This window comes from Limosilactobacillus kribbianus (genome assembly GCF_026413145.1).
GTDB classification, from domain to species: Bacteria; Bacillota; Bacilli; order Lactobacillales; family Lactobacillaceae; genus Limosilactobacillus; species Limosilactobacillus kribbianus.
The window spans coordinates 57,672-115,342 of the sequence record NZ_JAOVYZ010000002.1 but is presented as its reverse complement, the minus strand read 5'-3'; the positions used below and the strand labels follow the sequence as shown (position 1 = coordinate 115,342).

Sequence of the window (57,671 nt, the reverse complement as noted above, 5' to 3'; positions counted from 1 at the left end):
TGGAACGCCGATTATCTTTAACACGGACTTCTTTGGCAACCACCGTGCCGGCGTCAAGGTGACAGCCGGACCATTCGCTAATTCTGCTGAGCTGACAGACAAGCTTTTCTAAGGCGGGACTGGCTATCCACCGCGTCGCACAAAATAAAAATTTGTTTTTTTCTGCACAAATTCCCGAGAAAGGGTTTACAAATCAGAAAAATGGTGTATATTAAGAATCGTAAGTTAGTTGTTTATACAAACTAAATCTTTTCAGGAGGCTACTAACTATGGCTGATTTATGGCAAGGCATTAATGACATTAAGTACGAAGGACCTCACAAGGGTCTCAAGTCGGGCTTGTTCTATCAATACTACAACCCGGATGAAGTAATCTTGGGCAAGAAGATGAAGGATTGGCTACGGTTCGCCGTTGCTTACTGGCACACATTTGATCAACGGCTGGTTGACCCATTCGGTGACGGAACTGCAATGCGTCCATACGACAAGTACACTGATCCAATGGACCAAGCTTTGGCCAAGGTTGACTACGCATTTGAATTCTACAAGAAGTTAGGCGTTAACTTCCTGTGCTTCCACGATCGTGACCTGGCTCCACAAGGCGACACGCTTCGTGAAACCAACAAGAACCTGGACAAGGTTGTTGACAAGATTGTTGAATATCAAAAGGACAGCGGCATGAAGGTTCTTTGGAACACTTCAAACCTCTTCACTGACCCACGGTTCCTTGAAGGTGCGGGCACGGCTCCTTCTGCTAAGATTTACGCTTACGCATGTGCTCAATTAAAGCACAGCCTGGAAATTGGTAAGCGGGTTGGCTCTGAGAACTATGTCTTCTGGGGTGGTCGTGAAGGTTACGAATCACTTTGGAACACCGAAATGAAGCGTGAACAATCACACATCGCTAAGTTCTTCCACATGGCTAAGGACTACGCTAACGAGATTGGCTTCGATGCACAGATGCTGCTCGAACCAAAGCCGAAGGAACCAACTACTCACCAATACGACTTTGACGCCGCAACGACGATCAACTTCATGCGTGAATACGGTCTGGACAAGGACTTCAAGCTGAACCTTGAAGGTAACCACGCTAACCTGGCTGGTCACACTTACCAGCACGAAATTCGGGTTGCCCGTGAAGCTGGCCTGCTTGGTTCTCTGGATGCCAACCAGGGTGACAAGCTGATCGGTTGGGATATTGATGAATTCCCATCCAACCTGTACGAAACTACTGCTGCTATGTGGGAAGTTGTTGAGAACGGCAGCATCGGTCCTCGTGGTGGTCTGAACTTTGATGCTAAGCCACGTCGGACTTCCTTCAAGCCAGAAGACCTCTTCTACAGCCACATTGTTGGTATGGACAGCTTTGCCGCAGGTCTGCGGGTTGCTGCCGCAATGAAGGAAGACGGCTTCTTAGACGACATCCTGAAGAAGCGTTACGCTAGCTGGGACGAAGGCCTTGGCAAGCGGATTGAAGAAGGCAAGGAAGACTTCAAGAGCATTGAACCAACTGTTCTGGACGCTACTGAAGAAGAACTCCGTGCATCTACTCAATCTGACCACCTTGAAGAAATCAAGGACACCATTAACCACTACATGATTGAAACGCTGGCTAAGTAAGGCTAAAAACATCACTTTCTGACAATTCGACTACGACAACTCTAACTAATACGATTAACCTATCAATCCAATAAAACAGTGATGGTATCGAGCGTTTAATCAGCAAAAGGGCTGAGGCAATCAACTTTGCCCCAGCCTTTTTGTCAATATAAGAAGGGAATGAAAATTATGGCAGAATACGTAATTGGGGTCGACCTGGGAACGAGTGCGGTGAAGGTTTCAGCGATGGACCGTGATGGCCAGATTGCCGCCCAAGAAAGCTATGGCTACCCGCTGCACCAACCACATCCGGGTTATAGCGAACAGGATCCAAAGGACTGGCTGTATGGAACCACCATCGCCATTGACCGGCTGATTCTGCGGGACGGAATTGACGCTGACGAGATCAAGGGAATCTCCTTCTCCGGGCAAATGCACGGCCTGGTTTTGCTGGATGAAAAGGGCCAGGTTCTCCGGCCGGCAATGCTGTGGAATGATACCCGGACCACTAAGCAGTGCGAGGAAATCATGGACAAGCTCGGCGACAAGTTCATTGATATTACCGGCAACCGGGCATTGGAAGGTTTCACCCTGCCAAAATTATTGTGGGTCAAGGAAAATGAACCAGAGATCTGGGCTAAGGCCAAGAGTTTCCTGCTGCCAAAGGACTATGTGCGTTTCGTAATGACTGGTAAGCAGGCCCTGGATTACTCCGATGCTACCGGGACGGTCCTCTTTGACATTAAGAAGGGGGAGTGGAGCAAGGAAATCTGTGACGCCTTTGATATCCCAATGTCAATGTGCCCACCACTGATCCGCTCAATCGATCTCGCCGGAACGGTTACGGACTACTACTCAATGTTCTCTGGACTGAAGACCAGCACGAAAGTCTTTGGCGGGGGCGGTGACAATGCCTGTGGTGCCGTTGGTGCCGGGATCATCAAGCCTAACATGGTGATGTCCAGCATTGGGACTTCCGGCGTGGTGCTGAAGTATGAACCGGATGCCAACGTCAATTACCACGGTGCTCTCCAGTACGAATGCCACGCCATTCCGGATTCCTACTATTCAATGGGGGTTACCCTGGCGGCCGGTCACTCGCTGAACTGGTTCAAGCACACTTTTGCTCCCGATGAGGACTTCACCGAGATGGTTACCAAGGCTGGTCAACGACCGATTGGCGCTAACGGCTTGCTCTTTACGCCTTACGTGGTCGGCGAACGGACACCGTATGCTGATGCTGATATTCGGGGGAGTTTCCTCGGCGTCGACAGCATGCAAAACAAGTATGACTTTGTCCGGGCCGTGATTGAAGGGATCACCTTCAGCTTCCGGGACATCCTCAACATTTATGACCAACATGGCCAGGACTTCGATACGGTCGTGGCGATCGGTGGGGGTGCCAAGAGTGACTTCTGGCTCCAGCTTCAAGCTAATATCTTTAACACCAAGGTCGTTTCCCTGACCAACGAACAGGGACCAGGCCTCGGGGCATCAATGCTGGCAGCTGTTGGACTAGGCTGGTACGACTCCCTGGAGGACTGTGCCAAGAAGTTCGTTCACTTCGGTAAGACCTACGAACCAGAGCCGGCTGCTGTGGCTAAGTACAATGACCTCTACAAGATTTACCATCAGGTTTACGACCAAACCAAGGGCATTAGTCACCAACTGATGAAGCTGCGGAACGAATGGGACTAATCTGAGCGGCCAAATCAATTCGAAGATTCTATAACAAAAGGAAGATTACCGTTTGATTGCGGGAATCTTCCTTTTTCTATTTACTACTTTCCTGCACCAGGCCATTGAAGAAGTGCTTGATCGAGACTTGTCCGCCGCTGGTCCGTTGACCCTGGAGGTAGGCAATTTCGTTATGAACGTTCTTGTATTCGTAGAGGTTGTTAGCATACTCCAGGATGATGTCATTTTCCGGGTAATCGATGCACATGTGGGCAAGGTTGCTGAGCCCGGACCGGATGTCACGCCGCACACGCTGAAAGATGATCTTCTTGCCATGGGCATCGCAGCCAAAGGCCTCCGCAAAGTTGATCTCCTCAAAGTCCAGTTCCCGTTCGATCATCATGCTGATGATGCTGTTGATTTCCTGGCCGCCGTTGCCAGAGGTAATGCCGAGGAAACGCAAGATTGAGCGAGCATTCTCCTTTTTCTTTTCCTTATAACTGATGGCGACGGTATTGCTGTTGGTGGCTGCCCCGCTGACCAGATCGAGAATCTGGAGGAGGCGTTTTGACATGTCGATGTTTTGTCCAGACAATTTAATGACTGTTTTTACCTCAGCGATGTTGAGTGGTTTTTCCAGGAAAAAATCAATCCCGTTTTTATAAGCCTTAGTGCGGGTCTCAGGATCGATTGCCGTCGCCATCATGATGAAGTGGGGATAGTGCCGGCTATCCTGGATTCGGCGGACCAGGTCGATGCCGTTCATCTTTGGCATGGCGTAGTCGACGAACATGATATCGATGCTGAGCCGCATGGCATCGTCGAAAGCCTGCTGAGGATCGGTGGTTGTCCCGACAATTGAATTATTGAAGTCATTTTCGATGATGTTGCGCAAAAGTTCGGTCGCGTTATCATCGCCGTTATTGTTAACAATGTAGAAATTCATCTTGGTTCTCCTTAATTTCTCGAAGGATTATGAAGCTTTATGAAGCTCAAACTTATTTTACCTCTTCGTGTAATATCGCACAATAAGATTATTTGAAAATGATGGCTGATTCCTAAGAAGTGGGCATTTATTCCATCAAAAAACTTGGGTCCGCTTTCATTGATGTTATAATAGGCCTTGAGGAGCAAATAAAGCAAAATTTTTTCGTAGAATTTTGCGAAGTTATGCGAAGCTTCTTGAAGTATACCGGTATGATAGTAACTGTAATAACCAAGGAGGAATTTAATTATGGCTTTTAATTTACGTAATCGCAGTTTCTTAACTCTCGCTGACTTCAACAAGCGTGAAATGGAATACATGCTTAACCTGGCTGAAGATCTGAAGAAGGCTAAGTACACTGGTACTGAAGCTAAGAACCTTGAAGGCAAGAACATTGCCCTGATCTTCGAAAAGAGCTCCACTCGGACCCGTTGCTCATTCGAAGTTGGTGCTAAGGACGAAGGCGCTCACGTAACCTACCTCGGTCCTTCAGGCTCACACATTGGCCACAAGGAATCTGTTAAGGATACCGCTCGTGTTCTTGGTGGCATGTTCGATGGTATCGAATATCGTGGATTCTCCCAGCGGAACGTTGAAACCCTGGCTAAGTACTCAGGTGTTCCAGTATGGAACGGTCTGACTGACGAAGACCACCCAACTCAAGTTCTGGCTGACTTCCTGACTGCTCACGAAGTTCTGAAGAAGCCATATGAACAAATCAAGTTCGGTTTCGTTGGTGACGGTCAAGACAACGTATCTAACGCTCTGATGTTAGGTGCTGCCGTTATGGGGATGGAATACCACGTTGTCACTCCTAAGGAACTGAACCCAACTAAGGAAGTTCTGGACAAGGCTAACGCAATTGCCAAGGAAACTGGCGCTAAGATCGTTGTTTCCAACGACGTCAAGGAAGGCGTTAAGGGCATGGACGTTATCTACGCCGATGTTTGGGTATCAATGGGTGAATCCGACGACATGTGGGAAAAGCGGATCAACCTGCTGAAGCCTTACCAAGTAACGATGGACGTTATGAAGGCTACTGAAAACCCTAACGTTCTGTTCGAGCACTGTCTGCCAGCATTCCACAACCTGGACACTGAAGTAGGTAAGGAAATCTACAAGAAGTTCGGTCTTAAGGAAATGGAAGTTACTGACGAAGTCTTCGAAAGCAAGCACTCCGTTGTCTTCCGTGAAGCTGAAAACCGGATGCACACCATCAAGGCTGTGATGGTTGCTACCTTAGGTGAACAAGGCTAATTAGGGAGGCAGTTAGATGGCTAAAGTAGTTGTTGCCTTAGGTGGTAACGCCCTTGGTAAATCACCTGAAGAGCAATTAAAGTTAGTTAAGAATACCGCATCCTCATTGATTGGTCTGATCGATGCTGGTAACCAGGTTGTTATCAGTCACGGTAACGGTCCACAGGTTGGTGCCATCAACCTGGGCATGAACTTTGCTGCCGAGAATGGTAAGACGGCTGCCTTCCCATTCCCTGAATGTGGTGCCATGAGCCAAGGCTACATTGGCTACCACTTGCAACAGAGTCTGCAAAACGAACTGCACAAGCGTTGGATGAACAAGAATGTTGCTACCATCGTTACGCAGATTGCCGTTGACCCACAGGATCCAGCATTTGACAATCCTTCCAAGCCGGTTGGTGACTTCTACACGAAGGAACAAGCTGAACAAATCGAGAAGGAAAAGGGTTACACCTTTAAGGAAGACGCTGGTCGGGGTTACCGTCAGGTCGTTCCTTCACCACTGCCGAAGAAGATCATGGAACTCGACAGCATCAATACGCTGATCGAATCCGGCGACCTGGTTATCGCTGGTGGTGGCGGTGGGGTTCCAGTCATCATGACTGATGACGGGCTCCAAGGTGTCCCTGCCGTTATCGACAAGGATCGTTCCAGCTCCCTGTTGGCCGACCAAATCAGTGCCGACAAGCTGATCATCCTGACCGCCGTTGACTACGTATACGTCAACTACGGTAAGCCAGATGAAAAGGCTTTGAAGACGCTGACGATCGACGAAGCTCACCAGTACATGGACGAAAAGCAGTTCGCTGCTGGTAGTATGCTGCCGAAGATCGAAGCCTGCCTGTCATTCGTTGAAGGCCACCCAGAGCGTGAAGCAATTATCACTTCTCTGAACGGCTTAGATGATGCCTTAGCTGGCAAGGTTGGTACGGTTATTCGTGACAACTAAATCAGGTATGAAACGGTTGACGAGGACTCCTCGCCAGCCGTTTTTTTGCACGCTCATTTTTTGCCTTTCTTTATGTGTTAAAATGATCTACGTGTAAATCTATAGATTGGAAAGTGGAAAGTTATGACCAATAAGAAAGTTTTGGGGACGGTCATGATCATCGTGGCCTGTACCTTTTGGGGAATTTCGGGCTTATTTGCTAAAGCCCTGTTTAACGTCAGTCCCAAAATCACCTCGATGTGGGTGACTCAAACCCGGATGATTTCTGCCGGAATTATTTTGCTGATCATCAGTCAATTCAAGGGTGACCAGCCGTTCAAGATCTTTAAGAACCTGCACGATGCCTGGGTGATCTTTGCATATGGATTCTTTGGCCTGGTACCGGTACAGTACGGTTACTTCATGGCGGTTCAGTTTGGCAATGCCTCAATTGCGACCGTTCTCCAGTTCTTGGGGCCCTTCTTCATTATCGCTTACGTGGCTGTCTTTCGGCACATTCCGCCGCGCCGAATTGAAATCATCAGTGCGCTGATCGCCTTTGCCGGGGTCTTTATCCTGGCAACGCACGGGCAGCTTAACCATATGGCCATCACGCCCCTGGTCTTATTCTGGGGCCTGGTTGCTGCAGTGGGGGTTGCGACCAATACTTTGATCCCTCAGCAGATGTTGCGGACCAACCGGGTGCCATCGCTGGTTGTCACTGGCTGGGGCCTGCTCTTCGCCGGTCTGTCGCTTCTGGCGATTCACCCGGCTCAGCCACACGTCCCGAACCTACCGATCGTTTGGATCTGTTGGTTGGGAATTCTAGTGATTGGGACCCTGATCCCGTTCCAATTAGCCAATAATTCGCTCAAGTACATTGACGCGACGACCTTTAGCCTGATGGACGCCTTTGAACCGCTGGCGGCGACGATCGGTTCCGTTTTACTGTTTAACCTTCACATGACGGGAATGGACATCGTGGGATCGATCCTGGTAATCGTGGCGGTGTTGGCGATCAACATTCGCATTCCGCAACATCATGAGGGAGAAAATATTGCTTAAAAAAACTGCCAAGTCTGCAAAAGACTTGGCGGTTTTTGATTTTACTGATTGCTTTGCTGTTGACTTTGACTGGTAGAACTCTGGTTGGTTTCCGGGGTTGACGAATAGAGATTTTGAACTGCTTGGACATCGGTGGGCTGGATCGTATAGAAGGATCCGGCCGGCTGCATGACCGAGGTGCCGTTGTTGTGCTGGAGCCCAATGGCATGGCCGAGTTCGTGCTCGGCCGTGTTGACAATCCGCTGCTGCGAATAGCCGTAACTGGGGTTGAGCAGGTAGGCAGCGTTGAGCTGGACGTCAGCGTGAACCAGATAACCGGTCATCGCATTGGTACTCGAATTAGTCAGTCCGGCCGCACCATTGCTTTTGTCATTGATCGCGGAAATGACGATGTCAGCCTTGGATTTGTCGCTGGTCTCGTTAAAGGTAAATGCCCCCGTGCGATTCCACTGGCTGATGGCCGATTCGGCGGCGTTGCGCAGAACCGGGTTGGTCAGATCAACGTAGACGGTTGCATTGGCATGCTGCCAGCGGCCGTCGCTTGAACTCGTCTTTTGGGTGTCATTTTTTTGTGACGTTAGCGTGGCGACCTTTTTCCCCGTTAACTTGTTAATTCCGTTGTAAGTAAGAACTTGGACGTCGTGAATAGCGACGTTAGCCTCCTGTTGGAAGAAGGCGTTGTTTTGGTAGAACCAGATAATTCCGCCAAATAACAGTAAGTAAATTAATGGTAAGAACAGGCGTCTACGAATCCCCACCACCTCCTAATGCACAAATTTTAGTATAGATCGGGGGCAAAAGTCTATTGATTCGCCTAGCTTGGCCGAAATTTTATGATTTCTTGTAATGAAATTCACAGACGGCGTTAGTTTGAGTTAAAATATAGCTAGGAAAGATTGTTGAAAGGGTGATTTCGATGGCACACGTATTCGTAGTTCAAGTAGAATTAAGCTGGGGTGAAAAGCGGGAATACCTGCTTGCCAATGATGTCGAACCCGGACTGGAACATCGTCTGGCGACCAGGAAGGACTGGCAGGAGGTTATGCGTGGTGCCCTGATCAACGTGCCGGTTGGTCCATACCTGCCCAGCGAGCGAATCGTGCCCCCGATGGCAACCGCCAAGGTACTTGACGTGCGGGCCGTTGCGGCGGATGCAGCCCCGAAGCTGCAACGGACACGGAGCCAGTTTATCATGGCAGCCGTTTGGCAAAAGCAGGACAGTGCCACCAACTATAACTTCCTGCACCACGATTATTCGCCAGAGACACAAGCTCAGATTAAGGCCGATGTCGATTACTGGGTGAACCAAACGTCAACGGCAAATGCCACCAAGCGGACCAAGCAGCGAATTGCTGAGCAGGAAAAAGAATTTGCCAAAGAAATTGAGAAAAAGGGTTGACGAAAGGGGCAATTCCCTGTATAGTAATAATCGTTGATTGAAACAACGACATTGGGAATTGGCCAAGCGGTAAGGCAAAGGACTCTGAATCCTTGATCACTGGTTCGAACCCAGTATTCCCAATAAGATGAGTCATAATCCAAGTTGATTGGATTGTGACTTTTTTTATTTTCCCACCGCTGTAAAATCTGTTACAATTGCCATTATGAGAGGAAGAGAGAAATGGCTAGTAATTCTGATTCAATTTATTATGTCTTGTCGAAGATTAAGCGGCACCCGGAACTGATTAAGATGCAGCGGGCCCACTATACTAATACGATCATGCTTGGAATTGATGATCAACTGAAAGTTGCGGATGCGGGCTTTTATTTTCCGGCAATGAAACTGATGGTTAACCGCTTGTCGAATGATTTCGTCGCTAAAAACGAAGATCTCTTGGACGACTATTTTCGGCTGACCAATTGTACCCAACCCAACTACCATAATGTTTGGGTAACGACTGCCCATCTGCCGACTGAGCATTCTTACCTGTTGGAACTTTCGTACGAGTAAAAAAATCTAATTTCTGATTGACAAGGGATAGTCGAATAACGTATAATCACATTTGTACGTTAATACTATTGCCCGCTGGTCAAATTGGTTAAGACGTCGCCCTCTCAAGGCGGAGTTACGGGTTCGATCCCCGTGCGGGTGATTTTGATACCCTCACATCATCGTTAAGCGTTGATGTGAGGGCTTTTTTTGTTAAAAGGCATCGTACTTATGATAGCTGAGACAAAACAATGCCTTTGCCTGAAGAAAACGGTCGTTAGCTGATAATCTCTCTAAAGCGCTTAAAAAAATGAATTTTCATGTTAAAATGATTTTGTATCATTTTTTGAAAAAATAACGAATTTATGGTGTTTAAATTATGCGAATTAAGAATCTATTTATTATCTTGGCCGTTGTAGCAGCCATTCTGTTGATTTTCCAATACCTCCGACAGGTTAACCGGATGAAGCGGGGAGTTAACCACGTTAGCCGGGGTGGGGTCTTCTTTAATTGGCTGATGGTAATCCTCCTGGTAGGGGGACTGGTTGGTGCTGGGGTCAGTTCGTTTACCGGCCATCAGGAGGCTGCCTCCAAAACAACCAAGGTCAAGGAACCAGTTAAGACTTCCACTAGTGCAGACAAAGAGATTACACTGAGTTTTAAGAAGACGGCCCGTTTGAATGACGACGGAAATGCCAAGGTGAAGTTCATGGTTTCACCGGATACAAAGGTGGTCATTAAAGGGCACCGAACAGGAACGACCTATGCAACCATTAAAGCGCAGTCAGGAAAGGGAATAATTACTAAGACCATTAGTCTTGAGAACGCGGGCGAATATGACGTAATCGCAACCCGCGGGAAGAAGAAAGTTACCAAGCGACTTGTGGTTAAGGAACAAAAGGCTGAAAGTTCATCAGAGAGCAGTTCATCAGTTTCTTCCAGTTCTTCGAGTTCTAGTTCCTCTAGTTCTAGCAGCTCGCATTCTTCCAGCTCTTCGTCGCACAGTAACAGCGCTAATAGTAACGCTAACAATACCAACAACGGTAATGGTGGCGGCAGCAGTCAAAGTAATGGTGGTGGAACTAGCTACAGCGGCAACGGTGGTGGTAGTTCCTACCGGCGCAGCACTGGTGGCTCTCGTTCAACTTACCGTGGTGGCAATGGTGGTGGCGGAACCAGCTACCAACCAGCTATTTCGAACCAGCCAAACGGTGTTATTTCTGATCAGCCAAATTAATAATCAAGTGAACGTCCGTGAGCATTTTTTGCTCCGGGCGTTTTTTGATTGCATTTTGGGTGGGAAGTGGTAAAATGAGCAATCGTTATGTACCTAACGATTGTTAAAGGAGCGACCAAGCAGATGTCGATTACAGATGAGGAATTCTTTCACCGCCTCTACGGGCTGATCAAGGACGTTTACGCGACGATGCAACGATCACTGCACCCGACGATTTTTCGTGGTCAAGGACGGATCGTGGAAACAATTGCCCACCATCCCAACTGTTCACAGCGCGAGATTGCTAAAATCGCGCATGTGAAGCCGGGATCCTTAACCGAGGTTCTCGAGCGTTTAGAAAAAGGCGGCTACATAAGCCGGTTGCGGGATTCAAAGGATCGACGGGTAATCCGCGTTAATTTGACACAACAGGGCGAAGAATTTCGCCAAGACCTGATTGCTCGCCGACGTCAATTTGGTACGATGCTATTGCACGACGTGAGTGATGATGAACGCCAACAGTTTGTCGCGGTTTTGGATAAGATGGAAAAGCAGCTTCGGATTTTGGCAAGAGAAGGGAATGATCAGGAATGACCTAAATTGCCAAAAAGAATTTAAAATGGTGGGCGGTTAGTCTTGCCGTCCTCTTCCTATTACTACAGGTTGCCTGCGACCTGTATTTGCCGACGATCACTTCGGAATTAGTCGATCAGGGGATTATGCGTCAAGATATGGCCACGGTTTGGCATGACGGAATTTCAATGCTGATCGTCGCGGGAATTGGGTTGCTTGCAGCGGCCGGTAACGTTTATTTTGCGTCGACCCAGGCGATGCAGGTTGGTGAAAAATTACGGCGGCAGATTTTTCACCGCGTTCTGCGTTTTTCCAGCAAGGAGTTCAGCCATTTTGGGGATTCCTCATTGATTACCCGGTCCACTAACGACATCGTTCAAATTCAAAACGTGATGGTTCAGGTGCTCCGAATGATGCTCCAATCACCAATTATGCTGGTGGCGGCCTGTGTATTAGCCTATGTTCGTGAGCCGCGACTGACACTTGTCTTTCTAATCAGCCTCCCGATCCTAGCCATCATCGTCGCCTTGGTGATGCGGTTCGCCGTTCCGCTGTTTAAGAGTATTCAGAAAAAGACGGACCGGATTAACCTGATCTTTCGTGAAAGCCTGACCGGGGTCCGGGTGATTCGGGCCTTTCGCCAGGAAAAACGGGAGCGCAATCGTTTCCGTCAAGCTAATGAGGACTATACGATGACGGGAATCAAGGCTTTTACCCTTGTTTCCTTTCTTCTTCCGGTCGTAACGCTGATTCTCAGCTTGACCAACGTCAGCATCATCCTGTTTGGTAGTCATCTGATTGCCCAGATGACCATGCAGGTTGGGAACCTAATTGCCTTTATGACCTACGCAACCCAGATTATGATCTCCTTTATGATGTTATCAATGATCTTCGTCTTCGTTCCGCGGGCTTCGGCTTCCGCAAGCCGGATTAACGCTGTTTTAGAAACGCCAATCAGTGTGGCGGATCCTTCAGAAGATTCACGGGTAGAGATTGATCCACAGCATCCCGCCACTCTTCAGTTTGACCACGTTAATTTCCGTTATGACGGTGCTGAGCGGCTGGCGCTACAAGATCTCAATTTCACCACCCACGCTGGACAGACTTTGGCGATTATTGGTGGGACCGGTTCGGGAAAATCAACCCTGGTCAACCTGATTCCCCGGTTGTTTAATGTCGAAAGCGGCCAGATCAGAGTTGACGGCCAAGCAATTGATAAGCTTAGTCAGCACGACCTGCACGAGATGATCTCGATTGCTCCACAAAAGGCGGTTCTCTTTAGTGGGACGGTGCGCTCCAACTTACAGTTCGGCAATGACCAGGCCACGGATGAACAGATGTGGCAAGCGTTGAAGATTGCTCAGGCAGATGACTTTGTTCAAGAAGCGGGCGGCCTGGAGGCAATTGTTGAACAAAACGGGAGCAACTTCTCTGGCGGGCAGCGACAACGACTGACGATTGCACGAACGATTATTAAGCGGGCGTCGATCTACATCTTTGATGATTCTTTCTCGGCCTTGGATTTTCAAACTGATGCTAAGTTGCGCCAGGCTCTCCGCCAGGACCCGCAAATTCAACAGGCGGTAACAGTAATCGTTGCCCAACGAATTTCGACCGTTGCCGACGCTGATATGATCATTGTCTTAGATAACGGGAAGGTAGTTGGCCAGGGAACGCATGCAGAACTGCGGGCCCACAACAAGACCTACCAGCAGATTGTTGATTCACAGATTCGAAAGGGGGATGAAGAACGTGCAACGCAGACCAAAAAGAATTAATAATGGAGGAAAAGCCAAGCACTTCTGGCCAACCACCAAACGTCTTGTTGCCTATCTTCGCCCGTGGAAATACGGATTTATCTTTTCGATTCTCTTGGCGATTATTTCGGTCATTCTTTCGATTATCGCCCCTAAAGTTTTAGGTGAAGCAACAACGATCATCTATAACGGTGTAATGAAGGGCTATGCCGAGATTAAGGCCGGTCACCACCTGGCCAGCCTGCCGATCGACTTTCATCGGATCCTAACGATTGGGATCACGGTGATCCTGCTTTATGTTTTTTCCGGACTTTTCAGTTTCATTCAGCAGATTATCATGACCCGGATTTCGCAGCGGGTGGTTTACAACTTACGGCAAGATCTGGATGATAAAATGGGGCGGGTGCCGATCAGCTTTTATGACACTCACAGTAACGGGGATATCATGAGCCGAATGGTCAATGATATGGATAACATTGCCGGGACTCTCCAGCAGAGCTTTATTCAAATCATCACCAGTACGCTGACCTTCGTCGGGGTTCTGGTTCTAATGTTTACAATTAGCTGGAAGCTGACCCTGGTGGCCTTGGTAATCGTTCCACTGAGCCTGGCAGTGGTGGCCTTTGTTGCCCCAACCGCCCAGAAGCTCTTTTCACGTCAGCAGGCCGAGCTAGGCAAGATCAATGCTCAGGTCGAGGAAACCTACGCGGGCCACACGATTGTCCGCACTTTCAATAAGGAAAGCGACGAGGAACAAAAATTTAGCAAGAACAATCATCGTTACTACCAAGCAGCGTGGAAGGCCCAGTTCTTTTCAACGCTAATTTTCCCAATCATGAACTTTATCCGAAACTTGGGATACCTAATGGTCGCCGTGGTCGGTGCCATTCAGGTAATCCACGGGCAGATCACCCTGGGGAATGTGCAGGCCTTTTTGCAGTACACCAACCAGTTTGCCCAGCCAATTACCCAGATAGCTAACCTCTCGAGTACGATCCAGCAGACGATTGCTTCGGCAGAGCGTATCTTCACCGTTTTAGATGAACCGGAAATGAAGAACGACCTTGTCAGCGACCAGCCACTGACAACAAGACCCGTACCAAAGGTTGAGTTTGACCATGTCGACTTTAGCTACCGGCCAGAAGAACCACTGATCGAAGACTTTAACCTCAAAGCACCGGCCAATCACATGGTCGCTATTGTTGGGCCAACGGGAGCTGGGAAAACGACCATCATTAACCTCCTGGAGCGTTTCTATGAAATCCAGGGTGGGCACATCTACCTTGATGGGCATGATACCCGCTCGATGACGCGTCAGGAGTTGCGAAGCCACATTGGAATGGTTTTGCAAGACACCTGGCTCTTCAATGGCACGATCATGGAGAACATCCGCTTTGGGCGGGAAGACGCTAGCGATGAGGAAGTTTACCAGGCAGCCAAGATGGCCCACGCGGACAACTTTATCCGGGAATTGCCAGATAGCTACCAAACCGTGATTAACGAGGCGGCTTCAAATATTTCCCAGGGGCAACGGCAATTATTGACGATTGCGCGGGCTTTTCTAGCTAATCCAGAAATCCTGATTTTGGATGAAGCTACTAGCTCAGTTGACACCCGGACCGAGGCGCTAATTCAAAATGCCATGAATGACCTTCAGAAAGGGCGGACTAGTTTCGTTGTTGCCCATCGTCTTTCAACGATTCGCAACGCCGAGCAAATTATCGTAGTTAATCATGGCCACATCATTGAGACTGGCAACCATGACCAGTTGATGAAGGCTAATGGCTTCTATGCCGATCTCTACAACAGCCAGTTTATGGGAAACCAAATTTAACTAATTACTGTAATGACGTCGATGACAACCAATTAGTTGTCGTAGACGTCATTTTATTTCTCGGGAAATTGATCATGGGCATCCAGACGTTATAAAATGGGTGCAATCAGCATTGATAAGGAGCAGACATATATGAAGAAATACGAGCAAACAATCGGCCAATTGAATGCCATGGTTGATGACGGGATTGTTCCGGGGATGACCTATCTCATCTTTGACGGGGAGCAGGAATATTCAGCCGTTCGCGGGATGGCCGAACTGCAGCCTGAACGAGAAAAACTGCGATCGGGGATGCTTTACGACCTGGCCTCACTGACTAAAGTGGTGGGGACGGTACCGGTGGTGGCACTGCTATTGCAGCAGGGACGCCTGGGCTTAGACGATCCCGTGAAAAAGTATTTGCCGGAATTTACTGATCCCCGACCGACAATTCGCAATCTCCTGACCCATACATCCGGGATTGGCGGGTACATTTCTCACCGCAACGAACTTTCTGCTCCAGAACTTAAGCGAGCCTTTTTGACCCAGCAGCACGTCGATGACACTCTTAATCGCCAGATTCGCTATGCCGACGTGAATTATCTTTACCTGGGCTGGATTATTGAACGGCTGTGCAAGGCTCCGGTGCAGGAGGTGATTGCCCGCCAGGTCTTGCAACCGTTGGGACTGCCGACTGCTACTTTTCACCCGCAACCCCAGCAGACAGTGCCAACCGAGATTCAATCCGGCCGGGGGCTGATCAGAGGTCAGGTTCATGATCCAAAGGGATATATTCTTGGTGCCGACTGTGGGTGCGCGGGGCTCTTTGCCAGCCTGGCCGATCTGCGGATCTTTGCTCGACAGTTGATTGAAAATAATCTCAATGGCTTACTGACACCAGCAATGGTGGCTGCCATGTTTGTCGACCAAACGCCAATTCCAGGCCCTCATAGCCGGTCACTGGGCTGGAAACTTTTCCACGATCCCCGGGACCAACACCTACTGATCAGTCACACCGGTTTTACCGGCACCTGGCTGGTCCTGGACCGGCAAACCGACCAGGGCTTCATCTTTTTGTCCAACCGGGTCCATCCAACGGCACAAAACCAGGCCTACCTGGATCGGCGGGACCAGGTCTTTGCAACCTATCTTCGGGAAAAAAGTGCTTTTCAAAAAACTTTGTGAAATTATTATTCAACTTCCATGCATACCCGTTCGCAGATTATTCAATCATCCCTGACAAACTGCATAAAATGAGGGCGACTGTTTAAATTGATACACTTAGCTGCATAAGTACACAAATTGCTGTTAAATAGGGATTTGACAACGGTTACATTTATGATAAGATAGAATACGTAATCAAGTGAATCTCTTAAAGGAGTGATTGTATATGCAAAGTCCAATTCATGTAACATCTGAAATTGGAAAGCTGAAGACAGTTATGCTTCACCGGCCAGGTCACGAAATTGAAAACGTGTACCCGGACATCCTTCACCGGATGCTGGTTGATGACATCCCATATCTGCCAATTGCACAAGAAGAACATGACTTCTTCGCAGACACGTTGCGCAAGCAAGGAATCGAAGTATTATACTTCGCTAAGTTAGCTGCAGAAGCTCTGCAAGACAGCCAAGTTAAGGAAAAGTTCCTTGAAACAATGCTGGCCGAATCCGGCTACGCAGCTGGTGCTGTTCACGACGCATTGAAGGAATACCTGCTGGGCATGGACACTCAAGCAATGGTTGACAAGATCATTGCAGGTGTACGGAAGGATGAAATTGACGTTAAGTTCGTTTCACTTGCTGAAATGGCTGAAGACGCTGACTACCCATTCTTCATGGACCCAATGCCAAACGCATATTTCACGCGTGACCCACAGGCTTCAATTGGTGACGGTATTACCATCAACCACATGACCTTCAAGGCTCGTCAACGTGAATCTCTCTTCACTGAATACATTATCAAGTACAACCCACGCTTTGCCAACAAGGGTGTACATGTATGGCGTGATCGTTACCACGACACCCGGATTGAAGGTGGGGACGAATTAGTTCTCAGTGACCACGTATTTGCAATCGGAATTTCTCAACGGACTTCTGCAGATGCAATCATGGATATCGCACGGAACCTCTTCAAGGACTCCAACTACGATACTGTTATTGCTATTCACATTCCACACAACCACGCAATGATGCACCTTGACACCGTCTTCACGATGATCAACTACGACCAATTCACTGTTCATCCGCAAATCTTGGACGATGATGGTCAAGTTGACACCTACATCCTGCACCCAGGCAAGGATGGGGACGTTGAAATTCAGCACCGCACCGACCTGAAGAAGGTTCTGGAAGAAGCACTGGACAAGCCAGAAATCGACCTGATTCCTACTGGTAACGGTGATCCAATTGTTGCTCCACGTGAACAGTGGAATGATGGTTCCAACACCTTGACGATCGCTCCAGGTGAAGTTGTAACTTATGACCGGAACTATGTATCAAATGATTTGCTGCGCAAGCACGGAATTCTCGTTCATGAGGTTCGGTCAAGTGAATTATCACGTGGTCGTGGTGGTCCGCGTTGCATGTCCTGCCCACTTGTTCGTGAAGATCTTGATAAGTAATTTAACTTAAATTAAAAGCAGCAAATTTTATCCGGTGACTCATTGACAGATGGGACCAGAGGGTATAATTTTGCTGCTTTTTCTAGTATTATGAATGATGTAATCACTTTATTGCGAGGGACCCAGGATGGATCGAAAAGCGAGACGAAAATTTATTGAACAGCTAGTTAATGATCGAAAGATTGAAACGCAGGATGAGTTGCTGCGGCTCCTTACGGAGGCTGGGGTCGAGACCACTCAGGCGACAATCTCTCGGGACATTCACGCCTTAAACATCGTCAAGGCTAATGACGGACAGGGGCATACTTACTATGTCCAGCTCCATCTGGCGCCAGAACACGACTTTAATCGTTTGTACCAAGGCATTCATGACAATGTTCGGACAATCGAGACGGTCCAGTTCCTAAACGTTGTGAAGACCGCGCTGAACTCTAGCTATGCCACGATTTTAGCGGGGATGTTCGATGAACTCGATATTCCGGAGGTTGTGGGGACCTTAGCCGGCAATGACACACTGATTATCATTAGCAAGGATAACGCGGATGCCAAGCTGGTTTATAACTTGATTGCAAAGCACATTAACACACGAATTGTGTAGAAATGAGGGGATAACATGGATACTGAGAAAAAAGGTATCGGCAAGGGTGAATTGATTGCCCTGATTGTTAGTTCATGTATCGGTACTGGGATTTTTGGGATTACTAGTGATGTCTCAGCTGCCGCTGCACCAGGTCCAGCTCTTCTGGCCTGGGTATTTGCAGGTTTAGGTTTCTTGATGTTGGTTCTTTCATTGAACAACCTGGGTGCTAAGCGTCCAGACCTGGAAGCCGGGATTTTCTCATACGCCGGCGCAGGGTTCGGCCCAATGGGTGAATTCATTTCCGGTTGGTCCTACTGGCTGTCTGCATGGCTGGGGAACATTGCCTTCGCCACGATGCTGATGGCATCAATCGGGACCTTCTTCCCAATGTTCAAGGGTGGTCAGAACGTTCCATCGATCATTGTAGCTATTATTTTCTGCTGGTTACTGACTATCCTGGTTAACAACGGTGTTGAAACGGCCTCCTTCGTCAACATGATTGGGACGATCTGCAAGGTTGTACCACTGGTTATTTTCATCATCATCATGATCGTCAGCTTCAAGAGCGGCATGTTCACTGCCGACTTCTGGGGCCGGGTAGCCAACAATGCTTCCAAGGGCACCACGACCGGTTCTACTTGGGCACAGATGAAGGGTACTCTGATGACGCTGATCTGGGTATTTATCGGGGTTGAAGGTGCCTCTGTTATGGCCCACCGTGCTAAGTCCCGTTCCGACGCTCAATCAGCAACCCTGATTAGTTTCGGTCTTCTGGTACTGATCTACGTGATGATTTCTGTTCTGCCTTACGGTGTTCTGACCCGGGCTCAATTGGCCGCAATGGGTCAGCCTGCCATTGGTCACGTTCTGCAAATGACTGTTGGTACCTGGGGCTCCGTTCTGATCAACATCGGTCTGATCATCTCCACCATCGTTTCCTGGTTGTCCTGGACGATGCTGCCAGCTGAAACGACCATGCTGGTTGCCGAAGACCACGCAATGCCGAAGCTGTGGGGTGACACCAACTCCAAGAACGCTCCAACGGCTTCTCTGATGATCACCGGTGTTCTGCAGACGATCTTCCTGTTCTCACTGCTGTTCACCCAACAGGCATACGAATTTGCTTACTCACTTTGTTCTGCCGCTATCCTGTTCTCCTACCTCTTCGTTGGCCTTTACCAGATGAAGTACAGTCAGGAACACGGTGAATGGGGTCAATTCACGATTGGTCTGCTGTCCGCTGCCTTCATGCTTGCCTGCATGTTCCTTGCTGGTTGGCAAGAAGTGTTGCTGGTTTCCATCAGTTTCATCCCAGGCTTCTACATCTACTACCTGGCATGCAAGGAAAACAACCACAAGATGACCACCGCCGAAAAATGCGTCATGGTATTGATTCTGGCACTGTCCGTTGTTGCCATTTGGCTCGTTGCTAACGGCACGATTAAGGTTGGCTAATCGCTAGTTTCACATAAAATAAAAGATCGCAAATCGAAAATGATTTGCGATCTTTTTTATTTGGGTTGATTCAACTGGGACTTAATCCGGTCCATCTCAAAGACGATAATCGTTTCGATCAGGGTAATGACGCTGATCAGGAGGATCGTGTAATGATTTGGCAACAAAATCAGGGCAATCAGCAGCACCCAAGACAGCCAGTTCCAGGTTTGCTCTACCCGCATGATCCGGGTCAGGCGCCTATTCTGGACAAACTGTGGAAACCGCTGAACAAGGACCTGAAAGAGCATGTATAAACGGGTCTCGTAGAAGCTCTCCACCAGAAAAGCAATCGTGAGGCCGAAGAGAAAAATTGATTCCAAGGTTTCCTCCTTTTCAGAACGTCGGCTGAATCTTGAGCGCTTCCTGCTGGCTGAAGTCCTCGTCCGGGTACTTGTTCTTCAGTGCCCGCAGGAGGAGGGACTTGGCGATTTCACCGTTCCGGGTCAGGATCGGTCCGTGGAAGTAGGAACAGTAGGTTGACTTATAGATGGCGCCTTCGGTGTGGTCCTCACCATTGTTGCCATGGCCGGAGATGACCATTCCCAACGGCTTCTCGCTCTTGCCGATAAAGGTTCGGCCGTTATGGTTTTCAAAGCCGTGGTACTCCTGGCCATTTTCCGGGTTTTTAATTGTGATATCGCCGATAAAACGATTGTTGTCCTGACTCAGGGTGTAGTGGTCGAGGATGCCCAGGCCGGGAATCTTTTCACCGTTTGCACCGATGTAGTAGTGACCAAGTAACTGGTAGCCCCCGCAGATCGCTAGGAAGGGCTTGTTTTCGTTGATGAACTTGTCGATTCCGGCCTTCTTGTTTGGCAGGTCGCGGGAGACCACGAGTTGCTCGTAGTCCTGACCACCGCCGAAGAGGGCGAGGTCGAAGCGGTCGGAGTCAAAATCGTTGTCGATGCTGATGACTTCAACGGCGATGTCGGCATCCATTTGCTTGGCGTAGTAGCGCAGGGCAATGATATTGCCGACGTCACTGTAGGTGTTGAGCAGGTCGCCATAAAGATGGGCGAGTCGTAAGTGATACTTTGCCATTAGTCCATACCACCTTTCTTCAGATAATTCTTTTCCGCCAACAGTTTGCGCAACTGCAGCATGGCCGTGTAGGTTGCCAAAATGTAGACGTGCTCAGTTGGCATCTGCTTGATCTTGTCGATCACATGGGTCAGGTCAGGTTCGTGCCAAACGTTGTCAATCCCAGCCATCGTCAGGCGGGTCGTAATGTCCTTGTAGCGTTCGCCCCCGGTCATATATTGCGGAATCGGGTGCTGGCTGAGCTTTTCAAAGTCACCGTCCCAGATCCAACTGGTGTCGATCCCGTCGGCGTAGTTGGCATTGAGCAGGAAGGCGAAGGAAAATGGCTTGGGGTCGGTTTCGATCATGTCCAGGACCTGGTTTAAGCCAACCGGATTCTTGACTAGAATGATCGTCACCTGCTTGCCGTCAACATCGATAATTTCTTGACGCCCGAAGACCCGTTCGTCGGATTCGAAGGCGTGCTTGATCTGTTCCTGGTTGACACCGAGAAAGCGGCCCAATGAGTAGGCGGCCAGGGCGTTGTAGATGTTGTAGAGCCCACCGATTCCGATGGTGTACTGCTGGCCGTCGATTTCAAAGGTTGAATTAGTCGGGGTCAGCTTGTTAATTTTGGTGACGGCGTAGGTCAGGGCTGGTCGATGGAAACCGCAGTGCGGGCAGAAGTAGTCGCCAAGCCCGGCATAGGTCCGCATATGATATTTGAGGATGTGCTGGCACTTCGGACAGAGCAGGCCATCGGTGTTGGCCGGGGCGTTGAATGCCGGGTGGTGTTCGTGATTGAACCCGTAGTAAATGATCGGGTTCGGCAGGTCCTTACTATGGAAGAGTTGTTCGTCACCATTGGCGATAATTGTGGCCTGAGGCGCCATCTTGACCCCGCGCAGGATTTTATTGTAGGTGGTGTAAATTTCCCCGTAGCGATCCATCTGATCCCGAAAGATGTTGGTGAAAACGAAGGCCTTCGGGGTAATGTACTGGCAGACGATCGGCACGTTGGCCTCGTCGACTTCAAGGACGGCCAGCCCCTTCTTATGTGAACGGGGTGCCGTGATGAAGGTCGTGACGATCCCCTGTTCCATATTCGAACCGGTTGGATTGGTCAGCACCTGGTCGTAACGCTCCCGGAGGACCCGGACGCTGAGCGCGGTGGTCAGCGTCTTGCCGTTCGTCCCGGTGATGATAATCAGGTCATATTTTTTACTAAATGCCTGGAGGATGTTGGGATCCAATTTGAGGGTTAATTTGCCGGGGAGCGAGCTGCCACCATGCATGAAAGTATGGAGGAACCAGTAGCTGGAGCGTCCGGCAAATTCAGCAAATGAACTTCGAATTGACATCGAAACAGTTCCTTTCTTAATAGAGATTAAATACCGTTTAATTTTAATCTTTATGGATGAAAAATGAAAGCTTTCCGCCTAAATCGATTTCCCAATGTGCTCCGGGGAGGGCGAAGTATTTAAAAGCATTTGAATTTTCGATATAATGAAGAGTACTATGCAATAAAAAGGAGCACGCATCGTGGCACAGTTATTTTTCAAATACGGCGCAATGAATTCTGGCAAGTCAATTGATATCCTGAAGGTTGCCCACAACTATGAGGAGCAGGGCAAGCCGGTCGTCTTAATGACCAGCGGGATTGACAACCGGTCTGGCCAAGGGGTGATCGCCAGTCGGATTGGCCTGAAGCGGCGGGTGACCCCGGTGATGGACGACACCGACATTTATGAGTACGTCAAGCAGATTGACCATCCCGTCTACTGCGTTTTGATCGACGAAGCCCAGTTTTTGAAAAAGCACCACGTCCTTCAGCTGATCAAGATCGTCGACGAGCTGGACATCCCGGTGATGACCTTTGGGCTGAAGAACGACTTTCGAAATGAATTGTTTGAAGGTTCTAAGTATCTGCTGATCTATGCTGATAAGATCGAGGAGATGAAGACCATCTGCTGGTTCTGTCCGCATAAGGCGACAATGAACCTGCGCATCCACGACGGCAAGCCCGTGTACGAGGGGGAACAGGTGCAGATTGGTGGCAACGAGTCTTACTACCCGGTTTGCCGCAAGCACTATTTCCATCCCCAATTAGACCAACAATAGGAGGAAACAGACCGATGGAAATGAAAGACATCTTCGATAAGCTCCAGGCGGTTGCCGACCGTTACGATGAGCTGAACGAACTGATCAGCGATCCAGAAGTGATTGCTGATTCACAACGCTTCATGAAACTCTCCAAGGAAGAGGGGAGCCTGCGTGAAACGGTTGAAAAATACAATGAATACAAGCAGGTCACTGAGACAATTCAGGGTGATGAAGAACTGCTACGGGAATCCGACGATCCGGACCTGACTGCCTTGACCAAGGACGAGCTGAGCGAGGCCAAGGATAAGCAGGCTAAGCTGGAAAAGGAACTGGAAATGCTCCTGATTCCAAAGGATCCAAACGATGACAAGAACATCATCATGGAAATCCGCGGTGCCGCCGGGGGGGACGAGGCCAGCCTGTTTGCGGCCGACCTTTACAACATGTACCTCCACTACGCTGAACGCCAGGGCTGGAAGGTCGAAGTCGTTGATAAGAACGAGACCGAGGTCGGTGGCTTCAAGGAAATCGCCTTGATGATCACTGGGGACAAGGTTTACTCGAAGCTGAAGTTTGAAAACGGCGCCCACCGGGTTCAGCGGGTGCCAGTGACCGAATCTGCTGGCCGGGTGCACACCTCAACGGCGACGGTTGGGGTCATGCCCGAAGCCGAGGATGTGGATGTAGAACTGGATCCCAAGGACATTCGAGTTGACGTTTACCGTTCCAGTGGTGCCGGTGGTCAGCACGTCAACAAGACCTCTTCGGCCGTGCGGATGACCCACCTGCCAACCGGAATCGTGGTTGCCATGCAGGACGAGCGGTCCCAGCAGCAGAACCGGGCCAAGGCCATGCGAATTCTGAAGTCGCGGGTTTACGATTACTACCAGCAAAAGGAACAGAGCGCATACGACCAGAAGCGGAAGGACGCCATTGGGACCGGTGACCGATCAGAACGGATCCGGACCTACAACTACCCGCAAAACCGGGTTACGGATCACCGGATCGGCTTGACCTTAAACAAGTTGGACAAGATCATGGCTGGTGACCTCGACGAGATTATCGAGGCGCTGATCGTTGCTGACCAGACCAAGAAGCTGGAACAGCTGCGCAATGAATAGCAGCTGGACCTACTTTGCGGCTCAGTGCTGGGCCAAAGAACAACTGGCGGGGGCTGAGCTTGATCCAAGCGCCGGTCAGTTTCTATTGCAAATGCGTCACGACTGGGATGCCACCCACTTACTGCTGCACAATCGTGATCAGATGCCGGCAACTGAGCAGCACTGGTTTGAAGGGGCGGTTGCGCGGCTCTTGAAACATGAACCGGCCCAATACATTGCCGGGAAGGCGCCGTTTTACGGCCGAAACTTCAAGGTTACCCCGGCGGTGCTGGTTCCCGAAGCGGAGACTGCCGAGCTGGTCGATTGGGTGCTTGCCAAAATGCCCGCCCAGCCGTTGCGAGTGCTGGATCTGGGCACTGGCAGCGGAGATATCGGGATTACTTTGGCACTGGAGCGGCCACAATGGCGGGTGACGCTGAGCGATGTTTCACCGGCCGCACTGGAGGTGGCGGAGGAAAACTGCCGCCACTTTGGTCTGGATTTGCCGTTGGTGGAGAGTGACCTTTTTGCGGCGCTTGCTGACCAGCGTTTCGACTTGATCGTGACCAATCCGCCCTACATCGACCATCAGGATACTGGCGTGATGGATCAAGCGGTCCTGGATTATGAGCCTGCCCTAGCCCTGTTTGCCGATGAACACGGCCTCGGGTTTTACCACCGCCTCTTTGAACAGGCGGGTGCGCACCTGACTGCGAACGGCCAGCTGTATGGCGAGACCGGCTATGACCAAGAGGAGACGATTCAGGCTCTGTTGCACCAGTGCGATCGGCAGGCTAAGATTGAGACGCGCCATGATGTGGCTGGAAAGATGAGGATGATACACGTATGGGATTTTTCAGGCGCAGGAGGAAATTAGCAAGAATGGATACCAAAATTTTTCAGTTGAGTGAAATTGACGAGGCGGCGGCCGCTATCAAGCGGGGCGAGCTCGTAGCCTTTCCAACCGAGACGGTGTACGGTCTCGGGGCGGACGCGACCAACGAGGACGCGGTCAAGAACGTTTACCTGGCAAAGGGCCGGCCGAGCGACAACCCCTTGATCGTCCACGTTAACTCGGTGGCCATGGTTGAAAAGTACGCGGCCGAAATTCCGGACAATGCGCGGAAACTGATGAAGGCCTTCTGGCCGGGTTCACTGACGATCATCTTAAAGATCAAGAAACATGTTCTTTCGAAGACGGTGACGGGGGGACTGAACACGGTTGCCTTCCGTTTCCCAGACTGCCAACCAACCCTGGACCTGATCGCCAAGGCCGGGGTTCCAATGGTTGGACCATCCGCCAACACCTCCGGTAAGCCGAGCCCAACCACGGCCCAGCATGTTTACCACGACCTGCACGGTAAGATCGCCGGAATCCTCGACAACGGGCCAACGCGGGTCGGGGTTGAATCGACCGTCCTGGACATGTCAACGGCCACCCCAGTTATCTTACGGCCGGGAGCAGTCACCAAGAAGGACATCGAAGCAGTGATTGGCTCAATTGATTTGAATCACCACAAGGTCGGCAAAAACGAGACCCCGAAGGCACCAGGGATGAAGTACAAGCACTACGCCCCGAACGCCCAGGTTTACATTGTTGACCAGGGAACCGACTGGGCTCAGGTGATCAAGTGGATCGCCGCCCAACCGTTTGACGTCGGCATCATGGCTGAAGGCGCAATCCTACAGAAGGCGACCCTGCCGATGAACGCCATTCAGTTCTCTCTTGGCACCGGGGTCAAAGACGCCAGTGCCCGCCTTTTTGACGGCCTGCGCCAGTTCGACGACCAGCCCAACGTCAAGGCAATTGTGACCGAAGCCTTCGACGCCACGGGACTGGGGGGCGCCTACATGAACCGGCTCAATAAGTCGGCTGGTGGGGTCCACTTTAGTACCGACATGGTCAAATAAATAAACATTGACGAAGATTGTGAGGAGTTTGGCAAACAAGTTTTGTCACCCCTCACTTTTTTTGGTAAAATAGGGGAGAAATTCAAAGGAGTGTGTATAAGGCATGGGCAAGTTTGAAGTTATTGATCATCCATTGATCCAGCACAAGTTAACAATGATTCGGGACAAGAACGTCGGGACTAAGTTCTTCCGGGAAACGGTGAAGGAAATCTCAACCCTCATGGCATACGAGGTTTCTCGTGATATGCCATTAAAGGACGTCGAGATTGAAACGCCAATTGCTAAGACAACCCAAAAGGAACTGGCCGGCAAGAAAGTTGCCATCATTCCAATCCTGCGGGCCGGCCTGGGGATGGTCGACGGAATGACCGACCTGATTCCGGCAGCCAAGATTGGTTTCATCGGGATGTACCGGGACGAGAAGACCCTGAAGCCGCACGAATACTTCGTTAAGCTGCCAAACGACATCACGGAACGGCAACTCTTCATCGTTGACCCAATGCTGGCCACCGGTGGCTCTGCCATGATGGCGATCGAAGCACTGAAGAAGCGGGGCTGCCAGGAGAAGAATATGAAGTTCGCCTGCTTGGTTGCCGCACCAGAAGGGGTTCAGGCTGTTCGCGAAGCCTACCCTGACGTCGACATTTACACCGCGGGCCTCGATGACCACCTGAACAAGGATGGCTACATTGTTCCTGGCCTTGGGGATGCCGGTGACCGGCTCTTCGGTACTAAGTAATTTCGTGATTTTAGCGTCACTAGATTCAGGATGACTGAGTTTGGTGGCGCTTTTCTTATTGCGAAGCTTATAAAGCCCTTAAATTTTTCCCAGAGGCTTTCCTCTTGGATTAGGAATAGTAAAATGGCAGGTAGTGTTATTGAGAAGGAAGTCTTGCAATGTTTCAACAATCGTGGCTGAAAAAGCGCCGCTGGCTGTTGCTGATTTTGGTGCTGATCGGCATCGTTAGCATCGGCTTTACCATGCATAACCAGCGCTTTTATCACCAGCCAATCGCCAAGGTCGTCCGGGTCGGCAAAACAGGGAGAGCACGTCGGACCAGCGACCAGTTTAAGAATATTGACCACCAGTATGACCAGCGCTTGGTGGCGGTGATCATGAACGGGCACTACCGGGGACGACGACTCACCCTGACCAATACTTACAGTGATTCCCAGCCGATGGATCAGCGCTTCCGGGTGGGTGACCAGGTCTTCTTGACCCAGTTGCACCAGCACAGGGGGACCCTGTCGGCCAACATTGCTGGTTACAAACGGGACACGGTCCTGGTCACTTTGGCCTGGCTGGTCGTGACTTTACTCCTGCTGATGATGGGGCGGTCCGGCGCCTGGGCTCTGGTGAGCGTGATCGTCAACGCCCTGCTCTTTATGGCGGCGGTCACCCTGGATCTGAATGAAAACGGGGAGCACGTGCTGCCTATCTTTAGCGTCCTGACGGTCATCTTTGCTTTCGTCAGCCTGCTCTTGGTACTGGGCCCCAGCAAAAAAATGCTGGCCACCTTTAGTGCGACGGTCATCGGGACCTTTGCCGCCCTGGGAGTCAGTCTGCTGGTCTTTGCCTGGACCCACGAGCGGGGGATCTACTACGAGTCGATGCAGTATGTCACCCAAGTGCCCCGGCCGCTGTTTTTGGCCGAAACACTCTTGGGTTCGCTCGGGGCGGTGATGGACGAATCCAGCGACATCATCGCGACCCTCTTTGAGCTCAAGCAGCTGGAACCCACGGTGAGTGCGCGTCAGCTCTTCATGTCCGGACGCAATGTCGGCAAATCGATCATGGGACCGCTGATCAATGTCCTCTTTCTTATTTTCATGGCCGACACCTTCACGTCCAGCCTGCTCTACATTAAGAACGGTAATTCCTGGGGCTATACCTTCGCAATGAACATGAGCCTAGGAACGGTTCAGAGCCTGGTCAGTGGAATTGGAATCGTTTTGGCGATTCCACTGGTCAGCGCGTTTGGGGCACTACTGTTAGGGAGGCGAGCAAAGTGACGACGATTACGGCCCTCGGGCTGTTACTAATGATTTTAATGATTCTCGTCGGTGGCAAGCAGGGCTGGACGGCTTTTTGGAGTTTGTTGCTGAACTTTGGCTTCCTCTACTTTGCAATGGTGCTGATTGCCTTTCACGTCCCACCGATGTTTGTAATGATCACAACCGGGGTGATTATCCTGGCCGTGACGATCTTCATGGGGGAGGACGACCTGCGCACTACGGTGACGGCCTTCTACGCCTCCCTGATCGTCCTGGCGATTTTAATCTTATTCATCATCGGCATCGAGCACTGGGCGATGGTTCAGGGCTTTGGTACCGAGGACAGCGACGAGCTGGAGGGGATGTCGATCTTAATCGGCATCTCCTACCTCAAGGTGGCCGAGACGGTAATGGTCCTCAGCACGCTGGGGGCAATAGCCGAGGCCGCCATGGCAATCTCTTCTGGCTTAACCGAGGTTCTCGACAACCATCCTCAAATTACTAACGCTCGGTTGATGAGTAGCGGGATGGCAATTGGTCGACAGATCATCGGCACAACCTTCAACACGCTTTTCTTCGGCGTCTTCGGGGGCTTCTTAGCGCTCTTCCTCTGGTTTGCTGGCCTTCACTACTCGCTGGGCACGATCATGAACAACAAGATCTTCGTGGCTGAGATGCTGGAGATCCTGGTTTCCTTTATCGGTGTGCTGATTACGGTGCCCATGACCGCCTGGGTAATGACCAGAAGACGTAATCATCTAGTTGACAAGCAATCCCCAAATAACTATGATAAGAACGATTAAAAAACCTTTAAGCGGGATTCCGTGAGATCCCAAAGGTGCGTGAAATGATTAGCGGCAGATGGCCGCATTTGAGTGCAGCTTTGGGCGAGGTCCCAAGGCTGCTTTTTAATTGAGGAGGGAAAAAGAATGGCGCATCGTCGCGATGTCGTACTCGATGTTGATGAGAAGCCGCGGCCCGCACAGTGGGTAGGGCTTTCTCTGCAACACATGTTTTCAATGTTTGGTTCTACCGTTCTGGTGCCGATCCTGGTGGGCTTAAATCCCGGGATCGCTCTCTTTAGCTCCGGGGTGGGGACGTTAATCTATCTATTAATTACTAAGCACAAGATCCCGGCTTATATGGGATCGAGTTTTTCCTTTGTCGTGCCGATGATGGCACTGATGAAGACCACTGGTTATCCGGGAATTGCCCAGGGGACCGTGGCGGTCGGCTGCGTCTATTTGATCGTAGCATTAGTAGTCAGCCGGATCGGTTCGGCCTGGATCGACCGGGTCCTACCGCCAATCATCGTCGGCCCAATTGTTGTCGTTATCGGCCTGTCGCTTGCCAGCACGGCCGCCAAGGATGCCACCATTAATTCGGCGACCGGTCACTACGACCTGAAGTTTTTTGCCGTGGCGATGCTGACGATGCTGATCACGGTTGCCTTTAACATGTACTTCAAGGGATTCTTGGGCCTGATCCCAATTCTCTTGGGGATCGTCGGGGGTTATCTGATCGCCTGCCTCTTTGGGATTGTGGACTTTAGTCCCGTTCTGCGGGCCCACTGGTTTAGCCTGCCGAACTTTCAGATTCCCTTTGTCACCTATCGGCCGCAGCTATATTGGGGAGCAATCCTCAGTATGGCGCCGATTGCCTTCGTGACAATGACCGAACACCTCGGGCACATCATGGTGCTCAACGAACTAACTGATCGCAACTACTTCAAGGATCCGGGCCTCAACCACACCCTGGCAGGTGACGGGACGGCCTCAATCATCGCCGGTTTTGTCGGTGGGCCCCCGGTGACCTCTTATGGCGAAAACATTGGAGTGTTGGCGATCACCCGGGTTCATTCGGTCTATGTCCTGGCCGGGGCAGCCGCCTTCGCGATCTTCTTCAGCTTCATTGGCAAGCTCAGTGCCCTGATTGAAACGATTCCGTCCCCGGTGATCGGTGGGATTTCTTTTCTGCTTTTTGGGGTTATTGCCTCTAGCGGGCTGCGAGTCATGATCGAGCACCAGATTGACTTCAATATTAAGCGCAATCTGATGATCTCCTCGGTGATCCTGGTCGTCGGCATTGGGAATGCTTATTTGCAATTAGGCAAGTACCAATTCTCGGGTCTGGCCGTAGCTGCCGTGCTCGGAATCATCTTGAACCTGGTCCTGCCACAACGGGCTTTTAGTGAACAAGGTTAGTAAGTTTGTTAATCAGACAAATTGTCAAAACTGTATCGAAGCAAAAAGGACGCGAAAGTAGGGCGCCCAAGGCTTAACAAGTGGTTAGAATAACTTAAAATTTTTTGAAATTTTGCTTAAATAATGATATATTAGTGGACGTAACTTGGGCTTAATACGTTTTTTTATCCACAACGTTCATCCAATTTACAAGCCAAATTTTTGTTATAAGGAAAGAGGTGGAATATGAATGGGCGGTGATGCTTTAACTTTTAAGCTTTTCGGACTCACGTTCAATACAACGAACATTGTTTCTGGACTGATTATCTACGCAATCGTGTTCTTCACTCTTTACGGGATGTCACGAAAGATCAAGATGAAACCAACCGGCGCGCAAAACGTCTTTGAATGGTTAGTCGATTTCACGAACGGGATCGTCAGAAGTCAGATGCCAGCTGAAGAACAGGGCCATTACAGTTTCTTTGCCTTTGTCTTGTTCGTCTTCATCTTCTTCGCTAACCAATTCGGGTTGCTGTTCCAGTTCCATTGGAATGGGGCGGAAGTGCTTAGAAGTCCTACGGCGGATCCAGTCGTAACGTTGACCTTCTCACTGATGGTAATGACACTGGCTCACTTTGCTGGGGTAGCACACAACGGTCTTGGCGGTTACTTAAAGAACTACGCTAAGCCATTTACGTTGATGCTGCCAGTTAACATCATTGAAGACTTCGCCAACTTCTTGACGCTGGGCCTTCGTATCTTTGGTAACATTTTTGCCGGTGAACTGTTAATGAGTTTAATTGCAAACATGGCCTTCTCACATGGTATCTTAACCATTATCCCAGGACTGCTCCTGGAGCTTTGTTGGCAAGGATTCTCAGTATTTATCGGTTCAATTCAGGCGTATGTCTTTGTAACATTAACGACGGTTTATATTTCTCGGAAGATTTCCGAATAATAATCTCTAAGGAGGAATTTTAAAATGGCATTAGGAGCAATTGCTGCAGGTATCGCTGCTATGGGTGCTGCCATCGGTGGTGGTATCGGTGATGGTATCTTAATTGGACACACTGTTGACAGTATCGCACGTCAACCAGAATTACAGAGTAGATTACAGGCCACGATGTTCATTGGTGTTGGTTTGATTGAAGCCATGCCTATCATCGCCATCGTTATTGGCTTCCTTGTTATGAACAAGTAATCGTTAATCACTTTTCGATTTTTACAAACAAGGAGGTGTCAATAGATGTTTGTGAACAGTGTGTTAGCTGAATCGAACAGTTTATACATTGGGGACCTTGTTTTCTACATTGTAACCTTCATTATCCTGATGCTGCTGGTCAAGCACTTTGCATGGGGACCAGTCACCGACATGATGAAGAAGCGTGCCGACAAGATTGCTAGTGATATCGACAATGCTGCCAAGTCCCGGGAAAATGCCGAGAAGATGGCCGCCAAGCGTCAAGCCGAACTGCAAAATTCACGTCAAGAGGCTGCTGACATCGTAAGCAATGCCAAGAAGTCAGCCGAAACACAACGAGCACAGATTGTTGAGGCTGCGCAAAACGACGCGCAAAGTCTTAAACAACAAGCACAAAAGGATGCGGATCAAGCACGTCGCGATGCGCTGAATGGTGCTAAGGATGACGTTGCAAACTTATCTATTGAGATTGCTTCCAAACTCATCCAAAAAGAATTAAAGGCAGACGATCAAAAAGCATTGATCGACTCCTACATCGAAGGGTTGGTAGATCATGAGTCTTGATAAGAAAACGGTAGCCGGACGTTATGCCCGGGCACTGTTCGAATTGGTCGATGAGGACAACGAACTCGACACGACTTATCAAGAATTGATTGCTTTGCGCCAAGTCTTTGAGGATAACGAGAACTTGGAATCCGCCTTGGCGGGGGTCCAATTATCACTCGATGAAAAGAAGGCATTAGTTCAGGACTTAAAGCAGGGTGCTTCCAAGTACGTTGCCAACCTGATTCAAATGCTTTTTGATTACGGCCGCATGGATTGCATGGTCGCAATTATTGATGAGTTTGAGCGGCGGTATGACGCTAAGAATAAGCGGATGCATGCCGACGTTGTCACAGCGATCCAACTCGATAAACAACAACGGGATCAATTAAAGGCCAACCTGGCCAAGCGCTTCGGGGCTACTGACGTGGTCTTAAACGAAGCCGTTGATCCAGAAATTTTAGGTGGGGTTATCGTCCATGCCGATCACAAGACGCTGGATGGTAGTCTCAGCTCAAAGATTAAGCAAATTCGTCGTTTACTAGTTAGATAATATAGTTTGTTAAAGAGGTGAGACCTTTATGAGCATTAAAACTGAGGAAATCAGTTCACTCATCAAGAAGCAGCTTGCCAACTACAACGACCAGGTATCCGTTGAAGAAACTGGTACGGTTACGTATGTTGGTGATGGGGTTGCTCGTGCCGATGGCCTGGAAAACGCCATGGCTGGTGAGTTGCTCGAATTTAGTAACGGTGTTTACGGAATGGCCCAGAACCTCGAAAGTAACGATGTTGGTATCGTTATTTTAGGGGACTTTACCGGGATCCGTGAAGGTGACACCGTTAAGCGGACGGGTCGAATCATGGAAGTACCCGTTGGCGATGCATTACTCGGCCGGGTTGTTGATCCATTAGGTCGGCCAATTGACGGCTTAGGCGAAGTTAAGACCGACAAGACGCGTCCAATCGAACACAAGGCTCCAGGTGTTATGGAGCGGAAGAGTGTTAGTGTGCCACTGCAGACTGGTATTAAGGTGATTGATGCCTTAGTTCCAATTGGTCGTGGTCAGCGTGAATTGATCATTGGGGACCGGAAGACCGGTAAGACGGCCATCGCCCTGGATACCATCATTAACCAAAAGGATAAGGATGTTATCTGTATTTACGTTGCCATCGGTCAGAAGGAATCAACGGTTCGGGCCAACGTGGAAACCCTGCGCAAGTATGGGGCCATGGACTACACGATTGTCGTTTCCGCTAGTGCATCGAACCCAGCACCAATGCTGTACATCGCGCCATACGCCGGTGCAGCTATGGGTGAAGAGTTCATGTTCAACGGCCGCGATGTCCTGATCATTTATGATGATCTGTCCAAGCAGGCCGACGCTTACCGTGAACTTTCACTGATTCTGCGTCGTCCTCCTGGTCGTGAAGCTTACCCTGGTGATATCTTCTACACCCACTCACGGCTGCTGGAACGTGCTGCCCGTCTGTCCGATGACCTTGGCGGTGGTTCAATGACTGCCCTGCCAATCATTCAGACCCAGGCCGGGGACGTTTCCGCCTACATTCCAACCAACGTTATTTCCATCACCGATGGCCAGATCTTCCTGGACTCTGATGAATTCTACGCTGGTCAGCGGCCAGCCATTGACGCTGGGACCTCTGTTTCCCGGGTCGGTGGTGACGCCCAGATCAAGGCCATGAAGAAGGTTGCCGGTACCCTGCGTCTGGATATTGCATCCTACAACGAACTGGCATCCTTTGCCCAGTTCGGTTCCGACCTGGATGCTGCTACCCAGGCCAAGTTGGCGCGTGGTCAGCGGACGATGGAAGTCCTGAAGCAGGGCTTGCACCAGCCACAACCAGCTGCTCAGCAGGTTGTAACGTTGTACGCACTGCAACAAGGATTCATTGATAAGATTCCGTTGGATGACGTTCAACGCTACGAGAGTGAACTGGCGGCTTACATGCACGCTAACCACCAAGACCTTTACGACGAAATCGCTAAGACCGGTAAGCTGCCGGAAGGTGATGACCTGCACGCTGCAGTAGAAGACTTCAGTAAGTCTTTCCAAACCAGCGACAGTAAGCAGGCGGCATCATCAGAAAATTAGTTAGATTAGTTAGTCGAAAGGACGGTGAGATTTAGTGCCAGCTTCACTTGCTGCAGTTAAACACAAAATTGATTCTACGAAGAGTACCCGGCAAATCACGGCGGCAATGCAGATGGTTTCAACTGCTAAGCTGAACCAAATTCAACACCATACTCAGACCTACGAAGTTTATGCTGAGAAGGTTAAGCAAATGTTGTCTGATCTGGTTAAATCTCATAGCGCAACATCTGCGGCTTCGCAAGATGATGTTTACGCTGCACTATTTAAAAAACGTCCGGTTAAAAAGACTGGTGTGCTTGTGATCACCTCCGACCGGGGCCTGGTGGGCAGTTACAACAGTAACATTCTCAAGGCCACGATGGCGATGATGAAGAAGCACCACCTGACTAAAGACAACACCGTTTTTCTAACAATCGGGAAGACGGGGACGGAATTCTTCCAAAAGCGGGGAATGAACATTGCCTACCAGTATTCTGGTGTCAGTGACGTTCCAACCTTCCGGGAGGTTCTGCCAATTGTCCGGACGGCTGTGCAGATGTACAACGATGCAGTCTTCGACGAGTTGTACATGGCTTACAGTCACTATGTAAACCGGATCTCTTCACACGTGATTATTCACGATGTGTTGCCAATTACCGAAAACTCACTGTTGGATGAAGACGAACTGGCGCAGCTGGAAGCAGCTAACCAACCCGGTCAAACCAATAGTGATGTCACAACCGCGCACGTTTCGGCTGAATACGAATTTGAACCGTCAGATACGGCCATTGTTTCTGCACTGGTTGAGCAGTACGCTGAGAGTTTGCTTTACGGAGCAATCCTGGATGCTAAGACGTCCGAACACTCCTCAAGTGCTAACGCCATGCGTTCTGCCACCGACAATGCTGACGACATTATCTCAACATTGGAATTGCAGTATAACCGAGCACGGCAGGCGGCCATCACCACCGAAATTACTGAAATTACCGGTGGGATGACTGCACAAGAATAATTTCAAACGTAGGAGGAAACAACATGAGTACTGGTAAAGTTGTCCAAGTCATTGGACCAGTTGTCGATGTTGAGTTCCCCTTAGACGACAAGCTTCCTGAAATTAACGACGCCTTGAAGATCAAGGAAAGTGATGACAAGACCCTGACGACCGAGGTTGCCCTGGAACTGGGTGACGGGGTTGTCCGGACGATTGCCATGGACGGTACCGATGGTCTTCAGCGTGGAATGGAAGTTGAAAACACTGGTGCCTCAATTAGTGTGCCAGTTGGTGACGATACTCTTGGACGAGTATTCAACGTCTTGGGTGAACCAGTTGATAACGGGCCAAAGTTTGGGCCGGATGCTAAGCGGATGCCTATTCACCGTGACGCACCAAAGTATGACGAATTAAACAACAACACGGAAATTCTGGAAACTGGGATCAAGGTTATTGACCTCTTGGCTCCATACGTCCGTGGTGGTAAGATTGGTCTCTTCGGTGGTGCCGGTGTTGGTAAGACCGTTTTGATTCAGGAATTGATTCACAACATTGCCCAAGGGCACAATGGTATTTCTGTCTTCACTGGGGTCGGTGAACGGACCCGTGAAGGTAACGATATGTACTATGAAATGAAGGCTTCCGGGGTTCTGGAAAAGACGGCCATGGTTTATGGTCAGATGAACGAACCTCCTGGTGCCCGGATGCGGGTTGCCCTGACTGGTCTGACGATTGCGGAATACTTCCGTGATGTTAAGGGCCAGGATGTGCTGCTCTTCATCGATAACATCTTCCGGTTTACCCAGGCCGGTTCAGAAGTTTCTGCCCTGCTGGGGCGGATTCCTTCTGCCGTTGGTTACCAGCCAACCCTGGCTACTGAAATGGGTCAGTTGCAGGAACGGATTACTTCGACCAAGAAGGGTTCCATTACCTCGATTCAGGCCGTTTATGTCCCTGCCGATGACTACACCGACCCTGCGCCAGCCACGACCTTCGCCCACCTGGATGCGACGACCAACCTGGAACGGCGTTTGACCCAGATCGGGATTTACCCAGCCGTGGACCCACTGGCCTCAACGTCAACGGCTCTGACGCCGGAAATCGTTGGGAAGGAACACTACGAAGTCGCAATGCAGGTTCAGCACGTTCTGCAGCGGTACCACGAACTGCAAGACATCATTTCGATCTTAGGGATGGATGAACTGTCTGACGAAGAAAAGACGATTGTTGCTCGTGCACGGCGGATTCAGAACTTCCTGTCACAGAGCTTCAGTGTTGCTTCACAGTTTACTGGGACTCCAGGGAAGTACGTTCCGCTGAAGGATACCATCAAGGGCTTCAAGGAAATTCTGGAAGGTAAGTACGATGACTTACCGGAAGAAGCATTCCGTCTGGTTGGACCAATTGAAGACGTTGTGGAAAAGGCAAAGACATTACAGGCGGATTCTGACGAAGACAGTAACGATTAGGAGGGGATAATTTATGGCTGACAGTAAGTTTAAGGTCACGATTATTACCCCTGACGGTACTGTTTACGATAAGGATGACGCGACGATGCTGGTCATGAACACGTCTGGTGGTCAGATGGGGCTCATGGCGCACCACGTTCCGCTGATTGCGGCACTGGAGATCAGCACCGTGCAGATCAAGCATGACGGTGGAACCGACGAGGTAGCTGCCGTCAACGGTGGAATCATTCAATTCGATGGTGAAAACGCACTGATCGCTGCTGATAGTGCGGAAATGCCAGAAGAAATTGATGTCCAGCGGGCCGAAGCTGCTAAGCGGCGTTCAGAATCGGCAATTGAAAAGGCCAAGCGCGAACATAATCAGGACGCCTTGGCACGGGCTGAAGTACATCTCAAGCGGGCAATTAACCGTTTGAACACTTCTAAGCTCAACCAACAATAGGAATTCAGTTCCTACAAAAAGGGGTTATGGCATAATTGCCGAACCCCTTTTTCTGTTCTTTAAACTTAAGTTAAAGCTTTGCTACTACTAGCGACTAAGAAAGCGTGTTATGATAAAATACAAACTGTTTTGTTAATAAGGGAGGTACCAGTGTGCAATTAACGGGAATTCATGCCCTGATTGAAATCATTGTTCAGCTGCTCTTTGTTTGGCTGGCCTTCAGCGCCATTCAGGGCCTTCATCCGGAGCGCTTTTTTAAGCGCCCGCCACGCACCCTGCCACTGGCAATTGTCCTGTGTGCAACGGCGCTGGGCTACTTATGCGCAAGTTTTTTCTTGAACATCTTCAATGCGATCGGGAATCTTCAGTACCTGGTTCGCTAGCAAGCGAGGGAGTATTTGATGGATAAGATGGTTATTAAGGGTGGTCGACGGTTGGCTGGGCGCGTCCACGTGGCGGGCTCCAAGAATGCGGCACTACCGATGCAAGCAGCCAGCATCTTGGCGTCAGTGGGCAACATTCACCTGACAAACGTCCCATCATTATTAGACATAAAAACAATGAACCAATTGCTGCAGTTTTTGAACCTGACGGTGACCTTTGACGAGGAAAAGCACGAATTGCTGCTAGATGCTCAGCAAAGGGTCGCTAGTGAGGCCCCCTTTGAATATGTCGATGAGATGCGGGCCTCTTTGTTGGTAATGGGGCCGCTTTTGGCCCGGACCGGTCACGCCAAGGTTGCCCTGCCTGGTGGCTGCGCGATCGGTTCGCGGCCCATTGACCTCCATATCAAGGGACTAATCCAGCTCGGGGCGACGGTTCAGCAGCAGGATGGCTACATTGAAGCCCGGGCCGAGCGTCTGGTTGGAAAAATGATTTATCTCGACTTTCCAAGCGTTGGGGCAACCGAAAGTCTGATGATGACGGCCACCCTGGCTCAGGGCATCACCACAATTGAAAACGCGGCCCGCGAGCCCGAAATTGTTGCGCTCGCCAACTTATTGAATAAAATGGGGGCTCGGGTCCACGGTGCGGGGACCGAGGTTATTCGCATCCAGGGGGTCAACTTCCTGCATGGCTGTGATTACGAACTCATGCCTGACCGGATCGAGGCGGGGACCTTCATGATTGCTGCGGCGGTCACTAACGGGGACGTGATTGTGGAAAACGCGATCGCGGCCCATAACGCCTCCCTAATCGCCAAGCTGGAAGAGATGGGGGTAACGGTGATTGAGCAGGACGATGGCATCCGGGTGGTCGGTACGGCGGTCCTGCTGCCGACAACGGTCAAGACGATGCCATATCCGGGCTTTCCAACGGATCTTCAACCGCAGATGTCGGTTCTTCAACTCCTGGCCAATGGAACAAGTACCTTAGACGAGCAGATCTTCGAGAAGCGCTTCATGCATCTCGAGGAGCTGCGGCGGATGAACGCTAAGTTCCAGATTAGCGGTCCGGTCGCCGTGCTTTCCGGTCCCACCAAATTTAGCGAGGCTGAGGTAACGGCCTCCGATCTGCGGGCCGGAGCGGCCTTAGTCTTAGCAGGGTTGGCGGCGGATGGAATTACCCAGGTACGCAATGTCAGCGAGATTGATCGTGGTTACGATCAATTTCAGGAAAAATTGCACGCGCTGGGGGCCAAAATTGATCGGATCGACATCGCCGATAAGATCAAGCTTTCGCCGAACCACCGCACTGGTGAGACAAACTAGGACCGATCCGCAGTTGGCGGTCATTGTATGGTATAATACGAACGATATTAAGAAAAACAATCTTTCATTTTTAGAGGAGAAGAAAACGAATGGCACAAGATATTGGTATTGATTTAGGAACAGCCAACGTGCTGATTTATGTCCAGGGTAAGGGCATTGTGTTAAATGAACCATCAGTAGTCGCAATTGATACGCAAACCAACAAGGTTCTGGCGGTGGGCTCCGAAGCTTACCGGATGGTTGGGCGGACCCCAAGCAACATCCGGGCAATTCGGCCGCTGAAGAACGGGGTGATTTCCGACTTCGACGTTACCGAGGAAATGCTGTCGTACTTTATCGGCAAGCTGAGCGTCAAGGGCTTTATGTCCAAGCCAAACATCATGATCTGCGCACCAACCAACATCACCGAAATTGAGCGCAAGGCGATTATTCAGGCCGCTGAACAGTCCGGCGGTGGCAAGGTCTATCTGGAATACGAGCCTAAAGTTGCGGCTATTGGTGCCGGCCTGGACATCTTTAAGCCCCGTGGTAGCATGGTGATCGACATGGGTGGTGGGACCAGCGACATTGCGATCCTCTCCCTGGGTGACATTGTTTCCAGTAGCTCAGTACGCTTAGCCGGTGACAAGTTGAACAGTGACATTGCTGCCTATATTAAGGACAAGCATGGTCTGGTCATTGGTGAACACACCGCCGAAAACATCAAGATGAAGCTGGGGACAGCACTGAAGGTTGACAAGCCAGAAGAAATGGATGTCCGGGGCCGTGACGTGGCCACGGGGATGCCAAAGCAAATCACCGTTAACGAAAACGAGATTGAAGAGGCAATCCACGGGACGCTAGAACAAATTCTGACGGCGACCGTCAATGTCTTGGAGACGATTCCGCCAGAGCTGGCTAGTGACATTATCGATCGGGGCATCGTCCTGACCGGTGGGACAGCCCTGCTGAAGGGAATTGATAAACTTTTCAGTGACCGGCTGAAGGTGCCAGTAATGGTTTCACAGAGCCCGCTGGACAATGTGGCCAAGGGTGCTGGTGAAATGCTGGAACGGATGCAAAAGACGGAAGGAAAGAAGAAGTAAAGTGATGGTCCGGGCCTTGTGCAAGCTCGTTCGCTGGTACCAGCGAACGATTTCTGTGCGGCGGCCATACCGGGTTTGCCGCTATGAGCCGACCTGTTCGCAATACATGCTTGATGCCCTGCACCGTTTCGGGCTTAAAGGTATTTTGCTGGGGTTGTGGCGCTTGTTGCGTTGTCAGCCCTTTGCCCGGGGCGGGTATGACCCCGTTCCCGACCACTTTACATTCCGACGCAAATATTAAAGTTAAAGGTGAAATCGTGGCTAGAAAAGATAAGAAAATTGAAGTAAGCGTTAAAGACATTGAACGGCACAACCAGCCGGTTCAACAGATTTTCATTGGTAAGCGGCTAATTGGCGAAGTGGTAACCGATAATGACCGTTTCAAGGCCCTGTTGACGACCGACGAGAGTGAATTTTACGTTCACTCTCAAGAGGAAGGCTTGGAAATGGTTCTCCAACAATATCACCTCCACCAACACTAGGTGGATGACGATGGAAATACCGTTCTCTTTAACGAAGAAGGAGTTAGGTAATGCAACGTTCGCAAAGTGATGAAGAAAGTCGAATTGACTGGGGAATTATTTTCTGTGTGCTTCTGCTGGCACTGATCGGTCTGGCATCGATTTACGTCGCGGCGGTTCACGATCAACAGGCAACCAGTGTGGCCCGGCAGGTTATCACCCAGCTGGTCTGGTACGCGATTGGGACTGTCATGATTGTGATTATCATGCAGTTCGATTCGGAACAGCTTTGGAAGATTGCGCCGATCATCTACTGGTTAAGTATCTTCCTAATGTTTGCCATTCTGGTCTTCTATAGCCGGGCGTACTACGCCAGCACCGGGGCCAAAAGTTGGTTTGCCATCGGACCGTTCACCTTTCAGCCATCGGAAATTATGAAGCCGGCCTACATCCTGATGATGGGCCGGGTGATTACTACGCACAATAACCGGTATCCGGTACATACGGTCCGGTCTGATTGGCACCTGATCGGCACGATGCTGCTCTGGCTGCTGCCGATTTTGATTTCCCTGCACTTCCAAAACGACTTTGGGACCGCGCTGGTCTTCTTTGCCATTTTCTGTGGGATGATCCTCGTTTCAGGAGTTACCTGGCGGATTTTGGCTCCCGCTGCGACGGCCTTGGCAGTTGTCGGCGGCTCGGCCCTGGCAATGGTGACGTCCTCAACCGGGCGGCGAATCCTGGAACACATCGGTTTCCAGGCCTACCAGTTCGACCGGGTTGATACCTGGCTACATCCCGAACAGGATACAACCAACCAGGGGTATCAGCTGTGGCAAAGTATCAAAGCGGTTGGTTCCGGCGGGATCACCGGAACTGGTTTTAACAATTCGAAGGTTTACGTGCCGGTGCGGGAGTCGGATATGATTTTCTCCGTAATTGGGGAAAATTTCGGCTTTATCGGTGGCGTTTTGTTAATTTTGATCTATTTACTCTTAATTTATTTAATGATTCGTGTTACATTTGATACGAAGAATGAGTTTTACGCCTATATTTCGACCGGGGTCATCATGATGATCCTCTTCCACATTTTTGAAAACATTGGGATGAACATCGGTCTGCTGCCGCTGACCGGGATCCCGCTTCCGTTCATCAGCGCTGGGGGATCGTCTTTAATTGGTAACCTGATCGGGATTGGGATGATAATGTCGATGCGTTATCATCATCATTCTTACATGTTTAGCAATAAACAAGAATTTAGATAGTGGGGTATTTATATTATGGCTGCAAAGAACAACTATTTCTGGACCAAGAAGCTCGACAACGGTAACACCCGGGTGGGACTGAATGATCAGGGTCGTGACGACCTCGGCAAGATCAGCTTCATCGATGTACCAGCAAAGGGCGCTAGCTTAAAGAGCGGCGACAAGTTCATTTCCGTGGAAGCGGAAAAGGCCGTAACCGACCTGGATAGCCCAGTCGACGGGACCATCGTAGCGGTTAACGACAAGATCGTTGATGATCCTGCTGGCTTAAGTTCCACTGACGAAAACGAAAACTGGATCGTGGAAGTCAAGTAAGCAATTCAGCTTGCGTGGAAAACACTATAATCAAAAACGGAGAAAAGTTTACTTTTCTCCGTTTTTTTGTAGCCAAGCAAGCGCTATCATGTTATACTTAGGTTTCTGAGAAAGACGGTATAAGTAAAATTTAAGATAAGGTGGTATGCTAAATGGCACAGAAGTTACAAGTTGCCCTGCTCTTTGGTGGCAATTCCTCCGAACACGACGTTTCCAAGCGTTCAGCACACAATATTTATGATGCACTCGACAAGGATAAGTATGATATTAGCCTGTTCATGTTTACCAAGGACGGGATTCTGCTGAACAATGAAGCTTCGCAACGGATTTTTGATGGTGAGCCTGAAGACAAGGTGGTTGCTGACGCCTATGCGAAGATGGACCTCAACCGGCCGCTGGCACCAATCATGGCCTTAAACGAGCTGGAGCACATCGACTTCTTCTACCCGGTCATTCACGGGAACCTTGGGGAAGATGGAACGATCCAAGGCCTGTTCAAGTTATTGAATAAGCCATACGTAGGCTCTAACATTGCGGCCAGCGCCATGTCATTTGACAAGGACCTGACCAAGAAGATCTTAAACGAAGCCGGGATCCGCAACACGCCATATGTTCTGCTGACGCCGGAAAATCGCGCGGACTACTCCTGGGACACAATCGAAGAACAACTCGGCGACCTGGTCTTCATCAAGCCGGCTAAGCAAGGTTCATCGGTTGGTATTCACAAGGTAACCAACGCCGACGAGTACGAGGCCGCCCTGGATGACGCCTTCAAGTACGACTTCAAGGTTCTGGCCGAGCAGGGGGTTGCCAACCCGCAGGAAGTGGAAATTTCCATCCTGGGGAACGAACACCCGATTGCTTCCAAGCTGGGGGCCATTCGTGTTCCAAAGGACGATCCGTTCTACGACTACGAAAACAAGTTCGTCGATGCCAGTGGCGTGGTCTTCGAACTGCCAGTCAAGCTGCCACAGTACCTGACTGATGAAATTACCGACATGGCACTGCAAGCTTACAAGGCTCTCGACATGAAGGGCTTGTGCCGGATCGACTTCCTGGTTGACGAGAATAACGTGCCATACTTGAGTGAACCCAACACTCTGCCTGGTTTCACCAACATCAGCCTTTACCCGCAGATGTGGGAAGTTTCCGGGATCAGTTACTCCGATTTGGTTGACCGCCTGATCCAGCTTGGCCTGGAAGAATTCAAGCGCAACAGCCAGATTACCTACGAATTCAAGGAACTGGGCACTGAGCACGTCGGTCAGAAGAAGTTTAATTAAAATTTTTTTAAGAAATATTGTCTAAAGTAGACAGTGATGCTAATATTATTAGTGTTCCTGTCTATTTTTGTTGTAATTGAACAATAAATCCGGCAATAGGCAGTAGGCCCAACCGAGAGCGAAAGCGCATGGCTAACAACCATTTTATAATTAGTGTTATAATAATGGTTGAAGTCATGGTACTTAGTTTTAAGTGGACTTAAGAGAGATAATTATAATTGAGGATGATAACCAATGAAACTCCGTGGAGACGTATTAAAGCAAATTCGCCGCAAAAGGGGCTTATCGCAGACGGCACTCGCCGAAGGAATCTGTACTCAAGCGACGATTAGTTTGATGGAAAAGCAAAACCGCTTGCCGAAGATGGATATCTTAACAGCAATTTGCGAACGGTTAAACATTCCGACTGACCGGATTGTGGAGAACGAGGTTAGTGGAGTCAATGACACCTTTAATCAGGTTGATGAACTCCTGACCGCGCATAATTACGCTCAAGCTGAAAAGATGTTGGACGCGGTCAAGGTTAAAAATTTGGAGAGCGACTTCGACAAGCAGCGTTATTACTACCTGTTGGGGATGGTTCAAGTTGAAAATGATCAGATTGACGATGCGATCTTCAACTTTGAGCTGGTGCTGACCCAGTTTGCGACCACCAGTGCCAATGTCTACCTGGCGATGACGACCGCCGGGATGGCGATGGCCTACCTGAAGCGGCACGATCGCGAGCGGGCCATTCGGCTGACGAATCGTTCAGTGAAGTTGATTGACAATAAGAAGCTGATCGGGAGCCTCCACCAGTGGGCCTCGATCAATGATCAGATTGCCAATCTTTACCTGAACCTGGATGACCCGGACAGTGCCATTGAGATGGCTAACCGGGGGATTGAGCTTTGCCGCAAGCACGACTCACTCTTCCTCTTAGACGAACTCTACTTGTGCCTAGGAAAGGCCTACATTGCCAAGGACAATACCGATAAGGCCCGCGAAGCCTTGGAGGTTGCCAAGAGCCTTAGCATTGCCCGGCACGGCACTTTAATGGAAGAGGACATTCAAAAAGAACTGGCAAAATTAAACTAGAGAAGCATTAAAACGCCTGATAACGATTGTGTTACCAGGCGTTTTTTGAGTGGTATCAAAAAAGTCTCATCACCGGCATTGCCGAATGATGGGGCCTTTTAATGAAGAATGATTTTACTTCTTGTTGTTGTTCTTCTTGGGATTTTCGATCGGCTTGTTGTCGAGATCGGTCCGGACAACCAGGACGTCACAAACGGCCATCCGGGTAACGTATTCGGTGACGGAACCAATCAGAATCCGTTCAACGGCGTTCAAACCAGTGGCCCCAATCATGATCAGGTCGGCGTTCATTTCCTTTGGAACGTCACGGGCGATGATTGTCTTTGGTGCACCGTATTCGATGGAGTAGCTGACGTTTTCAACGCCGTCCTTCTTAGCGTATTCGATGTATTTGTCGAGCGTCTTCTTAGCAGTGTCGGTAACCTGTTCAACCATCGACGTGTCAAAACTTGAGATGTTTTGGAAAGCCCGGGTATCAACGACGTGCAGCAGACGAAGCTCAGCGTCAGATCCGTTCCGCTTCGTGACGGCAACGGCCTTCTTGAAGGCTAATTCAGCTTCGGCGGATCCATCAACTGGAACCAAAATGTGTTTATATTCTTGTGCCATATTTACTGCCTCCTCATAATCCTTTTACCTTATTATACACTTTCTAAAGAATCGGCGTAAAGCATCCTCAGCGATTCTTTGCCCGGAATTCGCTGGTGATTGAGAAGGCCATCTGGGTTTCCAAAATGCAGCCGAGGACGACCATGATGACGATGAAGGCAATCGAGTTGGTCCAGGCGGCCACGAGGGTGATCAGGCCGAGGACGGTCATGATCACGCCCCAGATTTGGAGCTGACGGTGGACAAAGCTGCTGGCGTTGGGATCAAAGATCATGAAGGCCTTGTGAAGGTGGGTCAAGAAGTAGACCCCTTCAAAGAGGGCGATCAGGGCAAAGAGGGTGACGAAAATTGATAAGAGCATGGTATTCATTTCCTTTGGTATAAAAATAGCGCGGTGACAAAGTTAATTATCACCGCGCCTTATGTACGAAAACTCCGTTGGTGCCGTTAATTGTCATTCAGTGTTGACCTGTGTGTAAGACAGGTGGGACACGGCTGCCTAATCGTCAACTACCAAGTGAAAAGGCATGTTGTTGAAGAGACAAGACACTAGTCCCAAAGTAAAAAGACTGTAAGGCAAACCTGCGTTTAGACAACGCGTACACTACAGAATTTCCATTTATATGTTAGCATCTTTTAGATCAATAGGCAATCATTTCTTCGGATGATGCTGACCGTGTAGGGCGCGGCGCTGAGCATTGCGCAATTGCCAATACTGCCGATTAAGAGCCGTTTCGAAGGCGCCGTTTTGCTTGGGATGAAAGTACTGGGCATCCTTAATCCGATCAGGCAGGTACTGCTGGGCCACCCAGTCCTGGGGATAGTCATGCGGGTAGGCATAGTCGGTCCCGTGGCCGAGCTTGGCCGCCCCCTTGTAGTGGGCATCCTTGAGGTGATCAGGGACCTCCCCGTAGCCGCCCTGCTTGACGGCTGCGATGGCAGAGTCGATTGCCTCAATCCCCGAGTTCGACTTGGGGGAGAGGCAGAGTTCGATCACCGCGTCCGCCAGGGGAATCCGGGCCTCGGGGAAGCCCAACTGCTGGGCGGCCTGGACCGCGGTGACGGCGCGCTGGACCGCTGGCATGTTAGCCAGGCCGATGTCTTCGTAGGCGATCACCATCAGTCGGCGGGCAATGCTGGGCAGGTCGCCGGCTTCCACCAGGCGAGCCAGGTAGTGGAGGGCGGCGTCGGTATCAGAACCGCGGATTGATTTTTGAAAGGCCGAAATGACGTCGTAGTGGGCATCGCCATCCTTGTCCGCGCCGAGCGCCTTCTTCTGGACGCTTTCCTCAATGATCGGCAGGGTCAGGTGAATCTGACCGTCTTCAGCTGGATCGGTCGACTTGGCTGCCAGCTCTAGTCCGTTGAGTGCGCTGCGCAGGTCACCGTTCGTGGCGGTGGCCAGCTGTTCTTCGGCTGCTGGGTCCAGCACGATTGGCAATTCGCCCAGGCCCCGCTCCTTATCCGCCAGGGCCCGCTCAATAGCAAGTTTGATGTCAGCTGCGGTCAGGGGATGGACCGGGAAGATTTGGGTCCGGCTGCGGATGGCGGGATTAATGCTGATGTAGGGATTCTCGGTGGTGGCCCCGATTAGGATGATTCGCCCGCTCTCAAGGTGGGGGAGGAGAAAGTCCTGCTTGGCCTTATCAAGGCGGTGGATTTCATCGAGCAGCAGGATGACCGTGCCGCTCATCTTGGCCTCTTCCACCACGACCTGGAGATCTTTCTTAGTGTCGGTAGCGGCGTTGAGCTTACGGAAGGCGTACTTGGTCGAACCGGCAATGGCGCTGGCGATACTGGTCTTTCCGGTACCCGGCGGCCCGTAGAGGATCATCGACGACAGCATCTTGGCCTTAACCATCCGGTTGATGATCTGGCCCGGGCCGAGCAGGTGCTGCTGGCCGACGACCTCTTCAAGCGTGCGGGGCCGCATGCGGTAGGCGAGGGGCTGCTGCATTATCCCTCCTCCTTTCCATGAAAGAGGCGGTAAAAGAAGCCATGCTTGGGTGTCGCGGTCGTTGCGGATGAACTTTCCTTAGCCACTAGCTGAGGATAGCGCTTGGCAACGTCGACGGGGGATTGGTAGACGGCCGTCTTGGCGGCGACCACCACGGCTAGGGAGTCAGGGTCCGTCTTGAATTCAGGATCGGTCTTCATGGTAAAAATGCCGCCGTTTTGGTTAGTGGCCAGCAGGTAGGGGTGGATCTCTTCGTGGGGGAGATTGCCGTTCAAGAAGACCAGGTTGCCGATCCCCCGGTTGAGTTCTTCGACCAGGGCGACCTGCCAGTTTTGAGTGCGCAGTTCCTGGACGCTGATGGTCAGGCAGACCCGTTCACGAAAGGTTCCGAGGTATTTACGCTGCTCGTCGGGTTTAATTTTCGGCGTACCATAGATGGCATTGTCGATGTGCTGCCGGGTCAACGATTTTTCGCTTTCCGTCATTAATTAATCGTCCTTTCTACTGAGTAGTTACCCCCTGATTATAACAGTTTCTATCTTCAATCAATAAAAAAACAGCCTGCCAAAAGCAAGCTGCTAAAAAGACTTAGTTACCAACGTCGAGGGCCTGGTGGGTCAGCTTTGGGAAAATGTGTTTGTCGGCCCACCCGGTGATGGCGCCTTGAAAGGCCAGGGCAAAGAGGGTCCCGAGCCCAAAGTTGTAGAGGCCGCCCTGCATCACGGCCGCAATGATCGCCATGATTGTCGGCGGAATGTAGGAAAGCCACATCGCGACGGTGGCATTACCGTGGCAGTAACGGAAACGGATGATCTGGAAGAGGTCGTCGGCCGGGTGCAGAACCAGGTTGGCCCGCTGGTAGATCGAAATGGCGGTCCCAATCAGGGCAACCCCTAAGAAGTTCACCAGGACGTACAGGATGATCATTGGCAAGCCGTAAGCGTCCGGCATGATCTTATTAAAAATGTTGGAGAACCACTGGATGAAGACCGAGAACGGCAGCATGAAGATGAAGTTGCCGCCGATCCGCTTCCAGTCCCATTTGTGCATTAGGATCGCGTTCAAAACTGAGGTTAACATCCCCAGTACCATGAAGGCCCAAAAGAGGGTCATCGAGTTGTCGCCTAAGACCGCGAGTCCCAGGTTATTCTCGGCCGCCGTCCAGTAGGCCGACCCCAGAAACTGGGGATGGATGTGTGAACTGGTGACCAGGGTCAAAACGTTCCCCATCGAGTTAATCACAATGGAGAAGCCGAAAAATGCCCAGCTAGCCGTTAGGGAAATGGTCCGTTTCCCGATCTGGCCTTCTGCTGGAATGCTGTTTTCCATTTAAAACACTCCTTCTCTTATCTCTCTCAATCAATTCGTGAAGCTCTTCACTCATCTCTCGGAGCTTAATTTACAACGCTGGTCGGAGGATGTCAATCTGCTTTGGCGCAATGAAATAGTTGCTATAAATTTATTAATGATCATATATGCTAACCGGTTGACATACACGTGATTTAATACACGAAGAAAATTTTTGAAAAAATTTTTGAAACTGGTAATCTAGAGGAAAAGAAAGGTGGACGTGCCCATGAAAATCATCATTTCCCCGGCCCGGACGATGCGGGTCGATACCGACTCGCTGCCCTACCAGGACCTGCCGCAATTTTTGCCCCAGGCCCGGCAGATTCTGGCCTGGATGCGGACCCAGACCTATGATCAACTGCACGAGCTGTGGTGGCATTGCAGCACGCGTCTGGCCCGGACCAACTACCAGTGGCTTCAAGAAATGGACCTGACCCGGGAATTGACCCCGGCGATCATTGCCTTTTGCGGCCTGCAGTACCAGGCAATGGCCCCCGATGTTTTCTCCGACCGGGGCCTGGACTATATCGAAAAACATCTCCGAATCCTGTCCGGCTTTTACGGTCTCCTGCGCCCCTTTGACGGGATCGTGCCTTACCGCCTTGGGATGGGGGACCGGGCCCATGTCGACGGAACGAAGAACCTCTACGAATTCTGGGGTGACCGGCTCTATCAGGAGTTGTATTGTGATGACGATCTGGTGATCAATCTGGCCTCCAAGGAATACGAAAAGGCGGTGCGGCCTTACCTCCAGCCCGGCGATCGCTTCGTGACCTGCCTTTTCGGTGAGGTGGTCGGTGATCGGGTTAAGCAAAAAGCCACCCGGGCGAAGATGGCCCGGGGCGACATGGTGCGCTACCTGGCGGAAAATGCGGTTGATAGTCTGGACGGTCTAAAGGCTTTTGACGTTGCCGGCTACCATTACCGGCCGGAGTATTCGACTGCCGAGCGGCTTGCCTTTACGAAGGAATAGAAAAAGTGGCAACCATTCTGCGTGGTTGCCACTTTTCTTATTCAGGATTCAGTCCCAAGACGTGCATGTGACCATAGAGGGCCAGCTCGACGAACATGTGAGCCAGTTGGCGGGCGTCGATTTGGTGGTCCGGGCCGTCGTGAAGCCACCAGGAGAGGACGTTGGTGAAGATCGCCAGGATGTAGGTGATAACCAGGTCGAGCGGGATGTGGCTTTCCTGGTCGATGCCGAACTGTTTTAGGACGCCGCTGATGTTCGCGGCAAGGACCGGCTTGAGCTGTTGCTGGAGGGTGCGCGAAGGGGTGCCGTCGATGATCAGGAGCAGGATGTCACGGTTGGCAGCGCAGTCTTCAAGGACCTTGGTCAACGTCTTCTCCAGCTTAGTGAGCATCACTTTGCGGTTTAAGAAGAGCAGGGGGTTGCGCAGGGGGGTGAAGAGACCGATCGCCTGGTTAAAAATCTGATTGTAGAGATCCTGCTTGTCGTGGTAGTGGGCGTAGAAGGTTGCCCGGTTGACCATCGCCTTCTCCGCAATCTCCTGAACCGTAATGGCGTCGATATCTTTTTCCTTGGTGAGGGCGATGAAGGCGTTGATGATGTTTTGCTTCGTCCGCCGCACCCGCATATCTTCCTGTAGGGTCATCGAAATTACTCCTTTCAATCTAATCCAACACAATGTCGGGATCTGTTTTCTAACAAACAGACGGCAAAAATTTGACGATTGAATGTTGCCGTTTTTTGATAAAAAATATACTTATTAATATTATACACACTGTTGGAAAAATATCGGGAGGAATTTAAGATGACTGAAAAACTCTTTGGCGGAATTGATGTCGGTTCGACCACCGTTAAGCTGGTGGTTATGGACGCCGATCATCAGACGCTCTTCTCCCGTTACGAGCGGCACTACGCGGATGTTAAGGCTGCTAGTGAACGGGTTATTAAGGAAGCAATTAGCGAATTGGGCGGTGAACGGCCAATTTCGTTTACCATCACCGGTTCCGGTGGGATCGGGCTGGCCAACCTGCTGCAGCTGAAGTTCATCCAGGAAGTGATCGCCTGTACCAAGACGGTTGAGCAGCTGATCCCCGAGACCGATGTTGCCATCGAGCTCGGTGGCGAGGACGCCAAGATCACCTTCTTCGGCGATTCACTAGAACAGCGGATGAATGGGAGCTGTGCCGGTGGGACAGGGGCTTTCATCGACCAGATGGCGGTGCTCTTGGATACGGACGCGGACGGCCTGAACAAGCTGGCCCGCAACGCCGAAAAGATCTACCCAATTGCCAGCCGGTGCGGGGTCTTTGCTAAGACCGACGTCCAGCCGCTGATCAACGACGGGGCCCGCAAGGAAGACATCGCCGCCAGCATCTTCCAGGCGGTGGTCAACCAGACGATTTCCGGCCTGGCCGCTGGGCACAAGATTGCCGGCCACGTTGCCTTTTTAGGTGGCCCACTCTACTTCATGGACCAGCTGCGGCACCGTTTCATTGAGACCCTCCACCTGACGGACGAGGAGGTCATCTTCCCCGAGAATCCGCAGCTCTTCGTTGCCCAGGGTGCGGCCCTTTATGCCGTAGACCAACCCGAATTGTCGCTCAACATCCTGCTGGACCTGCTGGAAAACGGTGACTTCTCCGTTCTGGCACCATCCCACTCGCTGGACCCGCTCTTTAAGAACGAGGACGAACTGTCCGCCTTCCGCCAGCGTCATGCTAAGGATCGGGTTGAATCCGGCGACCTGGCGAACTATCACGGGACGGCTTTCCTTGGTATCGATGCCGGTTCGACGACCACCAAGATCGTGCTGATGTCTGCTGACCACAAGCTGCTCTTCACCGAATACGACAACAACGACGGGGACCCGCTCGAAAAGACCAAGCAGATGCTGCACGACCTGGTGGCCAAGATGCCCGATGACGTCCGGATCGGTAAGGCCTGCGTGACCGGCTACGGTGAGCACCTGATCAAGAACGCCTTGAACGTCGACCTGGGTGAGGTAGAAACGGTGGCCCACTACCAGGCGGCCCACTACTTCCAGCCGGACGTCGACTTTATCCTGGACATTGGTGGTCAGGACATGAAGGCGATGACCGTCAAGAATGGCGCCCTCGCCGATATCAAGTTGAACGAAGCCTGCTCGTCCGGATGCGGCTCCTTCCTGGAGACCTTTGCCTCCGGTCTGAAGTACAACATCCGTGACTTTGCCCAGGCGGCGCTTTTGGCCAAGCACCCGGCCGACCTCGGCTCCCGGTGCACGGTCTTCATGAACTCCAAGGTTAAGCAGGTTCAAAAAGAAGGGGCTAAGATCGGCGACATCTCCGCCGGCTTGTCCTTCTCCATCATTAAGAACGCCCTCTTCAAGGTGATCAAGATGCGTAGTGCCGACGAGCTCGGCGACCACATCGTCTGCCAGGGGGGAACCTTCTACAACGACGCCGTCCTGCGGGCCTTTGAAAAGATCGCCGGGGTCGACGTGATTCGGCCAAACATCGCTGGCCTGATGGGGGCCTACGGTGCGGCCCTGATTGCCCAGCACAATTACCAGGCGGGCGACCACACCAGCCTGCTGTCCCTTGATGAGATGGAAAATCTCTCTTTTGAAAAGGAATACATGCACTGCGGGGGCTGTGCCAACAACTGTGAACTGACGCTGACGATCTTTAACGACGGGCGCAAGTTCGTCACCGGGAACCGGTGTGAACGGGGTGAGGCCCGGGCACTGCGGATTCACGGCGATGCACCGCGCAACAACGGGAAGGTCAACCTGGTTGAGCGTAAGTACAAGGAGCTCTTCAAGTACCGGCCGTTGCGCAGCAAGCTTGCCACCCACGGAACGATCGGTCTGCCGAGGGTCCTCAACATGTACGAGGACTACCCGTTGTGGGCAACCTTCTTTAAGGAACTCGGCTTCCGGACGATCCTGTCGCCAAAGGGAACCAAGCAGCAGTATGACAAGGGGATGGAGACGATTCCGTCCGACACGGTCTGCTACCCAGCCAAGAACGTGCACGGTCACATCATGGCCCTGATCGCCAACCGCCACGTCGACCGGATCTTCTACCCGGCCGTTGTTTACGAACTCCAGGAAAAGAAGGCGGCCAACAACCACTTTAACTGCCCAATCGTTCAGTCCTACCCGGAGGTCATCCGGAACAACGTCGACGAAATTCATAGCGGCAAGGTCGACTACCGGGACCCATTCCTGAACCTGGCCGACCACGAGTCAACCGCTGAAAACCTCTACCAGTGCTTCAAGGACCTTGGTGTCACCAAGCCGGAGGTCAAGAAGGCGCTGGAGGCCGGCTACCAGGAACTGGACAACTTTCACCAGAAGATCCATAACTGGGGTGAGGACACCCTGATGATGCTCAAGCAAAAGGGCGAGCACGGGGTTGTTCTTGCGGGGCGGCCATACCACCTTGACCCAATGATTAACCACGGGATTTCCCAGATGATCACGGCGGCTGGTTTCCACGTCCTGACCGAAGACTCGATTGCCCACCTGGGTGATGTCAAGGGGCTGCGGGTCGTCAATCAGTGGTCCTACCACTCCCGGCTTTACGCGGCGGCGCGGATCGCGGCCAAAACGCCGGAACTGGAATTCGTTCAGCTCAACTCCTTCGGCTGTGGCCTGGATGCCATCGATACCGACCAGGTTGAGGAAATCATGAACCAGTACAACCGGCTCTACACCTGCCTGAAGATTGACGAAGGGGACAACCTCGGTGCCATCCGGATCCGGATCCGGTCGCTTAAGGCCGCCATCAAGGAACGGACCGAAAAGCAGATCCACCCGGAGAAGCTCTTCGACAACCCGGTTCCGGTGAAGTTCACCAAGGAAATGAAGAAAGAAAAGTACACCCTGTTGCTGCCGATGCTGTCGCCAATTCACCAGCACAACCTGGTCGACGTTGCCCTCCAGGCATCTGGCTACAACGTTGTCAACCTGCCGATCAAGGACCGGCGCTCGGTCGATGTCGGGACCCGCTACGTCAACAACGACGCCTGTTACCCGGCGATCATCTCGATCGGGCAGATGGTCGAGGCCCTGCAGAGTGGCAAGTACGACCTGGACCATACCGCGGTGATGATGAGTCAGACCGGTGGTGGCTGCCGGGCAACCAACTACATTCCGTTGATCCGGAAGGCCTTGAAGGACGCTGGCTTCCCACAGGTACCGGTTGTTTCGATCTCGCTGGGGAACCAGGGGGTTGAGTCCACGCCGGGCTTCACCTTCACCCTGCCGCTAATCAAGCGGGTTTCGATTGCCTTCCTCTATGGGGATCTCTTCGAACGACTCGTCTACCACACCCGGCCGTACGAAGTGGAGAAGGGCGCGGTCAACGCCCTCTACGCCGATTGGCTAGATCGGGTCCGGCCAAACGTCGAGAACGGCAGCTTTAAGGAATTTAAGCGCAACGTTCAGGCGATCGTTCACGACTTCGACACCATTCCGCTGCGCGACATTGTTAAGCCGAAGGTCGGGGTTGTCGGTGAAATTCTGGTCAAGTACTCACCGATTGCCAACAACGACATTGTCGGCACGCTGGAGGCCGAGGGGGCCGAAGCAGTCGTTCCAGACATCGTCGGTTTCATGAACTACTCGCTCTACAACCAGGTTTACCGTCACCAGCACCTGGGCGCCAAGAAGAGTTCGGAGCTCTTCGCAGCGGTCCTGCTCAAATTGATCAAGCAGGCCGAAAAGCCAATGGACGAGGCGCTGCGGGCTTCCAAGCGTTTCGAGGGGATTACCCCATGGGACGAGGTCGTTGCCGGTGCCAAGCCGGTGCTTTCCCTCGGGAACATGACCGGGGAAGGCTGGTTCCTGCCGGGTGAAATGGTGGAACTCCTGCGTTCCGGCGTCAAGAACATCGTCTGCATGCAGCCGTTTGGGTGCCTGCCGAACCACATCGTCGGCAAGGGGATGCTCAAGGAGCTGCGGCGTGAATACAAGGGTGCCAACCTGATGCCGATCGACTACGATCCAGGTGCCTCCGTGGTCAACCAGCTGAACCGGATTCGGCTGATGATGGCGACCGCCAAGAAGAAGGCCGCCGAAGACCAACAGGTACCAGAAACAGTTGAATAATTGATTAAAAGCGTCACGACAGGAATGTCGCGGCGCTTTTTTGGTAGGGCCAATTTGCATTTATGAGTTGAACGTGACATAATGACACAAACACAAAATAAAAGATGTCAGCGAGCATCATTTTGGAGGTTAATTAAATATGCAAAGAACAAGTACGCAAATTGGGCGCGCAATGACAAAGAACCAGAAGTGGGTGATGGCATCCACGGCGGCCGGCTTTTCACTAGAAAATATGGACATCATGTTTCTTTCCTTTGCGCTTGCCCCGATCATCGCAGAGCTGCACATTTCCAGTGCAGCAGCCGGTTGGATCGGTTCAATTACCAATCTAGGGATGCTTGCAGGGGGTGCCATTTTCGGACTTGTCGGCGATCGTATCGGGCGAGTCAAAACATTCACCTATACGATCTTTATTTTTGCCTTCGCCACGGCGGCGATGTTTTTTGCCCACAGCTTGCCGGTGATCTATACCCTGCGTTTCCTCGCCGGGATCGGTGCCGGTGGTGAATCCGGCGTCGGGATTGCCCTGATCGCAGAGAACTTCGAAGCGGGCGTGATTGGGCGTCTGACCTCGGTTGCAGCGATTGGTGGGCAGATCGGGGCAATTTTTGCGGCGGTGATGGCCGCCTACATCATTCCGGCGTTTGGCTGGAACGCCCTCTTCCTCTTGGGTGTGATTCCGGTAATTTTGACTTTCTTCATTCGACGCCACGTCCACGAAAGCCAGGAATTCATCAGTGCCCATGCTCGGGCTGCTAAGACCCACGAGAAGATCGCGGTGAGCCGCCTGTTTGCGACCCCGGCCCTTGCCCTGCAGACGCTGGGGCTGATGGTGATGACGATTGTCCAGATTGCCGGCTACTTTGGGTTGATGAACTGGTTGCATCGATTGTTCAACAGCAGCAGGGCTTGTCGGTCTCTGGCTCGTCGATTTGGATGATCGCCACAATTGTCGGGATGAGCCTGGGGATGATGGTCTTCGGCACGATCATGGATAACTTCGGCCCACGCTGGGCATTCGGAATTTTCTTGATCGGTTCCGCCTCGGTCATGTTTACGATCCTGATGGTCAAGAGCGCGTTGGCGATGATTCTCGCGGGTGCCTTGATCGGTTTCTTCTCCAACGGAATGTTTGGTGGTTACGGGGCGGTGATCAGCCAGCTCTACCCAACCGAGATTCGCTCGACTGCCAACAGCATCATCATGAACGTCGGCCGGGCAATCGGCGGCTTCTCTTCCGTAGTCATCGGCCTGCTGATGGATCATTACAGCCTGGCGGTCACAATGGGCTTTCTATCGGCCCTCTACATTATTTCGTTCTTGGTAATGCAATCATTGCCGGGGATGCGGAAACTGACCCGTTAATTTAAGATTTGAATAACAAAAGGCCGTGCGATTTTTGAACGCACGGCCTTTTTAACATTGTAGACCCGATAAATTTACAGATTTGTGCAAGACTGCGTGAAACTGTGGATTGATCGGGTCTTAAAAGCTTAAAATTTAATTTTGATCAATTGATTTGGATAATAAAGAGGCGCCCTCTCCGAAGAAAGGGCGCCAAGGGTGCTACTTGAGCAGCCACTTAATTAGTTTTTTTAAGTGCTTGCTGGGCACGATCAAGATTAATACACACCAATGCAAGGGAGTCACCTCCGAACTTGCGCTTAGTAAGGATTGATTAGGTCCCCGGTGCGCTTAATTATTGTACCATAAGTTATTTATGCTATAATAACAGTATCAAGATTAATACACCGGTGATGCAAAATGACCTCAGTTGATTACTTTTGGTCGTACCGGTAGCTTGGGCGTCTAGTAAACGCCCTTTTTTAATATCAGTGCAATTTTAACTGAGTTTGCACCGATATTAGCAGCGAGGTTGATTTGCTCGGTAAATGCCATAAGTATATAAAAAAGACGTATCTCCAATGATGGAAATACGTCTTTTTGTTAACAACAGGTAATCGAGATTACTTGTTGTAGAATTCAACGATGAGGGCTTCATCGATCTCGGCGTCCATGTCTTCACGGGCTGGGATCCGGTTCAGCTTACCTTCGAGCTTGTCAGCGTCGAAGTCAACGTATGATGGGCGAGCCACAACGGCGTCGACAGCGTTCTTGATAACGTCCAGGTTCTTGGACTTTTCACGAACACCGATGACTTGGTCAACACTAACTTCGTATGAAGGGATGTCAACGCGCTTGCCATCAACGGTGATGTGACCGTGGTTAACCAGCTGACGAGCCTGACGACGAGTAGTAGCCAGACCGAGACGGTAAACCATGTTGTCAAGCCGACGTTCCAGCAGAGCCATGAAGTTGGCACCGTGAGTACCTTCCTTGATCTTGCCGGCACGAACGAAGAGGTTTGAGAATTGACGCTCAGTCATGCCGTACATGTAACGCAGCTTTTGCTTTTCACGCAGTTGCGTGCCGTATTCGGACAGCTTACCGCGACGATCGCGACCGTGATCACCAGGGGCGTATGGCCGACGAGCTAATTCCTTACCAGTACCTGAAAGTGAAACGCCAAGACGACGAGAAACACGCCAACTTGGACCAGTGTAACGAGACATAAATAAATTCCTCCAATAATTTTTGTTGGAGTAAAATAATCCGATTGTGAGCTTGACATTCGTGCAGGCTGATTTGAATTTTTCACCCTTGCAGCTGGGTTACTAAAAACACCATGCGGCACCAGTCTGTTGACGAGCTTGTCCCTCACTGCTGCATTATTTTACACAGCAACCAGTATACAATGCATTTGGCACCAACGTCAATTACTTTGCTGGTAAAATTCTTATTTTATCCATTCAGAGCCGGAATATACGGCCAAGCTATGGTATAATTCACCTAGTATTACGGCTATTTGGTCAATCTTAATTGTAGGTGGAGATTTCATGTTTCAGATTTTAATTGTTGTTTTAATCGTGATTCTGCTGGTCTTGGGCGGGATCGTTTGGTACCAGCGCCGCATTCTGACCCAGCTGAAGACGATTCAGGATGCCCAACACAAGCTCGTCGATCAAAAGTTGGGCGAGCAGTTAAAAGAGCTTGGCCAACTGCAGCTGACTGGGGATACCAAGAAAGACTTTGACCAGCTCAACGATGAATACAATGAGAAAATTGTGCCTCAGCTCAAGGCCATCGCCGCTTCCCAACAAGACCTGGTCCAGGCGGCCCGGACAACGAAGCTGCTGACGATCAAGGCGCCGTTGGATGATCTCCGAGCCGAATTGGCCAAGACCACGGCTGCCCAGGGCAAGGTTGAGCGATCCCTGAACCACCTCAAGCAGCAGAGTCGGAGCCAGCAGCGGGCGATTGAGCAGATTCGGGCCCGCTACCGCGAATTTCACCAACAATTAAACGAAAAGAGTTTTGCATACGGCGAGAGCAGCGAGAAGCTGAATGCTGAACTGGCCGACCTTGAGGAACAGTACGAGCGCTTCGTTGAATTGACCAAGCAGGGTGACTCCAGCGCGGCTCAAGAGATCCTGACCGACCTGCAAGCTGGCAACGAGCAGCTGGCCAAGGAATTGAAGACCGTCCCGAAGCTCTATCGGCCACTGGTCACCGAATTCCCCGACCAACTGGCGGAATTGGCTAGCGGCTACGCAACCCTGACCAAGCAGCACTATCACTTCACGGAGCCGAAGCTGGATGAGCAGATCAAGCAGCTTCAGGCCAAGCTGACGGCGACTACCAAGCAGCTGCAAGACCTTCACTTGGACGTGGTTGAGCAGGCCAACAAGGACCTGGCCGAGGCGATCGACCACCTGTACGCCGTTATGCAAAAGGAGCTGGATGCCCGGCGCGAGGCCGTTCACATGATCGGGGTCATGGCTGAATTTACTCAGCACGCCCAACACCAGAACAACGAACTGATGGCGGAACTGGATCGACTTAGTCTCAGCTACACCCTGAACAACAATGAGTTTGAAA

55 protein-coding genes, 2 tRNA genes and 2 pseudogenes (2 of these 59 cut by a window edge) are annotated in these 57,671 nt (G+C 50.9%); 47 read left to right on the top strand and 12 right to left on the bottom strand.

Translation table 11 applies throughout. The features are described 5' to 3' along the window. The 3 genes and pseudogenes from OCT58_RS01210 to xylB all read left to right on the top strand — a co-directional run. A pseudogene (locus OCT58_RS01210) lies at positions 1-112 on the top strand (right-handed parallel beta-helix repeat-containing protein); it begins 1,928 nt to the left of the window's first position. Between the two features lie 157 nt (positions 113-269). Further along, positions 270-1,619: a xylose isomerase gene (gene xylA / locus OCT58_RS01200; RefSeq protein ID WP_267201003.1), complete on the top strand. Its 1,350-nt coding sequence runs from the start codon at positions 270-272 to the stop codon at positions 1,617-1,619. A gap of 168 nt (positions 1,620-1,787) precedes the next feature. Beyond that, complete coding sequence (gene xylB / locus OCT58_RS01195; protein WP_267201002.1) at positions 1,788-3,296, top strand: xylulokinase; 1,509 nt, start codon at positions 1,788-1,790, stop codon at positions 3,294-3,296. Positions 3,297-3,372: 76 nt separating this feature from the next. On the opposite strand, the gene OCT58_RS01190 is transcribed toward xylB, so the two are convergent. Beyond that, a complete protein-coding gene (locus OCT58_RS01190) occupies positions 3,373-4,221 on the bottom strand; it encodes a DNA-binding domain-containing protein (RefSeq protein ID WP_267201001.1) in 849 nt (282 codons plus the stop codon). A 288-nt stretch (positions 4,222-4,509) separates the two neighbouring features. Between OCT58_RS01190 and argF the strand changes: the two genes are divergently transcribed. The 3 genes from argF to OCT58_RS01175 all read left to right on the top strand — a co-directional run bounded on the left by argF (position 4,510) and on the right by OCT58_RS01175 (position 7,510). Further along, positions 4,510-5,517: an ornithine carbamoyltransferase gene (argF, locus tag OCT58_RS01185; RefSeq protein WP_267201000.1), complete on the top strand. Its 1,008-nt coding sequence runs from the start codon at positions 4,510-4,512 to the stop codon at positions 5,515-5,517. A 16-nt stretch (positions 5,518-5,533) separates the two neighbouring features. After that, a complete protein-coding gene (arcC, locus tag OCT58_RS01180) occupies positions 5,534-6,466 on the top strand; it encodes a carbamate kinase (protein WP_267200999.1) in 933 nt (310 codons plus the stop codon). Between the two features lie 123 nt (positions 6,467-6,589). Next, positions 6,590-7,510 (top strand): EamA family transporter, encoded by a 921-nt coding sequence (locus OCT58_RS01175; RefSeq protein WP_267200998.1) that lies wholly within the window; start codon positions 6,590-6,592, stop codon positions 7,508-7,510. A 41-nt stretch (positions 7,511-7,551) separates the two neighbouring features. On the opposite strand, the gene OCT58_RS01170 is transcribed toward OCT58_RS01175, so the two are convergent. After that, positions 7,552-8,268, bottom strand: coding sequence for a matrixin family metalloprotease (locus tag OCT58_RS01170; RefSeq protein WP_438361099.1), 717 nt, complete (start codon positions 8,266-8,268; stop codon positions 7,552-7,554). A gap of 158 nt (positions 8,269-8,426) precedes the next feature. Here OCT58_RS01170 and OCT58_RS01165 point away from each other — a divergent pair, with 158 nt between their 5' ends. From OCT58_RS01165 to OCT58_RS01110, 12 genes are all read left to right on the top strand, one after another. Then, complete coding sequence (locus OCT58_RS01165; protein WP_267200996.1) at positions 8,427-8,909, top strand: DUF7679 family protein; 483 nt, start codon at positions 8,427-8,429, stop codon at positions 8,907-8,909. 52 nt (positions 8,910-8,961) lie between these two features. After that, positions 8,962-9,032, top strand: a tRNA-Gln gene (locus OCT58_RS01160). A 99-nt stretch (positions 9,033-9,131) separates the two neighbouring features. Beyond that, entirely contained in the window at positions 9,132-9,461 is a 330-nt protein-coding gene (locus OCT58_RS01155) for a hypothetical protein (RefSeq protein ID WP_267200995.1), read from the top strand. A gap of 69 nt (positions 9,462-9,530) precedes the next feature. Next, positions 9,531-9,603, top strand: a tRNA-Glu gene (locus OCT58_RS01150). A gap of 216 nt (positions 9,604-9,819) precedes the next feature. Further along, entirely contained in the window at positions 9,820-10,677 is an 858-nt protein-coding gene (locus tag OCT58_RS01145; RefSeq protein ID WP_267200994.1) for a hypothetical protein, read from the top strand. Between the two features lie 87 nt (positions 10,678-10,764). Then, positions 10,765-11,250 carry a MarR family winged helix-turn-helix transcriptional regulator gene (locus OCT58_RS01140; RefSeq protein ID WP_267200993.1) on the top strand — a complete coding sequence of 162 codons (486 nt, stop codon included), beginning with the start codon at positions 10,765-10,767 and terminating at the stop codon, positions 11,248-11,250. 5 nt (positions 11,251-11,255) lie between these two features. After that, positions 11,256-13,007, top strand: a complete 1,752-nt coding sequence (locus OCT58_RS01135) for an ABC transporter ATP-binding protein (protein ID WP_267201017.1) — start codon at positions 11,256-11,258, stop codon at positions 13,005-13,007. Beyond that, complete coding sequence (locus OCT58_RS01130) at positions 12,973-14,820, top strand: ABC transporter ATP-binding protein (RefSeq protein WP_267200992.1); 1,848 nt, start codon at positions 12,973-12,975, stop codon at positions 14,818-14,820. Before OCT58_RS01135 ends, OCT58_RS01130 begins: the two co-directional genes overlap by 35 nt. A gap of 132 nt (positions 14,821-14,952) precedes the next feature. After that, the gene (locus OCT58_RS01125) at positions 14,953-15,984 is read left to right on the top strand and encodes a serine hydrolase domain-containing protein (RefSeq protein WP_267200991.1); all 1,032 of its coding nucleotides are present in this window, start codon (positions 14,953-14,955) and stop codon (positions 15,982-15,984) included. Between the two features lie 205 nt (positions 15,985-16,189). Next, the gene (arcA, locus tag OCT58_RS01120; protein WP_267200990.1) at positions 16,190-17,422 is read left to right on the top strand and encodes an arginine deiminase; all 1,233 of its coding nucleotides are present in this window, start codon (positions 16,190-16,192) and stop codon (positions 17,420-17,422) included. Positions 17,423-17,549: 127 nt separating this feature from the next. Beyond that, positions 17,550-18,020 carry an arginine repressor gene (locus tag OCT58_RS01115; protein ID WP_267200989.1) on the top strand — a complete coding sequence of 157 codons (471 nt, stop codon included), beginning with the start codon at positions 17,550-17,552 and terminating at the stop codon, positions 18,018-18,020. Positions 18,021-18,035: 15 nt separating this feature from the next. Further along, on the top strand, positions 18,036-19,457 hold the full coding sequence (locus tag OCT58_RS01110) for a basic amino acid/polyamine antiporter (protein ID WP_267200988.1): 1,422 nt from the start codon (positions 18,036-18,038) through the stop codon (positions 19,455-19,457). Positions 19,458-19,513: 56 nt separating this feature from the next. Here OCT58_RS01110 and OCT58_RS01105 read toward each other — a convergent pair whose 3' ends face one another. From OCT58_RS01105 to OCT58_RS01095, 3 genes are read right to left on the bottom strand one after another with little or no spacing between them, the layout of a single operon-like run. After that, positions 19,514-19,819, bottom strand: a complete 306-nt coding sequence (locus tag OCT58_RS01105; protein ID WP_267200987.1) for a hypothetical protein — start codon at positions 19,817-19,819, stop codon at positions 19,514-19,516. 13 nt (positions 19,820-19,832) lie between these two features. Next, entirely contained in the window at positions 19,833-20,540 is a 708-nt protein-coding gene (locus OCT58_RS01100; protein WP_267200986.1) for a type 1 glutamine amidotransferase, read from the bottom strand. Continuing rightward, positions 20,540-21,880, bottom strand: coding sequence for a Mur ligase family protein (locus tag OCT58_RS01095; RefSeq protein ID WP_267200985.1), 1,341 nt, complete (start codon positions 21,878-21,880; stop codon positions 20,540-20,542). Before OCT58_RS01095 ends, OCT58_RS01100 begins: the two co-directional genes overlap by 1 nt. Positions 21,881-22,061: 181 nt before the next feature. On the opposite strand from OCT58_RS01095, the gene OCT58_RS01090 reads away from it, so the two are divergent. From OCT58_RS01090 to OCT58_RS00970, 25 genes are all read left to right on the top strand, one after another. Beyond that, positions 22,062-22,640 carry a thymidine kinase gene (locus tag OCT58_RS01090; RefSeq protein WP_267200984.1) on the top strand — a complete coding sequence of 193 codons (579 nt, stop codon included), beginning with the start codon at positions 22,062-22,064 and terminating at the stop codon, positions 22,638-22,640. 20 nt (positions 22,641-22,660) lie between these two features. Further along, positions 22,661-23,743 carry a peptide chain release factor 1 gene (gene prfA, locus OCT58_RS01085; RefSeq protein ID WP_267201016.1) on the top strand — a complete coding sequence of 361 codons (1,083 nt, stop codon included), beginning with the start codon at positions 22,661-22,663 and terminating at the stop codon, positions 23,741-23,743. Continuing rightward, complete coding sequence (gene prmC / locus OCT58_RS01080; protein ID WP_267200983.1) at positions 23,736-24,599, top strand: peptide chain release factor N(5)-glutamine methyltransferase; 864 nt, start codon at positions 23,736-23,738, stop codon at positions 24,597-24,599. The genes prfA and prmC overlap by 8 nt, the downstream gene beginning before the upstream one ends. Positions 24,600-24,604: 5 nt before the next feature. Beyond that, entirely contained in the window at positions 24,605-25,633 is a 1,029-nt protein-coding gene (locus OCT58_RS01075) for an L-threonylcarbamoyladenylate synthase (protein WP_267200982.1), read from the top strand. 103 nt (positions 25,634-25,736) lie between these two features. Beyond that, positions 25,737-26,372 (top strand): uracil phosphoribosyltransferase, encoded by a 636-nt coding sequence (gene upp, locus OCT58_RS01070; RefSeq protein WP_267200981.1) that lies wholly within the window; start codon positions 25,737-25,739, stop codon positions 26,370-26,372. Between the two features lie 158 nt (positions 26,373-26,530). Beyond that, positions 26,531-27,646: a YibE/F family protein gene (locus OCT58_RS01065; protein ID WP_267200980.1), complete on the top strand. Its 1,116-nt coding sequence runs from the start codon at positions 26,531-26,533 to the stop codon at positions 27,644-27,646. Beyond that, positions 27,643-28,431: a YibE/F family protein gene (locus OCT58_RS01060; RefSeq protein ID WP_267200979.1), complete on the top strand. Its 789-nt coding sequence runs from the start codon at positions 27,643-27,645 to the stop codon at positions 28,429-28,431. The genes OCT58_RS01065 and OCT58_RS01060 overlap by 4 nt, the downstream gene beginning before the upstream one ends. Before the next feature lie 126 nt (positions 28,432-28,557). Beyond that, positions 28,558-29,832: a solute carrier family 23 protein gene (locus OCT58_RS01055; protein ID WP_267200978.1), complete on the top strand. Its 1,275-nt coding sequence runs from the start codon at positions 28,558-28,560 to the stop codon at positions 29,830-29,832. 229 nt (positions 29,833-30,061) lie between these two features. Beyond that, a complete protein-coding gene (gene atpB, locus OCT58_RS01050) occupies positions 30,062-30,769 on the top strand; it encodes a F0F1 ATP synthase subunit A (RefSeq protein ID WP_267200977.1) in 708 nt (235 codons plus the stop codon). Between the two features lie 24 nt (positions 30,770-30,793). After that, entirely contained in the window at positions 30,794-31,012 is a 219-nt protein-coding gene (atpE, locus tag OCT58_RS01045; protein WP_267200975.1) for a F0F1 ATP synthase subunit C, read from the top strand. Between the two features lie 45 nt (positions 31,013-31,057). Continuing rightward, on the top strand, positions 31,058-31,576 hold the full coding sequence (gene atpF / locus OCT58_RS01040; RefSeq protein ID WP_267200973.1) for a F0F1 ATP synthase subunit B: 519 nt from the start codon (positions 31,058-31,060) through the stop codon (positions 31,574-31,576). Beyond that, entirely contained in the window at positions 31,566-32,108 is a 543-nt protein-coding gene (gene atpH / locus OCT58_RS01035) for an ATP synthase F1 subunit delta (protein ID WP_267200972.1), read from the top strand. Before atpF ends, atpH begins: the two co-directional genes overlap by 11 nt. 28 nt (positions 32,109-32,136) lie before the next feature. Next, entirely contained in the window at positions 32,137-33,672 is a 1,536-nt protein-coding gene (gene atpA, locus OCT58_RS01030; protein WP_267200971.1) for a F0F1 ATP synthase subunit alpha, read from the top strand. Between the two features lie 34 nt (positions 33,673-33,706). Next, the gene (locus OCT58_RS01025; RefSeq protein WP_267200970.1) at positions 33,707-34,663 is read left to right on the top strand and encodes a F0F1 ATP synthase subunit gamma; all 957 of its coding nucleotides are present in this window, start codon (positions 33,707-33,709) and stop codon (positions 34,661-34,663) included. A 23-nt stretch (positions 34,664-34,686) separates the two neighbouring features. After that, a complete protein-coding gene (atpD, locus tag OCT58_RS01020; protein ID WP_267200969.1) occupies positions 34,687-36,111 on the top strand; it encodes a F0F1 ATP synthase subunit beta in 1,425 nt (474 codons plus the stop codon). Positions 36,112-36,124: 13 nt separating this feature from the next. Continuing rightward, positions 36,125-36,553, top strand: coding sequence for a F0F1 ATP synthase subunit epsilon (locus tag OCT58_RS01015; protein WP_267200968.1), 429 nt, complete (start codon positions 36,125-36,127; stop codon positions 36,551-36,553). Positions 36,554-36,705: 152 nt separating this feature from the next. Beyond that, positions 36,706-36,936, top strand: a complete 231-nt coding sequence (locus OCT58_RS01010; protein ID WP_267200967.1) for a DUF1146 family protein — start codon at positions 36,706-36,708, stop codon at positions 36,934-36,936. A gap of 18 nt (positions 36,937-36,954) precedes the next feature. Further along, positions 36,955-38,265 (top strand): UDP-N-acetylglucosamine 1-carboxyvinyltransferase, encoded by a 1,311-nt coding sequence (murA, locus tag OCT58_RS01005; protein WP_267200966.1) that lies wholly within the window; start codon positions 36,955-36,957, stop codon positions 38,263-38,265. 89 nt (positions 38,266-38,354) lie between these two features. Next, a complete protein-coding gene (locus OCT58_RS01000; protein ID WP_267200965.1) occupies positions 38,355-39,350 on the top strand; it encodes a rod shape-determining protein in 996 nt (331 codons plus the stop codon). 4 nt (positions 39,351-39,354) lie between these two features. Next, on the top strand, positions 39,355-39,591 hold the full coding sequence (yidD, locus tag OCT58_RS00995; protein WP_267200963.1) for a membrane protein insertion efficiency factor YidD: 237 nt from the start codon (positions 39,355-39,357) through the stop codon (positions 39,589-39,591). Between the two features lie 16 nt (positions 39,592-39,607). Then, a complete protein-coding gene (locus OCT58_RS00990; protein ID WP_267200962.1) occupies positions 39,608-39,832 on the top strand; it encodes a DUF2969 domain-containing protein in 225 nt (74 codons plus the stop codon). 50 nt (positions 39,833-39,882) lie between these two features. Then, positions 39,883-41,076, top strand: coding sequence for an FtsW/RodA/SpoVE family cell cycle protein (locus tag OCT58_RS00985; protein ID WP_267200961.1), 1,194 nt, complete (start codon positions 39,883-39,885; stop codon positions 41,074-41,076). Positions 41,077-41,091: 15 nt separating this feature from the next. Next, positions 41,092-41,391, top strand: coding sequence for a glycine cleavage system H family protein (locus OCT58_RS00980; RefSeq protein ID WP_267200960.1), 300 nt, complete (start codon positions 41,092-41,094; stop codon positions 41,389-41,391). 152 nt (positions 41,392-41,543) lie between these two features. After that, positions 41,544-42,674 carry a D-alanine--D-alanine ligase family protein gene (locus OCT58_RS00975; RefSeq protein WP_267200958.1) on the top strand — a complete coding sequence of 377 codons (1,131 nt, stop codon included), beginning with the start codon at positions 41,544-41,546 and terminating at the stop codon, positions 42,672-42,674. Between the two features lie 234 nt (positions 42,675-42,908). After that, positions 42,909-43,751, top strand: a complete 843-nt coding sequence (locus OCT58_RS00970; protein ID WP_267200957.1) for a helix-turn-helix domain-containing protein — start codon at positions 42,909-42,911, stop codon at positions 43,749-43,751. Between the two features lie 114 nt (positions 43,752-43,865). Here the strand turns inward: OCT58_RS00970 and OCT58_RS00965 are convergent, their stop codons facing one another. The 5 genes from OCT58_RS00965 to OCT58_RS00945 form a co-directional block, all read right to left on the bottom strand. Beyond that, positions 43,866-44,360: a universal stress protein gene (locus OCT58_RS00965; RefSeq protein ID WP_267200956.1), complete on the bottom strand. Its 495-nt coding sequence runs from the start codon at positions 44,358-44,360 to the stop codon at positions 43,866-43,868. Positions 44,361-44,427: 67 nt separating this feature from the next. Beyond that, positions 44,428-44,721, bottom strand: a complete 294-nt coding sequence (locus OCT58_RS00960; RefSeq protein WP_267200955.1) for a hypothetical protein — start codon at positions 44,719-44,721, stop codon at positions 44,428-44,430. 291 nt (positions 44,722-45,012) lie between these two features. Further along, on the bottom strand, positions 45,013-46,317 hold the full coding sequence (locus OCT58_RS00955; protein ID WP_267200954.1) for a replication-associated recombination protein A: 1,305 nt from the start codon (positions 46,315-46,317) through the stop codon (positions 45,013-45,015). Beyond that, a complete protein-coding gene (locus tag OCT58_RS00950) occupies positions 46,317-46,802 on the bottom strand; it encodes a YueI family protein (protein WP_267200953.1) in 486 nt (161 codons plus the stop codon). Before OCT58_RS00950 ends, OCT58_RS00955 begins: the two co-directional genes overlap by 1 nt. Positions 46,803-46,905: 103 nt before the next feature. Then, positions 46,906-47,646, bottom strand: a complete 741-nt coding sequence (locus tag OCT58_RS00945) for a DUF6198 family protein (RefSeq protein ID WP_267200952.1) — start codon at positions 47,644-47,646, stop codon at positions 46,906-46,908. A 247-nt stretch (positions 47,647-47,893) separates the two neighbouring features. Here OCT58_RS00945 and yaaA point away from each other — a divergent pair, with 247 nt between their 5' ends. Next, positions 47,894-48,640 carry a peroxide stress protein YaaA gene (yaaA, locus tag OCT58_RS00940; RefSeq protein ID WP_267200951.1) on the top strand — a complete coding sequence of 249 codons (747 nt, stop codon included), beginning with the start codon at positions 47,894-47,896 and terminating at the stop codon, positions 48,638-48,640. A 37-nt stretch (positions 48,641-48,677) separates the two neighbouring features. Here the strand turns inward: yaaA and OCT58_RS00935 are convergent, their stop codons facing one another. Continuing rightward, positions 48,678-49,283 (bottom strand): TetR/AcrR family transcriptional regulator, encoded by a 606-nt coding sequence (locus OCT58_RS00935; RefSeq protein WP_267200950.1) that lies wholly within the window; start codon positions 49,281-49,283, stop codon positions 48,678-48,680. A gap of 159 nt (positions 49,284-49,442) precedes the next feature. On the opposite strand from OCT58_RS00935, the gene OCT58_RS00930 reads away from it, so the two are divergent. Further along, positions 49,443-53,732 (top strand): 2-hydroxyacyl-CoA dehydratase, encoded by a 4,290-nt coding sequence (locus OCT58_RS00930; RefSeq protein ID WP_267200949.1) that lies wholly within the window; start codon positions 49,443-49,445, stop codon positions 53,730-53,732. A 139-nt stretch (positions 53,733-53,871) separates the two neighbouring features. Beyond that, positions 53,872-55,097 (top strand): annotated as a pseudogene (locus OCT58_RS00925) (MFS transporter). Positions 55,098-55,699: 602 nt separating this feature from the next. Here the strand turns inward: OCT58_RS00925 and rpsD are convergent. Further along, complete coding sequence (gene rpsD, locus OCT58_RS00920) at positions 55,700-56,305, bottom strand: 30S ribosomal protein S4 (protein WP_267200948.1); 606 nt, start codon at positions 56,303-56,305, stop codon at positions 55,700-55,702. 324 nt (positions 56,306-56,629) lie between these two features. Here rpsD and ezrA point away from each other — a divergent pair, with 324 nt between their 5' ends. Then, a protein-coding gene (ezrA, locus tag OCT58_RS00915) for a septation ring formation regulator EzrA (RefSeq protein WP_267200947.1) crosses the window boundary here: on the top strand, positions 56,630-57,671 show its 5' portion. 659 nt of this gene lie beyond the right edge of the window; the window shows 1,042 of its 1,701 coding nt (coding positions 1-1,042); it begins with the start codon at positions 56,630-56,632; its stop codon lies beyond the right edge, outside the window.

What these genes read in the sequence shown, in the direction of transcription:
- xylA (WP_267201003.1), top strand. Translation starts at nt 270, where the DNA reads ATGGCTGATTTATGGCAAGGCATTAATGACATTAAGTACGAAGGACCT.
- xylB (WP_267201002.1), top strand. Translation starts at nt 1,788, where the DNA reads ATGGCAGAATACGTAATTGGGGTCGACCTGGGAACGAGTGCGGTGAAG.
- OCT58_RS01190 (WP_267201001.1), bottom strand. Translation starts at nt 4,221, where the DNA reads ATGAATTTCTACATTGTTAACAATAACGGCGATGATAACGCGACCGAA.
- argF (WP_267201000.1), top strand. Translation starts at nt 4,510, where the DNA reads ATGGCTTTTAATTTACGTAATCGCAGTTTCTTAACTCTCGCTGACTTC.
- arcC (WP_267200999.1), top strand. Translation starts at nt 5,534, where the DNA reads ATGGCTAAAGTAGTTGTTGCCTTAGGTGGTAACGCCCTTGGTAAATCA.
- OCT58_RS01175 (WP_267200998.1), top strand. Translation starts at nt 6,590, where the DNA reads ATGACCAATAAGAAAGTTTTGGGGACGGTCATGATCATCGTGGCCTGT.
- OCT58_RS01165 (WP_267200996.1), top strand. Translation starts at nt 8,427, where the DNA reads ATGGCACACGTATTCGTAGTTCAAGTAGAATTAAGCTGGGGTGAAAAG.
- OCT58_RS01155 (WP_267200995.1), top strand. Translation starts at nt 9,132, where the DNA reads ATGGCTAGTAATTCTGATTCAATTTATTATGTCTTGTCGAAGATTAAG.
- OCT58_RS01145 (WP_267200994.1), top strand. Translation starts at nt 9,820, where the DNA reads ATGCGAATTAAGAATCTATTTATTATCTTGGCCGTTGTAGCAGCCATT.
- OCT58_RS01140 (WP_267200993.1), top strand. Translation starts at nt 10,765, where the DNA reads ATGTACCTAACGATTGTTAAAGGAGCGACCAAGCAGATGTCGATTACA.
- OCT58_RS01130 (WP_267200992.1), top strand. Translation starts at nt 12,973, where the DNA reads ATGAAGAACGTGCAACGCAGACCAAAAAGAATTAATAATGGAGGAAAA.
- OCT58_RS01125 (WP_267200991.1), top strand. Translation starts at nt 14,953, where the DNA reads ATGAAGAAATACGAGCAAACAATCGGCCAATTGAATGCCATGGTTGAT.
- arcA (WP_267200990.1), top strand. Translation starts at nt 16,190, where the DNA reads ATGCAAAGTCCAATTCATGTAACATCTGAAATTGGAAAGCTGAAGACA.
- OCT58_RS01115 (WP_267200989.1), top strand. Translation starts at nt 17,550, where the DNA reads ATGGATCGAAAAGCGAGACGAAAATTTATTGAACAGCTAGTTAATGAT.
- OCT58_RS01110 (WP_267200988.1), top strand. Translation starts at nt 18,036, where the DNA reads ATGGATACTGAGAAAAAAGGTATCGGCAAGGGTGAATTGATTGCCCTG.
- OCT58_RS01100 (WP_267200986.1), bottom strand. Translation starts at nt 20,540, where the DNA reads ATGGCAAAGTATCACTTACGACTCGCCCATCTTTATGGCGACCTGCTC.
- OCT58_RS01095 (WP_267200985.1), bottom strand. Translation starts at nt 21,880, where the DNA reads ATGTCAATTCGAAGTTCATTTGCTGAATTTGCCGGACGCTCCAGCTAC.
- prfA (WP_267201016.1), top strand. Translation starts at nt 22,661, where the DNA reads ATGAAAGACATCTTCGATAAGCTCCAGGCGGTTGCCGACCGTTACGAT.
- prmC (WP_267200983.1), top strand. Translation starts at nt 23,736, where the DNA reads ATGAATAGCAGCTGGACCTACTTTGCGGCTCAGTGCTGGGCCAAAGAA.
- OCT58_RS01075 (WP_267200982.1), top strand. Translation starts at nt 24,605, where the DNA reads ATGGATACCAAAATTTTTCAGTTGAGTGAAATTGACGAGGCGGCGGCC.
- upp (WP_267200981.1), top strand. Translation starts at nt 25,737, where the DNA reads ATGGGCAAGTTTGAAGTTATTGATCATCCATTGATCCAGCACAAGTTA.
- OCT58_RS01065 (WP_267200980.1), top strand. Translation starts at nt 26,531, where the DNA reads ATGTTTCAACAATCGTGGCTGAAAAAGCGCCGCTGGCTGTTGCTGATT.
- OCT58_RS01055 (WP_267200978.1), top strand. Translation starts at nt 28,558, where the DNA reads ATGGCGCATCGTCGCGATGTCGTACTCGATGTTGATGAGAAGCCGCGG.
- atpB (WP_267200977.1), top strand. Translation starts at nt 30,062, where the DNA reads ATGGGCGGTGATGCTTTAACTTTTAAGCTTTTCGGACTCACGTTCAAT.
- atpE (WP_267200975.1), top strand. Translation starts at nt 30,794, where the DNA reads ATGGCATTAGGAGCAATTGCTGCAGGTATCGCTGCTATGGGTGCTGCC.
- atpF (WP_267200973.1), top strand. Translation starts at nt 31,058, where the DNA reads ATGTTTGTGAACAGTGTGTTAGCTGAATCGAACAGTTTATACATTGGG.
- atpH (WP_267200972.1), top strand. Translation starts at nt 31,566, where the DNA reads ATGAGTCTTGATAAGAAAACGGTAGCCGGACGTTATGCCCGGGCACTG.
- atpA (WP_267200971.1), top strand. Translation starts at nt 32,137, where the DNA reads ATGAGCATTAAAACTGAGGAAATCAGTTCACTCATCAAGAAGCAGCTT.
- atpD (WP_267200969.1), top strand. Translation starts at nt 34,687, where the DNA reads ATGAGTACTGGTAAAGTTGTCCAAGTCATTGGACCAGTTGTCGATGTT.
- OCT58_RS01015 (WP_267200968.1), top strand. Translation starts at nt 36,125, where the DNA reads ATGGCTGACAGTAAGTTTAAGGTCACGATTATTACCCCTGACGGTACT.
- murA (WP_267200966.1), top strand. Translation starts at nt 36,955, where the DNA reads ATGGATAAGATGGTTATTAAGGGTGGTCGACGGTTGGCTGGGCGCGTC.
- OCT58_RS01000 (WP_267200965.1), top strand. Translation starts at nt 38,355, where the DNA reads ATGGCACAAGATATTGGTATTGATTTAGGAACAGCCAACGTGCTGATT.
- yidD (WP_267200963.1), top strand. Translation starts at nt 39,355, where the DNA reads ATGGTCCGGGCCTTGTGCAAGCTCGTTCGCTGGTACCAGCGAACGATT.
- OCT58_RS00985 (WP_267200961.1), top strand. Translation starts at nt 39,883, where the DNA reads ATGCAACGTTCGCAAAGTGATGAAGAAAGTCGAATTGACTGGGGAATT.
- OCT58_RS00980 (WP_267200960.1), top strand. Translation starts at nt 41,092, where the DNA reads ATGGCTGCAAAGAACAACTATTTCTGGACCAAGAAGCTCGACAACGGT.
- OCT58_RS00975 (WP_267200958.1), top strand. Translation starts at nt 41,544, where the DNA reads ATGGCACAGAAGTTACAAGTTGCCCTGCTCTTTGGTGGCAATTCCTCC.
- OCT58_RS00970 (WP_267200957.1), top strand. Translation starts at nt 42,909, where the DNA reads ATGAAACTCCGTGGAGACGTATTAAAGCAAATTCGCCGCAAAAGGGGC.
- OCT58_RS00965 (WP_267200956.1), bottom strand. Translation starts at nt 44,360, where the DNA reads ATGGCACAAGAATATAAACACATTTTGGTTCCAGTTGATGGATCCGCC.
- OCT58_RS00960 (WP_267200955.1), bottom strand. Translation starts at nt 44,721, where the DNA reads ATGCTCTTATCAATTTTCGTCACCCTCTTTGCCCTGATCGCCCTCTTT.
- OCT58_RS00955 (WP_267200954.1), bottom strand. Translation starts at nt 46,317, where the DNA reads ATGCAGCAGCCCCTCGCCTACCGCATGCGGCCCCGCACGCTTGAAGAG.
- OCT58_RS00950 (WP_267200953.1), bottom strand. Translation starts at nt 46,802, where the DNA reads ATGACGGAAAGCGAAAAATCGTTGACCCGGCAGCACATCGACAATGCC.
- OCT58_RS00945 (WP_267200952.1), bottom strand. Translation starts at nt 47,646, where the DNA reads ATGGAAAACAGCATTCCAGCAGAAGGCCAGATCGGGAAACGGACCATT.
- yaaA (WP_267200951.1), top strand. Translation starts at nt 47,894, where the DNA reads ATGAAAATCATCATTTCCCCGGCCCGGACGATGCGGGTCGATACCGAC.
- OCT58_RS00935 (WP_267200950.1), bottom strand. Translation starts at nt 49,283, where the DNA reads ATGACCCTACAGGAAGATATGCGGGTGCGGCGGACGAAGCAAAACATC.
- OCT58_RS00930 (WP_267200949.1), top strand. Translation starts at nt 49,443, where the DNA reads ATGACTGAAAAACTCTTTGGCGGAATTGATGTCGGTTCGACCACCGTT.
- rpsD (WP_267200948.1), bottom strand. Translation starts at nt 56,305, where the DNA reads ATGTCTCGTTACACTGGTCCAAGTTGGCGTGTTTCTCGTCGTCTTGGC.